This window comes from Streptomyces sp. NPDC015130 (assembly GCF_043080005.1).
Taxonomy (GTDB): Bacteria; Actinomycetota; Actinomycetes; order Streptomycetales; family Streptomycetaceae; genus Streptomyces.
In genome coordinates, this window is the sequence record NZ_JBIBVC010000003.1 from 110593 (window position 1) to 168263 (window position 57671).

Sequence of the window (57671 nt, forward strand, 5' to 3'; positions counted from 1 at the left end):
CCTCCCGCGCGGAGCCGACCAGCCAGGTCGTACCGGCGCCGCCGCCCCCGTGGCGGCCGGGGGCCGTGTAGAGGCAGCTGTCCAGGACGTCGCCCCGGTCCGCCAGGTCGAGCAGCCGCCGCTGGCCGACGGCCGTGCCGCGCCGGAACGCCTCCTGGGCGCGCGGGTCCTGCCGCGCCATGCGGGCGACCTTCTCCTCCGCCGCCCGCCACGCCTCCTCGGTGGTGTCCCGCACGAGGGTCGTCACGCGCAGCCCGAACTCCAGCGGCCGGTGTCCGCGCCCGACCTCGTCGGACAGCGTCCGCAGCCGGTCGATGCGCTCGGCGACGCCGTCCAGCGGCTCGCCCCAGAACAGCTGGACGTCGGCCTCCTGCGCGGCGACCCGCTCGGCGGCCGGGCTCGCGCCGCCGAAGTACAGCCGGGGGTGCCGGCCCTCCTCGGCGCGCCAGGGACGCGGCCGGACCGTGGAGTTCTCCACCCGGTAGTGCTCGCCCCGGAACGTCACCTCCTCGTCGTTCCACAGGCGGCGCACCAGCTGGAGGAACTCCAGGGTGCGCTCGTAGCGGCGGGCCGGGTCGAACTCGCCGTCGCCGTAGGACGCGGCGTCGTCGAGGCCGCTGACGATGTTGACCAGGACCCTGCCTGCGCTGAGCCGGTCGAGGGTGGCCGCGGCGGAGGCGAAGTTCGCCGGGTGCCAGTAGCCGGGCCGGACCGCGATGAGCGGTTTGAACGTCGTCGTACGGGCGGCGAGGGAGGCCGCGACGGTGAAGGTGTCCGGACGGCCCCAGCCGGTGCCGAGGAGCGCCCCGGACCAGCCGTGGTCCTCGACGGCGCGGGCCAGCTCCGTCGAGTGGTCCAGGGTGTCCCAGCCCTCGACGGTGTCGTCGCCGCGATGCCCGGGCTCGACTGTGTTCGGGATGTACCAGAGGTGTTCGCCCATCTCAGGCTTGCCCTCGGTACTCGGCGGGCGCGGCCTACGCCGCGACCTTCTCGAACCGCCGGTCGAACAGTGCGCCGACGTCGAACTTCTTCACGAAGCCGGCGCCGGACATGAGATCGGCGATCGACTGCTCCCAGGCGATCGAGGAGTCCAGTTCGGCGGGTACAGCGGCTTGCTCCGGGCCTTGACGATCCGTTCGCCGGCCTCGCGGGAGACGCCCTGATCCTTGACGTAGTACGACTCGACCCACTGATCGGAGTTCTCCCAGGACCAGTTGTCGCCCCGGACCCAGATCGGGATGAACGCCCGGATCGCCGCCGCCTTGCGCTCGTCGGCGAGCACCGACGTGGGCGCCCACAGCAGGTTCAGGAGGTCCTGGACGTCGGTGGGCAGGGTGCGCGCGCCGTCCTTCTCGTACTGCTTCAGGTACTTCGTCAGCGACGGCTCGGTCAACGGGGCGAGGTCGACCTGGTCGCCCTGGAGAGCGGTCAGGAACTGGGCGCTGGGCAGCGGCACCAGGGTCACGTCCTTGTGGGAGATGCCGTTCTCGTTCAGCCACTTGAGGATCGTGACGCCCTGCGCCTGGCCCTGGGAGAAGGCGATCCGCTTGCCGACGACGTCCTTCGCCGTCCGGATGTCGCTGCCCGGCCGGGTGGTGGGGATGTAGGTGACCGCGGTGTTGTGCGCGATGGCGACGATCTTGGCGTCGAAGCCGATGTCGTGCGCCTGGATCGGCGGCATCCCGGCGTTGCTCGCCAGGTCCACCGCGCCCGCACGGAAGCCCTGGATGGTCTCGGGGCCGCCATTGAGCCGGACCCACTCGACGGAGAACGGCAGCGGACCGAGCGAGGGTTCGGCGGCGAGCTGCGCCTGCGTCGTGGCCGTTCCGAGCCGGAGGACGGTCTTCTTGTCGGGCGCGACGGTCGGCAGCGCGCCGAGCTGCGTGGAGCCGGCCTGGTCGGAGGAGGCGCAGCCCGCGAGGGCCAGCAGCGCGCCGCCGCCCAGGGCGAGGAATCCCCGGCGGTTCAGGGGTCTTGGGGTGTGCAGGGACATGGCTATGGGGCCTTTCACGTGTCGGCGAGGGAGGGGCCGGGGGATGAGGGACGAGGCCGGGAGCGGAGGGCCGGTGGGGGCCGGTGGGGGCCGGCGGGGTGGACCGAAGGACGGAGCGAGGGGCCGGCGGGGGGGCCAACGGGGTGGACCGAAGGTCGGAGCGAGGGGGCGGCGGGGCCGCCGGCGTCGGCGGCGGAAAGCGGCGGAAAGCGCGGCGCGGTCGTCGGCGGCCCCGGTCGGGTGTCAGGAGGCGGCGGCGACCCGGTGGTCCGCGGTGAACGGGCGCCCGGCGACCGACTCGGACGGGCGCCCGTCCGGTCCGACGGGGACCTCGCCGATCAGCGTGCCCCGGTGCAGCCGGCGCTCGACGTCGAGGTGCTCCAGGTCGCGCGGGGCGAGGTGTGCGGTGGCCCGGTTGTCCCAGAACGCCACGTGCCCCGCCTCCCAGCGGAAGCGCACCGTGTACTCGGGCCGGGTGATCTCGGCGTACAGCAGGTCCAGGATCCGCCGGCTCTCCGCGGCGGTGACGCCCACGATGTGGCTGGTGAACCCGGGGTTGACGAACAGCGCGCGCTCCCCGGTCTCCGGGTGCACCCGCACCACGGGGTGTACGGACACGAGCAGGTTGTCGCTGATCCGGCGGGCGTACGCGCCGTCCTCGCCGACCGGCCGGGCCCCGCCGTACCGGTGCTCGGCGCGCAGCGTGTCCACGAACGCCCTGACGGGGGCGGACAGCCCCTCGTACGCGGCGACGAGGTTGGTCCACTGGGTGTCGCCGCCGAACTCCGGGACCGTCTCGGCACGCAGGATGGACCCGGCGGGCGGGTTCACCGCGGCGGTGACGTCGGTGTGCCAGCCGTCGAAGTAGCTGTACTGGCGCTTGCGGTACTCCTCCCGGAAGTTCTTCCCGTAGCGCTCCTCGAAGCGGCGCGGGTCGATGGTGAAGATCTCCGGGTGGTCCTCCGGCGGGGCGTCGTCGTGCGGGTGGGCATAGGTGAGCTCGCCGAAGTGGTGGGCGAAGGCGATCTGCGAGGCGTGGTCGAGCCGCTGCCCCCGGAAGAAGACGCCCTTGTGACGGTGGAGGGCCTGCTTGATCTCGTCGACGGTCTCGACGGCCAGCGGGCCGGCGAGGTCCACGCCGTCGATGTCGGCGCCGATGTGACCGGCGACGGGACGGACGGTGAGCGTGCTCATGGGGCGAGTCCTTTCGGGCATGACGAAACGAGGGCGGGTGAGGAAGGCGACAGGGCGTGCCGGGACGGTGTCGGGGCGCGCGGCGTCGCCCGGCGGCGCGGGCTCATGGGGGTGCAGGGCTCCCGGCCCGTTGAGGCGGCGAGGCCGGGAAGGAGGCCGGCGCCGGTGCTCCGTCCGGCACTACGGCCAGAGCTCCGGTCGGTGCTCAGCCGTGCTTAGGCCAGAGCTTCGGCCTGGTCCCCGAGGCAGACTCCGATCGGTGCTCAGCTGCGCTCCGGCCGTCCTTCAGCTGGTGAACGCGTCTGATGAGGATGGGAGTTCAGCGGAGACGCACGCCGGGGTCGGTGCCCAGTGCCCCGGCGCGGCGGTACGCGCCGGCGGAGAGCCGGTCAGTGGGTGCGGCAGCGACAGCGACAGCCCAGTCCGGCAAAGTGGTGCGCGCGGAAGGCGTTCACGGGGTGCCGGTCTGCGGCTGCCCGGATCGTGGCCTTCTGCTGTGCGTCCATGGGAAGAGTGTGCTGCTCCCGTGCCGGTACGGGCAATGGTTTCTGTCGGCGCGGAAGAAAACCCTCCCGCCCCGCCCCGCCCCGCTCATCGGGCGCCGCCGCTGGTACGCAGCCCCAACGGGTCCTGGTAGACGGCCGCGAGCACCGGCGCGGTCGCCGCCACCGCGAGCGTGTCCGAGCCGAAGGAACCGGTCCGCACCTGGTCGCCGCCGCTCGCCAGCTCGCGGGTCAGCTCGTCGAGCAGCCGCGGCAGACGGAGGGTGGCGAACTCGGTCAGCACCAGGTCGTCCGGGCGGATCAGATCGAGCAGCGGCCGCACCGCGTGCGCGATCAGCCGCAGGCGGGTGCGGCACAGGTCGAGCGCCCGGACGTCGCCCGCGCGGGCGGCACGCACGAGCAGCCGCAGGTCGGGGTGCGGGATGACGCCCTCGGCGACGGCGCGCCGCGCGACGGCACGGTCGGAGACGGTGACCTGGAGGCAGCCGGTGCGGCCGCAGGGGCACGGCTCCGCCGACCCCGGTACGGGCAGGTGGGCGATGCCGCCGGCGCCGTACCGCCGGCCCTGCAGCAGGACGCCGCCGGTGGCGATCGCCGCGTCCACGGCGTTGCCGACGAAGAGGTGCACCAGGTCGCCGCCGCGGTTCGCGCCGAACAGCAGCTCGGCCTGGGCCAGCGCCCGTGCGTGGCCTTCCACATGGACCGGCAGTCCCACCGCGCGCTGCAGTGCGTGCCGTAGCGGGATGTCGCGCCAGCCGAGCGCGGAGTTCTCGACCAGGACCCCGGCGTCGGGATCGACCCAGCCGCCGGTGGCCACGCCGAGGCCGAGGACGGAGCGCCCGCCGAGATGTCTGCGCAGGAAGCCGGGCAGTCGTGCGGCGACGTCCTGGAGGACCGCCCCGTGCTGCGGCTGCCGTGGCACGTGCTCGTACGCGATGACGTTGCCGCGCAGGTCCGTGAGCGAGAACGTGGGCCGCGGGACGGCGATGTGCACGCCCGCCGCGACGTGGTGCGCGGTCTCGATGTCCAGCGGGATGCGGGGGCGTCCGGGCCGAGGCGCCCGGTCCGGCTCGGGCGGCTCCCAGACCAGTCCCATCGCGAGCAGTTCGGCCGCGTGCCGTGACACGACGGCCGCGCTCAGGCCCGTCTCCCGGATGATCGCGGTGCGGGCCAGCGGGCCTTCGCGCAGGATGGCCCGCAGGACGGCGGCGTCGGGCTGGTCGGCGGCGGGCTTTCCGCCCGGCGTCGCGATGAGCGCTGGTCGCATCGGGATTCCTCGGTCCGGGAGTCGGTCGTACGGTGGCACGGCGGCCCCGGGCAACCGAGAGCACGCACCTGCCGCCGCAGGGCCCGCCCTCCGGGCGGACGACGGGAGTGTGACGACAGGACCTAGGGGTGCGGGGGACAGCTCGACGACGTCATGCCCCGATGCTCGCAAGCGCGAGGGGACCGGTCAACGATCCGGCGTTAAGGGGCAATGACGGTTCTGCGAAGCGCTCCCGGCACGTGCCGGGCTGGCGCCGGAACATCGGCGTCCGGCCGGCAGGAGCCGCCGTACGTCCCCGGAGGATTCGACCCGATTCCGCGACGCGCTCGGCAGGCAGTGCGAGGAATCCGGATATGCCACGCAGGACGGCGCGCTCGACCGCCTCACCCAGCTCTATGCGGAGAAGAAGACCACAGCACCGTCCGTGGCGGCTGCCCGCCGTGAACTGGGTCAGCTGACGGTCGAGGAGTATGCGAAGCAGTGGCGGCCTGCGGGGAGCCCGTCGCAGTCAGGCGAGCTGGGACCCTGCCCTCCACGATGGCTCCGGCGACAGGCCGGCCCTGTCCCGGACCGTCCGGGGCGATGCACCCGTGTCGCAAGCACCGTCAGCTGGGAATCGGCCCTGGGCAACGTCTCTTCCCCAGGTCGCTCGAGGGGTTCCTGTTGACGCTTCATCCCATCGGCGTAGCGTGAATCTAGGCCCTGTCCATGGGCAGGCGGCCTCGGGGCTCGCGGGAAGTTCCACCGTTGGACGCCGCGCCGCTGCCACAGGCACCAGTCTTCCGAGCCAGGGCAAGAGGAGCGATGGCCATGGGTAACCTCACTGTGGACCAGCTGCGCCAACGGGTGCGCGGCGGGGTCGTCACGCCCGGGGACGAGGCCTACGACGAGGCCCGCAAGGTGTACAACGCCATGATCGACAGACGGCCGGCCGCTGTCGTCCGTTGCGTCAACGCGGGTGACGTCATGGCGGCCGTCGACTTCGCCCGGGAGAACGGGCTCGACCTGGCGGTCCGCGGCGGCGGGCACAGCGTGCCCGGCTTCGGCACCTGTGACGACGGCGTGGTCGCCGACCTGTCCGCAATGCGCGGCGTCCGCGTCGACCCCGTGCGCGGGACGGCGCGTGCCGAAGGCGGCGCGACCTGGGGCGACTTCAACGCGGCCACCCATGCCTTCGGCCTGGCGACGACCGGCGGGATCATCTCCACCACGGGCGTCGGCGGCCTCACTCTGGGCGGTGGCATCGGTTACCTCGACCGCGGACTGGGCCTGAGCTGCGACAACCTGGTCTCGGCCGACGTGGTGACCGCGGACGGCCGGCTCGTCGTGGCGAGTGAGCAGGAGCACGAGGACCTCTTCTGGGCGCTGCGCGGCGGTGGGGGCAATTTCGGCGCGGTGACCTCCCTCGAATTCCGGCTCAGCCCCGTCAAGGACATCTACGGCGGACCGATCCTCTTCGAACTGGACAGCGCCGGCACGGTCCTGCGCTCCTTCCGGGACTTCATCGCCGACGCGCCGGAGCAGCTCGGCGGGTTCCCGGCCTTCCAGATCGCCCCGCCGCTGCCGTTCATCCCCGAAGACCGGCACGGCGAGCCCTTCGTCCTGATCGTGTCGTGCTGGGCGGGTCCGCCGGAGGAGGGCGAGCGGGCGCTCCAGCCCTTCCACGACTTTGCCCCGGTGGTCGCGGAGCACGTCGGCGTCATGCCGTACCCGGCACTCAACAGCGCCTTCGACGCGCTCGTGCCGCCCGGTCTCCAGCACTACTGGAAGGCCAACTTCGTGACGGAGCTGAGCGACGCCGCGATCGAGGCGCACCTGGTGCACGGCCCGCGCCTGCCCGCCGTGAACTCGACGGTCCACATCTACCCGATCAACGGCGCCTGCCACCGGGTCGCCCCGGATGCGACGGCCTTCGCCTACCGGGACGCCTCCTTCGCCACCGTCATCGCGGGCATGTGGCCGGACCCCGCCGACAACGAGGCCAACACCGCCTGGGTCCGCGACTACTACGAGGCCACCGCCCCGCACTCGGAGGAGGGCGGCTACGTCAACTTCATGGCGGACGACGACCAGGGCCGCATCCGTGCCAACTACAAGGGAAACTACGATCGCCTCGTCGAGGTCAAGCGCACGTACGACCCGGGGAACCTCTTCCACCTGAACCAGAACATCAGGCCTTAGCGGGTGCCTCACACGGGGGTGTCGCGAGCCTCTGCGTTCGCCGGACTCGATGCCGGGCCGAGCGATGTGCGTGACGAGCCCGTCACGCTGCCACGCACCATCGCGGTCGCGGCTTGGGCCAGGACGGCGACGGCGCCGATGACGGCTGTGATCCGCTGTCCGGCGATGAGGTGGTGATGGCGGGGGCGGAGACCAGAAACGAGGCGTCGCCCGGGGCCCTCCGTATGCAAGGAACCTCTTCGACCGCGGGTCACATCGGTCCGTGCTTGCTGAGGCCAGGGCCTTGCTGTGTCGCTGACCGGCGGAAACCGTAACGACGTCACCCAGCTGATGCCCCTGCTCGCGAAGATCCCGTCCGTCGCCGGCCTGGTCGGCCGGCCCAGGCGACGACAGGCCACCCTGCCGACCGACCGCGGCTACGACCACGACAAATACCGCCGTCTCGTCTGGGCCCTGGGCATCAAACCGGTCATCGCCCGCCGAGGCGTCCTTCACGGATCCTCGCCGTCTGGCAGCGTCGACCGGCTGATGGCCGAGAGGGGCCGTGTTCCGTGAGCCAGTCGGTGACTACGCGAAACCCCAGGTAGGGAGCCATCTCGCCTGACCGGAGCGATGTTCCTCACCAACATCGGACGGGGGTGTCGGTGTAAAGTCGGGGCCGCCCTTGACCTGTACAAAGCAGGCAGGGAGCCGTCTTCGAACAGAGTCCGCAGTGCTGCGCACTCTGTTCAAGTCCAAGATCTGACTATTTGGCATCGCCGCAGGTCAGGGGCATCATGTGCCCCCCTCAGGCCAGTAAACGGTCAGCATGCGTCCCGGACGTGTCCCCGCTAGAAGGTAGCGGTATGCGGTCACGATCCCGATGCCGAACCCGGCGGCCTGCTGGGTACAGGTGTGTCACCGCACGGCAGGTGGGCCAGGGCGAGCAGGGCCCGGCGGGAAGCGCGGAGCGCCGTGCCGCAGCGCTGCCTTCTGGGGACCGCGCCGGGGGCCCGGGGTGTCGGTCCTCATCGCGTCGGCGGCGCTCGTGGTGTCGGCGGTGTGGCGTCCCGGGCATCTGGGTTCCGCCTTCCCGGGGACCGCGCGGGTTCTGATGGCGCTCGGTCTCGTCGCCGTGGTCTGGATCTGCGTTCTGGTCGCCTTCACGGTGGCGTTCTACGCCGACAACCTCGTGGAGGACGAGGCGGCGCTGGACTTCACGGGTGAGGAGCCGGCGGCCTGGGACGACTACGTGTACTTCGCCCTTTCGGTCATGACGACGGCCGGGACGACGGACGTCACGGTGCTGTCGAGGGAGATGCGCCGGACGGTGGCGGCCAACGCGACCATCGCGTTCGTCTTCAACACGGTGATCGTGGCCGGCATGGTCGCGGCACTGGACAGCGGGCGGGGCGCCTGACGGGTGCCGGCGGTCCTCGAGTGACGGTGGGGCGGTGACCGGTTCGTCCGCGGGTACGGGGCGAACCCGCCACCGCCCCCGCCGCTCAGGGGGTGAGCACGAGGCGGATCGGGTCTCCGATCTTCTTCTCCAGCCGGGCGACGGCGTCCGCGGCTTCCGCCAGCGGGACGTGGGCGCTGACGGAGGGGCCGAGGTCGATCCGTCCGGCGGCCGCCAGGCCGACGAGCTGTTCCACGTGCTCCGGCTCGGAGCCGTAGTGTCCGCGGACCTGGTTGACGTTGAAGCAGAAGCCGATGCTGTCGGCGATCGCGACCGGCTCCGGGGTGAGTCCGGCGAGGACGAGCGAACCGAAGGGACCGAGAACCGACGCCGCCTGGGCGCGGGCGGCACCCACGCCGGCGAAGTCGAACGCGACGTCGAGGCCGCGCCCGGCCGTCGCCTCCCGCACCGCCTCCGCGAAGTCCGGGGCGAGCGGATCGAGGGCGACGTCCGCGCCGAAGAGGAGGGCCCGCTCGCGGGCCGAGGGCAGCGGGTCGATCGCGAGGATCGGGGCCGCGCCGACCATCCGGGCGAGCCGCACGGCGTGGGCGCCGAGGCCGCCCGCGCCCCAGATGCCGACCGACTGGGCGGGGCGGACCGCGCCGGTGCCCACGATCGCGGCATACGGGGTGGAGACCGCGTCGGGGATGATCGCGGCCTGGTCGAAGGGCAGGTCGTCCGGGATGGGCAGCAACGTGCCCTCGCGGGCGATCGCGTACTGCGCCCAGCCGCCGTCGTAGTCGAGGCCGCGGGTGATCGGCCGGTGGCACGTCATCCGTCGCAGGCAGCCGCCGCAGTCGCCGCAGGCCTCGCCGGCCTGGAGGACCACGCGCTGTCCGGGCGTCCAGTCGCCCTTCACGTCCGGGCCGAGGGTGTGGACGACTCCGGCGACCTCGTGGCCGAGGGTGACGGCGCCCGCCTTCGTGACGGCGTCGGTGGGGAAGAAGGGGCTCAGGCTGCCGTCGATCAGATGGATGTCGGACAGGCAGACGCCGGCGGCCCGCACCTCCACGAGGACCTCGCCCGGGCCGGGGACCGGGATCGGGACCTCTTCGACGGCGAAGGTACGGGTGTCCAGGCGCAGCCGCCCGGCCAGCATGGTGTTCATGCGGAGACCTCGATGTGCTCGATGAAGGAAGCGCGTGCGTAGCTCAGGCGCTCGACATGGTCGACTGACCATGTCGATTAACCGTGTCTACCGACGGTGTCATCTGTCAAGCCGCTCCCGCCGGACGTTCGCGGAGTGCTCCGAGTTCCGTCCTGCGACTGTGTCGTTCAGTACAGTCATACGACATGTTCACTCGACAAAGTCGCGTGTATGTTGGCTGGTGACTGCTGGAGTGCAACGAAAGGCACGCTCATGACTCAGGTGTCCGTAGGCGCGGCGCGGGCGATCCCCGAGCGCCCCCCGCTGCCCCTCGTAGGCCACGCGTTCAACGTTCCGGCGGGCGCGGACTTCCTGGCCTACCTGCTGAAGGAGTTCAGGGAATTCGGGCCCGTGTACCGGCTGCGGCTCTTCGGGAGGGACACCGTCATGGTCGGCGGTCTGGACCTCGTGACCGAGCTGTCGGACGAGACCCGCTTCCGCAAGCACGTGCACGCCGACCTGGTCGAGGTCCGGGCTCTGGCCGGGGACGGTCTGTTCACCGCCTACAACCACGAGCCGAACTGGCGCAAGGCCCACGACATCCTGATGCCCGCGTTCTCACTCGGCTCGATGCGCAGCTACCACGCCCCCATGCTTCAGGTCGCCCGGTCGCTGATCGGCAAGTGGGACCGGCTGGCCGGGGTGCAGTCGGTGGACGTGCCCGACGAGATGACCCGGCTGACCTTCGACACGATCGGCCTGTGCGGCTTCGGCTACGACTTCGAGTCCTTCCGCCGCGACGACCTGCACCCGTTCGTCGAGGCGATGTCCCGGGCCCTCGTCTTCGCCCAGGAGAAGGGCGAGTCCATCCCGGGCTCCGAGCTGTTCAAGAGGAAGAAGGTCGAGCAGTTCCGCGCGGACATCGACCTGATGACGGAGCTCGTCGACGACGTGATCAGGGAGCGCCGCGCCTCCGGCGACACCAGCACGGACGACCTGATGGGGCTGATGCTGCACACGAAGGACCCCGTCACCGGCGAGCCGCTGGACGACGTCAACATCCGGCACCAGGTGATCACCTTCCTGATCGCCGGCCACGAGACCACCAGCAGCGCGCTCTCCTTCGCCCTGTACTACCTGACCAAGCACCCGGAGGTCCTCGCCCGGGCCCAGGCCGAGGTGGACGCCCTGTGGGGCGACGCCGAGTCCCCGGACCCCCAGTACGGCGACATCGGCAAGCTCACCTACATCCGCCAGGTGCTCAACGAGAGCCTGCGGCTGTGGCCGACGGCGCCCGCGTACGCCGTCGAGCCGATCGAGGACACCGTCATCGGCGGCAAGTACCCCGTACGCAAGGGCGAGTCGCTGATGGTGATCGCCTCGGCGCTGCACCGCGACGCGGCCTGGGGGGAGAACGTCGAGCTGTTCGATCCCGAGCGCTTCACGCCCGAGCGGGAGGCGGCCCGTTCGGTGCACGCCTTCAAGCCGTTCGGCAGCGGCGAACGGGCGTGCATCGGGCGGCAGTTCGCGCTGCACGAGGCCACCCTGCTGCTCGGCCTGCTGGTGCACCGCTACCGCCTGATCGACCACACCGACTACCAGATGAAGATCAAGTCGACGCTGACGATCAAGCCTGACGGCTTCAGCCTGAGGCTCGCCCGCCGCACCAGTGACGAACGGCGCCTGCCCGCCGCCGCGGCGGTGGACGCCGCCGCGGGCCGGACCACGGCCGTGACGCGCCGGGCGAGCGGGACCGCGCTGACGCTGCTCCACGGCTCCAACCTCGGCACCTGCGCCGGCATCGCCCGCGACCTCGGCACGGACGGCGAGGAGCACGGCTTCGCCCCGACCGTCGCCTCCCTCGACCAGTACACGGAGAGGCTGGCCGACTCCAAGGGCCCCGTCGTCATCGTCGCCGCCTCCTACAACGGCCGCCCCACCGACGACGCCGCCGAGTTCGTCGCCTCCCTGGAGAACCTCGCCCCCGGCTCGCTCGCCGGGCTGCGGTACGCCGTCCTCGGTGTCGGCGACCGCAACTGGGCCGCCACCTACCAGCGGATCCCCACCCTGATCGACGAGCGCCTGACCGCCGCCGGCGCCGTCCCGCTCCTGGAGCGCGGCAGCGCCGACGCCTCCGGCGACTTCGGCGGAGCGGTCGACCAGTGGACGGAAGACCTGTGGAAGGCGCTCCTGGAGGAGTACGGCGAGGCGGTCGCCGGTGAAGCGGCCGCCCCCGCACATGAGGTGGAGGGGGAAGGGCTGTACGAGCTGGAGGACACCTCGGAGTCGGTCCTCGGAGGTCTCGCCGAGCGTCACGGCGTCCAGCCGATGGAGGTCCTCGAAGCGTACGAACTCGTCGACACCGACCACGAACTGGGCCGCTCCAAGCGGTTCCTGCGGCTCCGGCTCCCCGAGGGCGTCACCTACCGCACCGCCGACCACCTGGCCGTCCTGCCCGGCAACCCCGAGGACCTCGTCCGGCGCGTCGCCGACCGTTTCGGCCTCGACCTGGACCGCACCGTCCGGCTGCGCGCCCGCCGCCGGAGCCGGGGCGCCCTGCCCGTCGACCGGCCGCTGACCCTGCGCCGCCTGCTCACCGACTTCGTCGAGCTCCAGGACGCGGCCACCCAGGAGCAGGTCGCCGTGCTCGCCGAGCACACCGCCTGCCCGCCCGAGAAGCAGCCGCTCACCGCCCTCGCCACCGCCGATCCCGAGACCTTCCGGGAGCAGGTGACCGGCGCGGGCCTCAGCGTCCTGGACCTCCTGGAGCGCCACCGCACGTGCGAGCTGCCCTTCGAGCGCTTCCTGGAGCTGCTGCCGGTACTGCGTCCCCGGCACTACTCGATCTCGTCGTCCGCCGCGGCCCGGCCCGGCGAGGCCGACCTGATGGTGTCGCTGCTCGCAGCGCCCCACAGGGCGGGCGAGGGCACCTTCCGGGGCATCGCCTCGCACTTCCTGCAGACCGTGGACGCGGGCGACGTGATCCAGGCCCGGGTCCTGCCGTGCAGCGAGTCCTTCCGCCTCCCCGAGGACACCTCCGTACCGGTGATCCTGGTCAGCGCGGGCACCGGACTCGCGCCCTTCCGCGGAGCCGTCCTGGACCGCCACCACACGGGCTCGACCGGCACCCTGCTGTGCTACTTCGGCTGCGACCACCCCGACGTGGACTTCCTGCACCGGGAGGAGTTCGAGGCGGCCGAGGCGGACGGCGCCGTCAGCATGCGTCCCACCTTCATGCACGCGCCCGAGAACGGAGCCCGCTTCGTCCAGGAGCGCATCGCCCGCGAGAGCGAGGAGGTGTGGTCGGTCCTGGAGGCCGGCGGACGCGTCTACATCTGCGGCGACGGCCGGCGCATGGCCCCCGCCGTACGGGAGGCGTTCATGGCGATCTACCGCGAGCGGACCGGTGAGAGTGACGAGCGGGCCGTGGCCTGGCTCGCCTCGCTCGTCGGGTCCGGACGCTACGTCGAGGACGTCTGGGCCGGCTGATTCTCGCAAGGAGGAAGAAACGGTTGTGGGCGCACCTGGAAGGTGCGCCCACAACCGTTCTCGCGTCGTGTCAGGCCATCGGTACGTCAGGCGCCATCGGTACGTCCGGAAGGCCGAGGTCCCCCTTGGCCAGCGCCACGGTCGCGCCCACGAGCGCCCTCAGCCCCGTCCGCTCGGTGGCGTCGTCCGGCAGGGTCTGGAGGACCTGCATGGTGAGTCCGTCGAAGCCGGAGAGGAAGAACCGGGCCACCGTCTCCGGAGACTCGGCCAGTTCCTGCCCCGTCCTCTCGGCCGTCTCCGTGATGACCTGTGCGGTCACCTCTATGACCCGCCGGTAGTGGCTTTGCCGTGCCTCGTCGAGACCGGGCACGCGCAGGGCGAACAGGGTCAGCTCGCTGAGCAGCTGGTGGTGCGACGTCGGCTCGCGCACGGTGCCCCACAGGGCGCCCGCCAGGGCGCTGAAGGTCTCCTCGAAGCCCGCGTCCTCCGGCGCCGCCCGCCGCACCTGCGCGACCAGCTCGTCGGTGATCTGGTCCATGACGGCCCGGTACAGGTCCTCCTTCGTGCCGAAGGTGTAGTGGACGGTGGCCTGCGCGACACCGAGCTCCGCGGCGATGGCGCGGGTACTCCCCGCGGCGACGCCCTCCCGGGTCATGAGGTCGATGGCCGCCTTGATCAGCTGAGGGCGGCGCTCCGCCGCGGAAACATGAGCCATGGGCCCACTATATCGACTTAGTCGATCGATCAAGTCGGCCCGGACCAGGCGTTACGTGACTTCGGCAGTCGACGCGCTGTCCGTGGGGAGAGCCTGCTCGGCCCAGATGACCTTTCCCTCACGACCGTGCCGAGTCCCCCAGCGCTCCGCGCACTGGGCGACGAGGAGCAGGCCGCGGCCGCCTTCGTCGTAGGTCCGGGCGCGGCGCAGATGCGGGGCGGTGCTGCTGGCGTCGGAGACCTCGCAGGTGAGCGTCGACTGGAGGATCAGTCGCAGCTGGATGGGGCTCTTGCCGTAGCGGATCGCGTTCGTGACCAGTTCGCTGACGACCAGCTCCGTGGTGAAGGAGAGTTCCTCCACCCCCCAGGCCGTGAGGACGTCGGAGGCGAAGCGGCGGGCCCCGGACACGGCCGCCGGATCGGGCGGGAGGTCCATCGTGGCCACGTGGTCCGGTTCGAGGGCACGGGTCCGGGCGACGAGCAGGGCGACGTCGTCGGCGGGGCGGCCGGGCAGCAGTGCGGCCAGGAGCCGGTCGCAGATCTCCTCCAGCGAGTCCGGCGCCGAGGTGAGGACGTCGTGCAGAGTGGCGAGTCCTCGGTCCACGTCACGCGTGCGGCCGGCGATCAGCCCGTCGGTGTGCAGGACCAGCAGGCTGTCCTCCGGCAGCTCGAACTCCGCCGTCTCGAAGGGGAGTCCACCCAGCCCGAGGGGCGGTCCGACCGGTACCTCCGGCAAGGCCTCGCTGATCTGCGAGGGGGTGACGACGGTCGGCGGGACATGGCCGGCACTGGCCAGCGAGCACCTGCGCGAGACGGGGTCGTAGATCGCGTACAGGCAGGTGGCGCTGGTCTCGCCCTCGTCCGGGGACTCCTCGCGCTGCATGCGGATGACGACGTCGTCCAGATGGGTGAGGAGTTCATCGGGCATGAGGTCGATGTCGGCGAATGCGCGGACGGCTGTGCGGAGTCGGCCCATGGTGGCGGCGGCGTGCAGGCCGTGGCCGACCACGTCGCCGACGACCAGCGCGACGCGGGCCCCGGACAGGGGGATGACGTCGTACCAATCGCCGCCCACACCGGCTCGGGACCCGGCGGGCAGGTAACGCGCAGCCGTTTCGACGGCCGCGTGGTTCACCGTGTTCCGCGGCAGCAGGGTCCGCTGGAGGGCGAGCGCGGTGGAACGCTCATGGGTGTACCGGCGGGCGTTGTCGATGGACACCGCCGCCCTGGAGGCGATCTCCTGCGCCAGCCGGAGGTCGTCGTCGTCGAAGGGGGTCGAGGTGCGGTGGCGTACGAACTGCACCAGGCCGAGGATCTCCCCGCGGGCGTGCAGAGGCACGAGGAGTACGGAGTGAAGCCCGAGGTCGCGCAGCACTCGGCCGTGGGACTCCGACGGCGCCACCCACGTGGGCATCTCGGTCCCCGCGATGTGGTGCAGGACGGACCGTCCGGTGGTCAGCGCGCGAACCGGTTCGGAGTCGTCGGGGTAGGTGTGGGTCCCGCCGACGCGGAGCGGGGACTCCGGACAGTCGTCGAGGACGGAGCGCTGGGCGACGCGGCGCTGTGTCAGGGCCTCCGGCGGACCGGTGCCGGTCTCGTCGAGTGCGGAGTCGAGGAGGTCGACGGTGACGAGGTCGGCGAAGTCCTCGGTGCAGACCTCCGTCAGCTCCTCCGCGGTGCGGGTGATGTCGAGCGTGGTCCCGATGAGCTTGCTCGCCCTGTCGGTGAGGGCGAACCGACGCTGCAGCAGACGGTCGCGTTCCTCCTGGTAGGCGGTGACGACCTCTTCCGAGGAACGGTCCACGTAGTCGAAACCGATCGCGACCAGCCTCACCGTGGCCAGGTTGATCATGTGCCAGTCGCCGGTGAGGCGGGGAGCTTCGGCCTGCAGCTGTTCGAGCAGACTGAGATGGCCGAGCCGGTAGGCACGGAGGAGCCGGCTCACCGGGATTCCCCGCCGGGCGTAGAGGCGGGCGATGTCCAAGGCGGCCGGAGGAGCTTCCGGCGCGCTCGCACCGGGGTGGGCCTCCAGGAGATCCAGAAGGGCGGTGACGTGCTGGGCCGTCTCCTCCAGGGTCAGGGCCTCGATGTCCGCGTTCTCCCACAGCTCGGGGAACTCGCCGTTCAGGCGCTGGAGCAGCAGGCCGGCCAGCTTCTCCACCTGCGGTCTGAGGTGGCGGGCCAGCTGACCAAGGAACGCATCGACCTCGGTTCCCATAGTGCGAATGTACGGGAAAGCCATGGTGTGCGCTCCTCGGACGGCTGTGGCGGCCTCTGATCGACCCGGACCTCAGAGCCCGAGGTGGTCGCCCAGGTCGGCGTAGTCGACCTGCCACAGGCCGGGGGAGCCCGTGGGGTACTGGGAGCGGAAGCCGAGCACGCGCTGGACGCGCGGCGAGAGCGTCTTGGCGAGCTCCCTGTCGACCAGGAAGGGGTACGCCTCCTCGCCGGTGAGGAAGCCCGCGTTGAACGCGAAGGCGAGGCCACGCCGGTACTCGGCGTCGGTTCGGTTCGCCCCGCCGCCGTGCGCGGTCTTGCCGCTGAAGAGAAGGACGTCCCCGGCGTTCATGACGGCGGGGATCGTCTGCTCGGGGGTCCCGCGGTCCTCGAAGTCGCTCCAGTGGTTGCTTCCGGGGATGACGCGGGTGGCGCCGTTCTCCTCCGTGAAGTCGGTCAGGGCGACCAGGAAGTTGATGGTGACTTCCGGCCCGCCGGGACCCATGCCGATGAACGGGAACCAGTTCTCCAGGTCACGGTGGAGCATCTGCGCCGTGTTGCCGGGGCCGATCTCGATCACCTGGGCGGTGGTCATCCAGTACGTGCCCGACTCCTGGAGGAAGACCAGGTCGCTGATCTCGTGGACCAGGGGGTGGTCGATGATCTCGCTGCGGAACGTGGCGCTGTGCGTCACCAGGTTCGTGAGGCGCTTGGTGTTGCTGCCGTGGAACGCGGCCACGATCTCGTCCTCGTGGGTGGACCCCGGGGCGAGCGCCCGCAGCGGCTGCTCGATCTCGGCGTTGAAGCGGACGATCTGCTCCTGCGTCAGGAAACCCTTGATGACGACGCCGCCGTCACGGGTCACGATCTCGAGGATCTCCTCCGTCGGCGTGTCGTTCGCCACGGACGTCAGTGCCTGGGTCTTCTTCTGTGTCGTCATGTGCGTCCTCTTCCTCGATCCGAAGCGCGGTTGGTCGACCGTTCGATCAGCCGCGGGCGTTCTGTCTTCCGGGGACTCCCGCGCTGCGTTCTCGCGACGGTCAGGTGGGTTCGGTGGCCACGGCGTTTCCGCGTTGTTCCTGTGGTGGTCGTCTCACTGTCGCCAGCCGGTACCGCAGGCGAGAACGACAGCGGGCACCTGCTTCGCCCGGGCCCGGTGCACGATGCACAGTCCGGTCGCGGGCACGGCGGAGCTATCCGCTCACGGCGTCCTTGCCGGAGTCGATGCGAACTCCGTGGGCGCTACGGGCAGAAGCGGGTCCCGGCGCCGTGTGCCGGTGGTGTGCGGTCCGCTCCCAGGGGCGTGCGCTGCCGAGCCATCCGAGGAGGAAGGCCGCCGGTACGGAGACCAGTCCGGGGGTGTGGAGCGGGAACAGGTTGAAGTCCTGATCCGGCAGCAGCGCGTATTTCGTCCCGGACACAGCGGGGGAGGCGAGGGTCAGCAGGGTGCACAGGGACAGCCCTCCGTAGACGAGCCACAGCAGCCCGTGACGGTTGAAGCCGGCCCAGAGGAAGGAGTAGACGAGCGCGGGGAACACGCATGTGGCCGCGAGGCTCAGCGAGAAGGCGAGGAGGAACTCGACGGGATAGCGGTGTACGGCGGTGGTGAGGAGAAGGCTCACGGCGCAGAGCGCGACAACGGACAGCCGCAGGACTGCCGGCTCTCCGATCCCGATCCGGGCACGGCCCTTCCGCCCGAGCAGGTCGCGGGTCACGGAGACGGCGCCGGCGAAGGTCACGCTCGCCACGGCCGTGAGCACCGCGAGGAAGGCGACACAGGCCACGAGGGTGATGAGCACGACCCGGCCGGTGGAGTGGTGGGGGAGGACCTCCGACGCCAGGAGGATCGGGGCTCCCTGCCCCTTCACGTCGACCGCTCCGATCCGTCCGCTGCCCACCACCGCGGCCGCGGCGAAGCCGGTCGTGATCAGCAGCAGGTAGAAGAAGCCGGTCAGCCCGACGGCGACGCTCAGTGAGCGCCGGGCGGCGGGCACGTCCCGGCTGGCGCTGACGCGCAGGAGCAGGTGGGGCATCATCGCGGTTCCGAGGATGACGACGATGTGGTCACTGAGCGTGCCGAGTGTTCCGCCTCCGGCGGAGTGCTCCCACAGTCCGGGGCTGAGGTACTCGTCCGGCGACACGCTCCTGTCCATGGCTGCCGACAGCAGGGATCCGGGACTCCAGTCGAAGAGGCGGAGCGCCAGCAGGGTCACCGCGGCGAGCGTCGCCAGGGCCACGGGCACTTTGGCGGCTTGCACGAAACTGGTACCGCGCAGATCGGCCACCCCTGCGAAACACGTGATCAGGAACCCCATCAGCACCGTGCACACCACCTGGGCCCGCTCGCTCGGCATGCCGATCAGAAGGGCGGCGGTGATGCCGCCGGCACGCAGTTGCACCATGAGCAGGGGCACGGCGATGCACAGTGTCACCACGGCACCGGCGATCCGTGCTCCCGGCCCCTCGGCACGCAGGGAGAACAGCTCGCCCAGGGTGTAGCGGCGGGTCGCGCGAATCCTGGAGGCGAGCAGCAGGAAGACGCCGAGTGCGAGGGCGCTGTCGACGGCGGTCGAGACTCCGTCGTAGCCGAAGAGGGCGATCGCTCCCGGCAGCGAGACCAGGATGACGACCGTGATCTGTTCCCCCGCCATCGCGACGCCGTTGAGGACGGGCGGGAGGGACCGGCCGGCGACGTAGAGGCGTTCCGGGTCGTCGTCCTGCGTGGCGAGCGTGAAGACCCACAGGAGGCAGAGGCCGATGAAGACGAGGAAGGCGCTGATGACCGCGCCCCTCGCGGCGGTGCCGATGAGATCGGGCGAGCCGACGCTCAGGAGGTGCGCCGTCACCACGTGCCCCCGGCCGAACGGGAGGCGGCAGTCGTCTCCGAGGCCGGTTCGAAGGAGGACGCGGCCCGGTTCTCGTACCACCAGGTCCCGCCGACGAGGACGACCAGCTGTGTGAGCGCCCACGCGATGCCGAGGGTGAGACGGCCGTATACGGAGATCTCTCCGAGGGGGGTGGAGCAGGAGAGCAGGACACCGACGGCGAGCGGCAGCGCGTTGACAGTGACCAGCATCCGTGTGTCACGGGGGGAATGCCGGGAGGAATCGGAGGGCACGTGACCTCTCTCGGGAAGAACAGGGAAGACGGACTCGGCGCGAGGGGGCGCGGGGACGGTCGCAACCGTTGAGGACGGGTGAGGGAGTCGGGCAGCCGTGCTCCGTACAGGTCGGAAGCCATGCCTGTGACCGCCGGGGCTCGACGGTGACGCGGCGTCCGCGGGGAAGGCGCAACAGTTCTACGGCGAACGACGGCCTCGGCGTGACGTCAGAGCACGACGGCCCGGCCGCGGTGAGGCTGGTGAAGCGCCTCGCACCGCGGGCGTCGGGCGTCAGCGGCGGCTGGTCGCCATCAGGCCGGCGTATTGCCCGGCACGCTCCAGGAGCCGGGGGACACCCGTTTCGAGCGACGGTCCGAAGACCGTGTCATGAGGACGCTCGCCCCGCTGCCAGCGGGTGTGGATGGCCTCGCAGAAGATCGCCGCTTTCCACAGGGCGAGGGTCTGGTACCAGGGGAGCGGGGTGAGATCGAGGCCTGTGCGGCGCTGGTAGCGCTCTGCCAGTTGGCGCTGGGTGAGGTAGCCGGGTGAACGGGTCACCTTGGTGAGTTCGAGCGGGGTGGCAGGGTTGCCGGCCTCGGACCAGGTGGCGGTGAGGTACCCCAGGTCCGCGAGCGGGTCGCCGAGCGTGGCCATCTCCCAGTCGAGGACCGCGAGGACCTCGGCCGGGGCCTGTGGGGCGAACATGAGGTTGCCCATGCGGTAGTCGCCGTGCACCACCGACGCCGCCTGGCTCGTCGGCAGGTTCTGGGCGAGCCAGTCCGCGATGCGCTCCACCGCGGGCAGGCTGCGAGTGGTGTTGACCTCCCAGAGGCCGCGGAAACGCTCGACCTGCCGCCGGAGGTACCCCTCGGGCCGGCCCAGGGAGGCGAGCTCCCCCCGGGTGACGTCGATGCCGTGCAGAGTGACAAGGGTTTCGACGACCGCCTCGCTGGTCAGCCGGCGCTGTTCGGCGGGGGAGAGGTGGGGCGGGATCGTGTCGGTGACGATCGTGCCGTCGAGCCGGGACATGAGGTAGAACGGCACGCCCAGAACGTCCTCGTCCTCGCAGACGGCGAGGATCTCCGGCACCGGCACCCCGTGCCCGTGGAGGATCTTCTGGATGCGTGCCTCGCGCACCATGTCGTGCGTCGACTTCGGCAGCGGCGGGCGCGGGCCGCGGCGCAGGACGACGGACTCGCCGCCGCGTTCGATCAGGTAGGTGACGTTCGAATGGCCGTCGCCGATGCGTTGCCACGCGATCGGCCCGCTGCCGATGCCGTGTGCGTCGAGGAAGCCGGTGACGGCGTCGAGGACCAGGAGGGGAGGACTGTCGAGATGACGGGCCCGCTCGCGGCTCGCGACGACTTCCACGCCGTCGGGGACGGTGTGCATCACGCGCCCCCGTCCCGGCCGACGACGGCGTCGCCCAGGTATCGCTCACCGGCCTGGACAGTGGCCCGCCGACCGGCCGAGGCACGGCGTGCGATGGCCCACCGGTGAGTCTCGTTGGAGCCGTCGTAGATGCGGAACGGACGTACCTCGTTGAGGTACTGGGCCAGCGGGAGTCCGTCGGAGACGCCGTCGCCGCCGCAGATCTGGACGGCACGGTCGATCACCCGGTGGATCGCCTCCGAGCAGTGGACCTTCGCGACCGAGGACATCGCCGAGCCCGCCTTCGGGTCGCTGTGCAGCAGCGCCGCGGTCTTGGTGATGATCGCGTCGGACGTCTCGATGTCGATGACGGACTCGGCGATCAGGTGCTGGGCCAGGCCGAGCGAGTCGATCGGACCGCCGAACAGCTCCCTCTTCGCGGCCCGGTCGAGGGCGATGTCGTGCGCCCGGCGCGCCAGTCCCAGCCAGCGCATGCAGTGCGTGAGTCGCGCGGGGCCGAGCCGTACCTGCGCGTACCGGAAGCCGAGTCCGACCTCGCCGAGGACCGCGTCGTCGGGGACGAAGCAGTTCTCGATGTACAGGTGCGGGTGGCCGCCGTCGATGGAACGGTCGACCGTGTGGATCGCCTCGCCGACCCTGATGCCGGGGTTCGTCATGTCGACGAGGAACATGGTGGCCCCCTCGGGGGAGCCGTCGACGGCCGGGGTGCGCGCCATGACGATGCAGAACGTGGCACCGACGGCTCCGCTGGTGAACCGCTTGTGGCCGTCGATGATCCAGCCGCCGTCGGTGCGTACGGCGGTGGTCCGCAGCGCCGCCGGATCGGATCCCGCTCCGGGGTGGGGCTCGGTCATGCCGAAGCAGGACCGGATGTCCCCCGCCGCCAGAGGCGCGAGATACAGCTTCTTCTGCTCCTCGGTCGCGATGACGTTGAGCATGTGCATGTTTCCCTCGTCGGGGGCCATGCAGTTGAGCGCGCTGGGGCCGATCGGCGAGTAGCCGGCCTCCTGGAGGATCGGCGACCAGTGCTCGATGGGCAGGCCCTGCCCGCCGTACTCCTTCGGCACGAGCGGCGCGAAGACGCCGGCCTCCTTCGCAGCGGCCTGCAGTCGGTCGCGGGTGGCCTGGTCGAGACGCCTGCCGGGCGCGGGCTCGGCGTCGATGACGGTCTCGCGGATGAACCGGCGCGTGCGCTCCGCGAGTTCCGCCACCTCGGGTGGCAGAGGGGTGAACGTCATGGCAATCCTTTCGGGGGTGGCGCGGTCGTTACGCGGTGCCGCCGGCGACCGCGAGGCCGCCGTCGACGGTGAGAACGCGCCCGGTGACCCAGGAGGCGTCCTGCGAGGCCAGGAAGGCCACGGCGGAGGCGACGTCCGACGGCTCGCCCAGGCGGCGCAGCGGGTAGTCGGCGGCGACCTCGGCTTCCTTGCCCTCGTACAGGGCTTCGGCGAACCGGGTCTTCACCACGGCGGGGGCCACCGCGTTGACGCGGATCTCCGGGCCGAGTTCGGCGGCCAGGGTCCGGGTCAGATGGGACACCGCCGCCTTGCTCACGCCGTAGAGGCCGATGCCGGGTGACGGGGTGTCGCCGGTGACGGAGGAGAGGTTCACGACGGCGCCCCGACGTTCGGTGAAACCGAGCTTCGGGTGGGCCACGGCGTCCTGAACCCAGGCGAGGGTGGCGAGGACGTTGACCTCCAGGACCTTGCGGGCGACATCGAGGTCCAGACCGATGACGGGGCCGTAGGCAGGGTTGATGCCCGCGTTGTTCACGAGGACGTCGAGCCCGCCGAACTCGCGCGCGACGGTGTCCAGGACCTCGCGGCGGTGGTCGGGATCGTCCGCCCTGCCGGCGACGGTGACGACACTGCCCGGAGGGAGGGAGGCCGCCGCCTCTTCGAGGGGACCGGCCTTGCGCGCGGTCAGACACACGCGCGCCCCTTCGGCGACGAGCCGTTCGGCGACGGCGAGACCGATGCCCCGGCTCGCTCCCGTCACGACGGCGGTGCGGCCCGAGAATCGGCCGGTGTGGTTCTCGCTCATGGATCAGTCCTTCGGGAGGCGCGCCGGCCCGGTGTCGTCCGTGTCGCGGAGTTCGGCGCGCCGGATCTTGCCGCTCTGGGTCTTGGGCAGGTCGGCGAGGAAATGGATCGTGCGGGGACACTTGTAGGCCGCCAGGCGGTCTCGGGAGAAGGCGATCAGCTCCTCCGCGGATGCGGTCAGACCCGCTTTCAGCGAGACGTAGGCGACGACGGTCTCGCCGCGGTAGTCGTCCGGCCGACCGACGACCGCGGCTTCGAGGACCGAGGGGTGTTCGTAGAGGGCGTCCTCGACCTCGCGCGGCCAGACCTTGTACCCGGACACGTTGATCTGGTCCTTGAGCCGGTCCACCAGGTAGACCCAGCCCTCCTCGTCGATCACCGCGACGTCACCGGTACGCAGCCGGCCCTCCGGCATCGTCCGACGGGTGGCCTCGGGCTTGCCCCAGTACCCGGGAACGACCTGCGGCCCGCTCAACTCCAGCTCACCCTGCTCACCGGGGGGTATCGGGTCGCCGTGCAGTCCCACGACGCGGGCGGTGATACGCGGCAGCGGCTTGCCGACGGACAGAGTGCCGCTCGGCAGGTGCACCGGTGCCCGCTCACCCGGCGGCACGGCGATGACGGCGGACGTTGTCTCGGTCATCCCGTAGCCGTTGTGGAGGTAGACGCCGAACCGCTCCTGGAACCGCTCGACGGTGGCCGGCGGTATCGGTGCGCCGCCCGAGTACAGGGCCTTCGCCGAGGCGAAGTGCTCCGGTCCGGCCTGCGGCAGCTCGTAGATCGCGTTGTACGCCGTGATGGAGCCGATCGTGTAGGTCACCCCGTGCTCGGCGAAGGCCTCCAGGGCGACCTCGGGGTGGAACCGGCCCGCCAGGACGAGCGTGGTGTCGGTGAGCAGGGAGATCGTCGCGTTGACCACCGCGCCGGTGATGTGGAACAGCGGGGCCATGGCGAACACGACGTCCCCGTCGCGCACACCCATCCACGACGCGCAGGTCGCCACCACGCTCAGGACGTTGCCGTGGGTGTTCATGGCACCCTTCGGCGGCCCCGTCGTCCCTGAGGTGTACGTCAGGAACGCGACGTCGTCGTGGGCCAGCTCCACGGGCGAGGGACCGCGGCCCTCGAACTCGCGGATCAGGGCCACCAGGTCGCCGTCCGGCGCGGGGGCCAGACGTTCCGTCGTCGCGAAGACCCGCGGATCGTTCCTCGACTGGTAGTCCAGCGCGGATGTGCTGATCAGCCATCGCACCGAACTCCCCGCCAGCGTGCCGAGCGTCTCGTGGACGTCCTCGTCCGCGCAGACGACGCCGACCGCCCCGGAGTCGTCGATGATCCGGCGGAGTTCCCGGCCCCGGTACATCGGGTTGAGTCCCAGGGCCGTGGCCCCCAGCTTCCACAGGGCCAGCAGCACCAGCGCGTACTGCGGGACGTTCTGCAGGTACACCCCGACGCGGTCGCCCCGGCCGGTCCCGCGGGCCTCGAACGCGGCGGCCAGGGCGTCCGACGCCGCGTCCACCTCCCGCGCGGACAGAGCGCCGTCGAAGAAGCGGAGCGCGGTGCCCTCCGGGTTCTTCGCCACGCGTGCCCTCCAGGCGGCCACGAGCGAGCCGGGTGTCGTGTCCGGCCCCGTACCGGACCCGTCGGGGGACGTGTCCCGCCGCCCGCCGTCATCCACTGTCATCTGCCGTCCTTCCCATCCGTGTCCACGCGCTCGGCGCGCCGGTCACGTGAGCTCGCGCTTGAGGATCTTTCCGGTGGACGTCATCGGCAGGGTCTGCACGATCTCCACGATGCGCGGGTACTTGTAGGCGGCCATCTGCTCCTTGCCCCAGGCGATCAGCTCGTCGGGGCGGGCCTCGGCGCCACGCTCGAGGATGACGAACGCCTTGATCTCCTCGCCGTGACTCTCGTGCGGCACGCCGACGACCGCGGCCAGGCTGACCGCCGGGTGCGTCATCAGGACCTCCTCGATCTCGCGCGGGTACACGTTGAAGCCACCGCGGATGATCAGGTCCTTCGCCCGGTCGACGATGTAGTAGAAGCCGTCCTTGTCCCTGCGGGCCAGGTCGCCGGTGCGGAACCAACCGTCCCTGACGGCTTCGGCGGTGGCCACGGGGCGGCCGTGGTAGCCCTTCATCACGTTGTGGCCCTTGACCGCGATCTCGCCGATGGCGCTGCCCGTGCCGTCGTCCTCGACCTCGGACCAGTCCGGCTTGACGAGCTTGACCTCGACGCCCCAGATCGGCACGCCGATCGACCCGGGCCGGGGCTCCCGCGCCGGATCGCTGAAGGTCACCACCGGCGAGGTCTCGGAGAGGCCGTAGCCCTCCAGGACCTGGACGCCCAATCGCTCCCTGACCTGCTTGACGATCTCCGCGGGGAGCGAGGCGCCACCGGAGACGCCGACGCGCAGGTTCCTCGCGATCCTCTCGACGTCGACGTCGTCGGTGAGCGCCTGCAAGAGGCCCCACCACATGGTGGGGACGCCCGCGAAGACGGTGATGTCCTCCCGCTGCATCAGGGACACCGTCTGCCGGGCGTCGAACCGTGGCAGCAGCACCAGTGTGCTCGCCGTCGAGAAGCCGGCGTTCATCTGCACGGTCGCGCCGAAGGAGTGGAACAGCGGCAGCACGACCAGATGGGTGTCCTGGGCCGGCCGGTTCTCCAACAGCTGGTTGACCGCGAGGGCGTTGAGCGCCAGGTTGGCGTGGCTGAGTTCGGCGCCCTTCGCCTGTCCTGTCGTACCGCTCGTGTAGAGCAGCACGGCCGGGTCGTCACCGGACGTCCCGATGCTGTCGAACGTCGCCGCGGCGCCCCGCAGTGCGGCGCCCATGGTCTCGACGCCTTCGATCGGGCTTTCCGCCGCGGGGTCGGCGGTGATGAGGAAGAAGTGCTCGCAGCCCGGGGTCCCGGTGAACCCGGCGTGGCCCTCCGCACCCATCGGCAGGCCCTCGACGCCCTCGAAGCAGAAGTACGCCTTCGCCTCCGAGTCGGCGAGGTGGTAGGCGACCTCCCGGCCCTTGAGCAGGATGTTGAGCGGTACGACTACGGCGCCGGCCTTGAGGATCCCGTAGTAGACGATCGGGAACCAGGGCACGTTCGGACAACTGAGCGCGACCTTGTCGCCGGGCCAGATGCCGCGGTCCACCAGGAGGTTGGCGACCTGATTGGCAGCGGCGTCGATCTGGGCGTAGGTCAGACGCGTCTCGCCGAGGACGACGGCGTCCCGGTTCGGGTGCGTGCGGGCGGAGTCCTCGAGCAGGACCGAGAGGTTCAGCATGGTGTCTTCCGGGAGGGTGGACCGGGCCAGGCCGCGGGGTAACGGAACACGCGGCATGGCCCGGAGCGGGTGGGGGTTACGCGTGGCTCGACGCGGACGTCACAACTGCCGCAGGAGCCGATCGAGGGCCTCGGCCGTCGCCTCGATGTCGGCGGTGGTGTGCGCCGTGCTGAGGAAGACCTTGCCGGACGGCATGAAAAGGAAGCCCTGCCGCAGCATCCCTTCGAGGATCACCGCCCAGAGCCCGCTCGTTCCGTGAAGCCCCGTGGCGCCCCCGGCGGGGACGTACTGGAGGAGCGAGCCGACCCGGTTGAAGCTGCCGAAGTCGGCCGACGAACCGAGAACGGTGCCGACGAGGGCTTCGAACTCGGACGATGTCCGTTCGAGTTGCTCGTAGACCGCGGGGTCGGCCAGGACGCGCATCGTCGCCGCGACGGCTGCCAGCGCGATCGGGTTGGCGTTGAAGGTTCCGGCGTGCACGACGCCGGAGGTCACCTGGTCGATCAGATCCGCCCGGCCGACGACGGCGCTCTGGGTGAACCCGCCAGCCATCGCCTTCCCGAAGACGGACAGGTCGGGAAGGACGCCGTACTTCTCGGCCGCCCCGCCCCGGGCGATCCGGAACCCGGCGATCACCTCGTCGAAGACGAGGACGACGCCGTGCCGGTCGCAGAGGGTCCGCAGCGTCGACAGGAACTGCGGTGTGGGTGCTTCGACGCCGGCGTTGCTCATCACCGGGTCGACGAGCACGGCCGCGATGTCGCGCTCGACGGACTCCCCCAGCAGGCGCTCGGCCAGCCGCACGTCGTTGAAGCGTGCCACGACCAGGTCGTCGAGGACGCTGGCCGACTGTCCCGCCCCGCCGGGGGTGGCAGGGCGGTCGCAGTCGTCCTCGGACATCCCGGCGTACACGGTGTCGTGCCAACCGTGGTAGCTCTTCGCGAACTTGAGGACGCGGCGCCGGCCGGTGGCGGCGCGCGCGAGGCGCAGCGCCACCTGCACCGCTTCGGTCCCCGTGTTGCTCCACAGCAGTCGCTCGCCGTGCGGCACCGCTTCGAGGACCGCTTCCGCCGCGAGGTACTCGAGCGGGTGGCCGGTGCCGACGACCTGCATCTTCGTCGCGACCTCGGACACCGCTGACAGCACGCGCGGGTCACTGTGACCGAGGACGAGCGGCCCCCAGGCCATCACGTAGTCGACGTACCGGTCGCCGTCCAGGTCCCAGACGTGTGCGCCCCGCGCCTCGCGCACGAAGAGCGGATGGGGAGGCATCGCGGCGCGCAGGCCCGACCCCACACCCCCGCCGACGCTGCGGCGGGCTCGCTCGAAGGCCGAGCGTGATGATTCCAGGGCCATGAGATCGCCCCTGCCTTTCAGTACGTGATCACCGAGCGGATGCCGATGCCGCGCTTCATCTGGTCGAACGCCTCGTTGACGTCCTTCAGACCGATCACGCTCGTCACCAGGGAGTCGAGATCGATGCGGTCGTTCATGTAGTGGTCGATCAGCAGCGGGAAGTCGGAAGCAGGCTTGCTGGAGCCGTAGTTCGAGCCGATGAGCGAGAGCTCCTGATCGGACATGACGAAGGGATCGATGGAGACCTTCAGGCCGTCCGCCACCTGCCCGGCGACCACCGCCGTGCCGCCCCGGGCCAGGACCTCGTAGGCCGCCTCGATGGTGCGGGGCAGCCCGATGGCCTCGATGGCGATCTCCACACCGCGTCCGTCGGTGAGCTGCCGCACCCGGTCCGCGAAATCCTCGCGACCGTTGTTGATCAGGTCGGTCGCGCCGAAGACGCGCGCCTGCTCCAGCTTCTCGTCGGAGATGTCCGCGGCGATGATCTTCCGCGCGCCGGCGAGCCGGGCACCCTGGATCGCGTTCAGGCCGACGCCGCCGCAGCCGAGGACCAGCACGGTGTCGCTCGGCCGCACGTTGGCGGTGTTGACGGCCGCGCCGACACCGGTCGTGACGGCGCATCCGACCAGAGCCGCCTGCGGGAACGGGGCGTCGTCCCGGACGGCGATCGCGCCCGACTCGGGCACGAGGGCGTACTCGCCGAACGTTCCGAGGCCCGCGAAGCTGAGGACGTCGTCCCCGCCGGCGGACGTGATCCGGGACCGGCCGTCGAACGACAGGTGGTTCGCCGAGTGCTGGCTGACCATGTCGCAGAGGACGGGCCTGCCGCTGATGCAGTAGCGGCAGCGGCGACACGAGGGCGTCCAGGACAGCACGACGTGGTCGCCCTTCTTCAGCGTCGTGACGCCTTCGCCGACACTTTCGACGATCCCGGCCCCCTCATGGCCGAGGATCATCGGCGTAGGAACCTCCCATTCGCCCAGGAGGACGTGGAGGTCGCTGTGGCACACCCCGCTCGCCCGGAGCCGCACGAGCACCTCGCCGGGCGGAGGCGTCGAGGGGATCGTCACTCGCTCGATGGTCAGCGGTTCGTTCGGGGTCCTGAAGACGGCGGCGTCGAACTCGATCGTCATGAAAGTCTTCCTTCCGTGTTGTGGGGCGGTCACGTCCGAGCGGTGCGGATGAGCTTCCTGTTGGCGAACTCGTCGATGCCCGCCCGTCCCAGCTCGCGGCCGAAACCGGACAACTTGACGCCACCGAAGGGAAGTTCCGCGCCGTCGAGGCCGACGCCGTTGATGAAGACCATGCCGGCCTCGATCCTGTCGGCGACGCGCAGCGCCTGCTCGGCGTCCGTCGTGAACACGTAGGAGCCCAGCCCGTACGGGGTGTCGTTCGCCAGCTCGACGGCCTCGTCCTCGGAACCGACCCGGTAGACGGTCGCGACGGGACCGAAGAGCTCCTCGGAGGCCGACGGCGACGCCGGGGAGAGGCCCGTCAGCACGCCGGGAGGGAAGTACGCCCCTTCGCGCTGCCGTGCGGAGACGAAGGTCGCCCCCTCGTCGACGGCTCGCCCGACCTGCTCCTCGACGTACTCGGCGGCGGCGACCGAGGAGAGCGGCGCCAGTCCGTCGGTCAGCGCCAGCACCTTCTCGGTGAACCTGTCGAGGAAGGCGTCGTAGACGTCATCGGCGACGATGAAGCGCTTCCCGGCGTTGCACGCCTGCCCGGCGTTCTCGAACCGCGCCTCGACCGCCGCCTGGACCGTGGCGTCGAGGTCGTCGGTCGACAGCACGATGAACGGGTCCGAGCCGCCCAGTTCGAGCACCACCTTCTTGAGGCTGCGCCCGGCCTTCTCGGCGACCTCCGCGCCGGCCCGCTCCGAACCGGTGAAGGAGACGCCCTGCACGCGGGGGTCGGCGATGGCGCGACCGATCTGCTCGCCGGTGGCGTGGACGTTGACGTAGCAGCCCTGGGGGAAACCCGCGTCCGTGAACAGCTGCTGGAGAGCCGCGGACGACTCCGGACACTGCGACGCGTGCTTGAGCACGATGGTGTTGCCCAGCGCGAGGTTGGGCGCGGCGAACCGGGCCACCTGGTAGTACGGGTAGTTCCAGGGCATGATTCCAAGCAGCACGCCGACCGGCTGGCGGCGGACGAAGGCGGTTCCCTCGCCCTCCAGGAGCTCGATCGGTTCGTCGGTGAGGAACTTCTCCGCGTTCTCGGCGTAGTACCGGTAGATCGAGGCGCTGAACTCGACCTCCCCGACGGCCTCCTCCACCGGCTTGCCCATCTCCCGGTGGATGATCTCGGCGAGCTGTCGGCTGCGCTCGTCGTGCAGGGTGGCGACGGCGTGCAACAGCTGGGCGCGCTGTTCCACGGAGGTCTGCCTCGACCAGTGCGCGTAGGCCTCCGCCGCCGCGTCGAGCGCCGCGTCGACGACCTCGTCCGTCGCGGTGGGGTACTCCTTGACCAACTTGCCGGTGGCCGGGTCCACCACCGCGTACACGTGCCTTTTCGCCATGCTGACTCCTTGTTGGTGTGACGGGTTCATGCGAGGGCCCCGGCCGCGCGGGCCAGGTTCGCGTCCGAGGCCGCGTTGCGGTCGTGCAGCGCGCGGTAGGCGCGGAAGTAGACGAATCCCTGGGTGCCCCAGGTCGCCAGCGCGGCGGTGTAGAAGATCGTGCGGTTCGCGTCGTCGAACGGCAGGGGGAAGAAGTCGTACGTGATCGCGATGGTGGTCCCGGCGGCCGTGACCAGCGCCGTCCAGACCGCCGGCCACCTCGCGCCCGCCTTCCACAGCCGCTTGGCGAAGTACCCGAGGAAGACCGCCGTGACGAGATTGACGACGACGTAGAACACGGCGACCCAGAACGCGATGCCACCGGCGTGGAGATCCGCGCCGTGGAACTGCCGGAGGAACAGGCCGGCCACGATCGCGAATCCGAATACGGCGACGTCGACGCCGCGGCTCGGCTTGTAGCGATGGGTGACCTTCATCAGGCCCAGGACCAGGATGAGCGTGATGCCGACCGACCTGGAGAACGCGTCGAAGAAGTACGCCAGGTCGTACAGGACGCTGTCGCTCTTGGCTCCGAGCAGCGACCAGAGCAGGAAGTTGGTGCCCGACGTGGCGACGACCATCCATTCGAGACCCAGGAGGTAGTTGCCGTAGCGGCGGATGAATTTCCAGCCGTAGAAGTAACCGGCGAAGATCATCCACAGGTCGGCCAGCAGGAACAGCGTCTCCTTCATCGGGACGCCCCCTCTCGGACGTCGCGAGTCAGCAGGGTGAGGACGCTCTCCGCGGTGCGCTGGCCCGTCAGAACCGCGCCGTTCATGGTTCCGGCCCATTCGCCGGCGGTTTCGGAGCCCGCCCAGTGGACGCGCCCGTGGGGCTCGCCCAGCGCCTTGCCGAAGCTCGTGGTCGCGTACGGGGCGACGGCGGGATTGGGGCCGCCCGGGGCGAAGGGCTCCGCTCCCCAGCAGTGGTCCACGTAGTCGATCGGGGTGAGCGCCTGCGGGCCGTAGAGGTCGGCGAGCTGCCGGACCACCCGGTCGCGTCGGGTCTCGGGGCCGAAGCCGTCGAAGACGCGCGGATCGCAGAAGGCCATCAGGACGCCCGGTCCGCCGGGGGCGGGGGACACGTCGAAGGTGATGAACACGGTTCCGGTGTCGGTCACCGCCTCGCCGGAACAGCCTTCGGCCCGCCAGAACGGCCTCTCGTAGGCCACGAACGCCTTGCTCAGCACGCCCATGCGCCAGGTCCGTGTGAGCCCTTCGCCCCGGTCGGACAGAGCGGGCTCGAAGGTGATGGCGGCGCGGTGCGCCGGCGAGGCCGTGACGATCGCGTACCGGGCGCGGATCTCGCCGGAGTCGGTGCGGACGGTGACGCCGTCGTCGTCCTGTGCGATGCGGCGCACCGGTGTCTCCAGGCGCACGCGGTCACCGAGCCGCTCCGCCACCCGCTTGGCGATCTCCTGGGTGGTCTCGACGATCCGGTCCTGCTGCTGGCCGCCCTCGACGTCCAGCATGTGATCGAGTCCGCCCGCCGAGCGGATGTAGCGCAGTGCGTGCAGCAGGGAGACGTCTCCCGGGGTGCAGCCCCACTGCACCTTGCTGATGACGGTCATCAGCGCACGGGTGCCGGGCAGCGCGTTCTTCCGGTCGAGCCACTCGCCGAACGAGACGGCGTCGAGCCGGCCGGCCCCCGGCGTCTCCCACGCCGCGTCCACGTCGACGGTCGCGACCAGCTTGTTCACCGACGCCTGCATGCGCGCCATGTCCACCAGGGCCGCAGGGGAGACCTTGGGAATGGTGCCGCTGTAGGTGCGGCGCCGGCCCGCCATCCACAGCACGTTGCGGCCCTGGGCGAACTGGTCGGTGGTCGTACACCCCACCCGGCTCGCGAGGTCCCGGACGGCGGTGTGGCGCCGGGCCACCCACGTCGCTCCGAGGTCGACCCGCACGCCGGCCACCTCGCCGGAGAGCGAGCGGCCTCCGACCCGGTCGCGGCCTTCCACGACCAGGACGGACCGCCCCGTGCTCACCAGCCGCTCCGCCGCGCTCAGACCGGCGAAACCGGCACCGACGACCACGACGTCGACCGTGGTGCTCCCGGAGCGGGGCTCACGAGATCCGGACATGGCTGCCTCCTTCACCCACGCGGCTCGCGTGCTGAGCGATGTAGGTCGTGACGGGGCCGACGAGGGACTCGGGGAGGTGATGGCCCATGCCGGGGATGACCACGTGCTGGGCCGAGCGGATCGCCCTGACGGTCGCGGCGCCGCCGCTCGGGCTCACCAGCGGGTCCCGGTCGCCGTGGATGACCAGCGTCGGGGCGTTGATCCGGCTCAGCTGGGCCGTCCGGTCCCCGGAGCGTTGGATGGCCTGGATCTGGCGCGCCGTGCCGGCCGCCGGGTCGCCGGCGCTGCGGTCCCAGCCGCGAGCCGCGATGGCCGCCTCGGCCGCGTCGTCGATGGGGTGCCCCGTTCCTGCGATGTGACGGGTGAGCCTCAGGTGGGCACGGACCGCCGCGGTTCTGTTCCTCGCCGGCGGGGCGGCGAGGAGCCGGATCGTCGAGAGAGCCGGCTGACCGACCTTGCGCGCCCCGGTGGTGGAGTAGACGGAGGCCAGCGACAGGACCCGCTCGGGTGCCGTGGCCGCGATCGTCTGCGCGATCATTCCGCCCATCGACCGCCCGACCAGGTGCGCCCGCGCGATCCCGAGCCGGTCGAGTACGCCGACGGCGTCCTGGGCCATGTCGGCCAGCGCGTACGCGTCGCCGCGCGGACGCGCGGCGATCTGACGCCAGAGCCCGGGAGGGGGCGAGGCGACGAACGTCGACTGGCCCACGTCACGGTTGTCGATCGCGACGACCCGGAAACCGTGGGCGACGAGGGAGCCGACGAACGAGTCGGTCCAGAAGGTGAGGTCTTCGCCCAGTCCCGCGATGAGCAGCATCGCGGGGTCGTCCTGGTCGCCGTGGTCCCGGAAGCAGATCGTCATCCCGGACGGCAGGGTCGCGTACTGGTCGGCGCTCTCGGTGCCGCTCGTCTCAGGCACGGGTGGCCCGCCTGTCACCGGAGGCCGGCGCGGCCGCCCGGCGGGTGCCGAACCGGAGGTTCTCGTCGGCCACCGGGCCGCGCAGGGCCCTGGCGTCCTCGGGGTAGGACATCGCCATCCGCCAGGGCTTCTCGGGGCCCTGCTTGGGCAGGAGCTTCTCGCCGCGCTTGGCGTACCCGGCCTGGATGTCCATGACGGGCCTGCGCTTCGTCCCCGACGGTGCGACCGGAACCACCGTGTCGTATCCGCGGGCGTCCATGTGCCGGACGAGATCGATGAAGTAACGACACATCAGGCTCACCTTGAGCGTCCAGGACGAGGTGGTGTAGCCGATCGCCATCGCCCAGTTCGGCATCCCGCTCAGCAGCATGCCGCGGTAACAGAGCGCGTCCGCGATGTCGACCTGGCGCCCGTCGACCACGATGGGCATGCCGTCGAAGAGCCGCAGGTTCAGCCCCGTCGCGGTGACGATGATGTCGGCTTCCAGTTCCTCACCCGACGCCAGGACGATTCCGCGCTTGCTGAACCGCGCCACGGCGTCGGTGACGACGGAGGCCCTTCCTTCCTTGATCGCGTCGAAGAAGTCGCCGTTCGGTGCCACGCACAGCCGCTGGTCCCACGGGGCGTACGGCGGGTTGAAGTGCTTGTCGACGTCGAATCCCTTGGGAAGGCGCTTGACGTTCTCGCGCCGGATGAAGGCCCGTCCGGCCTTGGGGAAGGTCCGCAGGCCCTTGACGACGGCGTGTTCGGTCCAGATGTTCTTGAACCGCGTCATGGCGTACCCGCGCTCTTCCCCGAGCAGCTTCGTGAGCGCCAGGGCGACCTTGTCGACCCGGGGGAGCGCCATGACGTAGGTGGGGGTGCGCTGCAGCATCGTCACGTGCCGAGCGGCGCCCGCCCCGGCGGTCATGGCCGGCACCAGAGTGATCGCGGTCGCGCCGCTGCCGATGACGACAACCTTCTTGCCGCTGTAGTCGAGGTCCTCGGGCCAGTGCTGCGGATGGACGATCCGGCCCTCGAACTCGTCCCGCCCCTGGAACTCCGGCGAGAACCCCTCGTCGTACCGGTAGTAGCCGGTGGCGGCGAAGACCCATCCCGCGTGGATCGTCCTGGTCCGGGTCGTTCCCGTGGCGGGGTCCGACGTCTGGACGGTGAGAGTCCACCGTGAGTCCGCCGTGGACCACTCCGAGCGGACGACCCGGTGGCCGAGCCTGAGGACGCGCTCCAGGCCGTTCTCCTCGACGGTCTCGTGGAGGTACCCCTTGATGAGGGGAGCGTCGGCGATCGCTGCTTCGTGGCGCCAGGGCTTGAACGCGTATCCGAACGTGTGGAGGTCGGAGTCCGAGCGGATGCCGGGATAGCGGAACAGGTCCCACGTGCCTCCGATGTCGTCGCGCGCTTCCAGCACGGCGAGCGACTTCTCGGGGAGCTCCCGGCTGAAATAGGTGGCCGCGCCGATCCCGGAGATCCCGGCCCCGATGATCACCACGTCGAATTCCTCGACGGCGTCCAACACCTCAGCTGTCATGGCGTTTCCTCGCTGTTCCTGTGGCGGTTGCCTCACTGTCGCCAGCCAGGACCGTCTGCGAGAACGACAGCGGGCACCTCCTTCGCCAGGGCGCGGTGCACGATGCACAGGCGGGCCGGGCCGCTGCGCCCATACGGTGTCCGACGTTCGGGCTGAGGCCCCTGCCGAGCCCGCGGCCCGGCCCTTCCGGGAGCAGGGCGGCCGGAGACGGCCGTCCAGCGGCCGGTCGTGCCGCAGTCATCGCGGCAGCAAGACCGGCGTGATAGAGGTTTGCCCCCGGTGTTTAGTGGTACTAAACACCTCGTCGCGGTCGTGCGCAGAGGTCGAACCAGCTGTCGTCACGACCTCGCTGCGCGTCGGGCCCCCGGGTGTATCGAGCCGAGGGGGATCGCTGCCGTCACTCCCGCGATCGCGGCCGAGTGGAAGCGGCCGACGACCCGGAACCCGTACGGGGCCACGTCATCTCGGGCGGGAGGTTCCGCCTCTTCCCGCTCCGGCTCAGCCGCTGCGAGGGAGCCGCACCCGTTCGTTCGCGCAGGCGTACCGCTGCACGCACTCCTTTGTCCATCCACGACGGGCCGGTACCTGCCCGTGAGCCGAAAGGTGGTCGCGATGACCGACCTCTCCAAGACAGGGCACGTCGAAGCACCCGGCGGTGAAGCGGGATCGGGCAACCCGCTCCACCGTGGGCTCGGCGTGTCGCAGATCGTGTTCATGGTCGTCGCCGCTGCGGCGCCGCTCGGGCTGGTGGCCGGCGGGGTGCCGCTCGCCTTCGCCGTGAGCGGCAGCCCCGGGATGCCGCTGTACTTCGTGCTGTCCACCGTGCTGCTGCTGGTCTTCGCGGTCGGCTTCACACTGATGGCCGGACGGGTACGCGACGCGGGCGCCTTCTACGCCTACGTCCAGGCGGGGCTGGGCCGGATTCCCGGTCTCTCGGCCGCGACCCTCGCGCTCTTCTCCTACACACTGCTTCTCGTCGGGGTGAACGCCTACGTCGGCGTCGCGACGAGCAACGTCATCGAGCGGTACGCCGACGTCGGCTCCCCGTGGTGGGCGTGGGCGCTCGTCTCGCTGGGCGTCATCGCCTTCCTCGGCTATCGCGACATCGAGCTGAGCGCCAAGGTGCTCGGTGCCGTGCTGGTGCTGGAATCCCTGCTGCTCCTGGTCATGGACCTCGGCATCGTGGGCCACGGCGGTGCCCACGGCCTGACGGCCGAACCGTTGTCGCCGTCGATCGTGGGGACCGGCTCCCTGGGGCTCGGCGTCATGTTCGCCCTCTTCGGGTTCATCGGCTTCGAGGCGACGGCCGTGTTCCGCAACGAGGCGAAGGACCCCGACGTCACGGTCCCGCGGGCGACGTACGTCGCGATCCTGGTGATCGGAGTCTTCTACGCGTTCACCGTGTGGGCGATCGTGGTGGGTGCCGGCGTCGACGCGGTGGTCGGAGCCGCGCAGGCCGACCCCGAAGGCCTGGTCCTCACGCTGACGCGGAGCTACGTCGGGTCCGTCTGGGCCGACACCATGCAACTACTGCTGATCACCAGCCAGTTCGCCTGCGTACTGGCCTTCCACAACGTCGTGACGCGCTACCAGTTCGCGCTGTCCCGAGCCGGCGCGCTGCCGGCGTCGCTGGGTGTCGTCCACCCCCGGCACCGCGCGCCGTCGGCGTCCTCGGCCGTCGCCTCGGCGGTCGCGTTCGTCACCACGGCCGTCGTCGCCACGCTCGGCCTCGACCCGATCGGGGACCTGTACGCGTGGTTCTCCGGCGCCGCCACCCTCGGCGTCGTCCTTCTGATGGCGGCCACCAGCCTCGCGGTCATCGGGTTCTTCCGGCGCGCCGACGGGCGGCAGTCGGTGTGGCGTACGGTCGTGGCCCCGGGCGTCGCCTTCCTCGGCCTGGCCTGTGTGGTCTGCCTGATGGTCGCCAACTTCCCGCTCCTCGTCGGCACCACCACGGGTGCCTGGGTGATCGGCGGCCTCGTCGCCCTCTCGGCCGTGGCCGGCGCGGTGCAGGCCCTCGTCCTGCGAGCGCGCCGACCGGCTGTCTACGAGCGGCTCTGAGCGACGTGCCGGTCAGCTCATGAGCACAGGGGCCGGCCGGTCTGTGCACCGTGCACCAGCCCCAGGGGAAGCAGGTGCTCGGTGTCGTTCTCACCGTGGTCGTGGGTGGCGACAGTGAGGTACGAGGCAACCGCCACAGGTGAAGTTCGGTTTCGCTGAACACCGTGTCGAGGGCGTGCCGACCAGGGCGCCTAGAGGAGTGCGTTGAGTATTCAGACTGTCATCGTGGGGCTCGGTGCCACTGGCCGGGCCATCGCTTCCTCCTTGCTGCAACGCGTGGACGTGGAGATCGTCGGAGCAGTGGACCAGGACCCCCGCGTGGTCGGTCAGGACCTCGGGGTGCTCCTTGGCGGCGCCGCGAACGGTGTGGTCATCGTGGGCGACCCGGCCGAGCTGCCCGCCGCCGACCTCGCGCTCGTGGCGACCGTCTCGGATCTGCACAGGGCGGCCGACGTCCTGCTGCCGCTGCTGCAGCGTTCGTACAACGTCCTGAGCATCTGCGAAGAACTGGCCCATCCATGGCGGAGCCACCCCGAACTGGCCCGACGGCTCGACGACACGGCGAAGACGCATGGCGTGACCGTCCTGGGCAGCGGGGCGAACCCGGGCATCCTGATGGACACCCTTCCTCTCCTCCTGACCGCACTGACTCAGCGTGTGGAGAGCGTGCGGATCCGCCGACGCACGAACATGTCACGCTACGGCGCGATCCTGTCGAAGTTCGGCCTCGGTCTGACCCTGCGCGAGTTCGCGACGGCGCGCAGCCGGGGCGAGGTCGTCGGACATCACGGCTTCGAGCAGGCCATCGGGGCGCTCGCGGCAGGGCTCGGATGGGATCTCGACTCGGTGGACGTCGGAGCGGTCGAACCCACTGTCGTGACGACTTCGCCGCGCGTCGGGGACCACATGCGTATCGAACCGGGGCAGATCGCGGCGGTCACTCACGCCGCCCGGGGCGTGCTCAAGGGCGACGTGGTGATCGATCTGGAGATCACGTTCGGGTTCTTCGACCCGGCCGACGAGGTGGCCGCGGGCGACGACTACCGGATCGTCGGAGAGGAGCAGGTCGTCGACCTCCGCTCCTCCGTGGGCTTCGATTCCTTCCTCAGCACCGTCGCGGCGGCGGTCAACGCCTCCACCGCGGTCGTCGAGGCGCCTCCCGGTCTCCTGTCGATGGGGGACCTGCCCGCCCGTTCGGTCGCGGCCAAGGGAGAGCGGCGAGCGGACCGGGCCTCGCTCGGGGCCACGACTTCCCAGGACTGAGACGGAGACGTGGAAGACGAAGAACCTCCTGTTCGCCGTCTTCACGCGTCTTGCCGAAGAGCCGCCCGTCACGGCCGATCCGCCGGCCGGGAACGGGGGCTCGGGCGTGCTGCCGAGCACGCCTCGACGCGGAGCACGAAGTGGGGCGGACGCCCCACCTGGAAGGAGATCGGGACAGCATGAGGACCGACAGCACGAAGTACAGCAGCTTCACCGGCTGGATCGACCCGCCGGACGACGTGCGGCCCGCGCTGGACGGCGACCTCACCTGTGACATCGCCGTCATCGGCGGCGGCATGGGTGGCATGGCGGCCGCCCTGCGCCTCGCGGAGCGTGACCAGGACGTCGTCCTGCTGGAGGCCGAGTTCTGCGGCTACGGCTCGGCCTCGCGCAACGGCGGTCAGATCGCCGGGGCGCCGGGTGGCGACCTGCGGATGCTCAGCCTCCAGTCGCCGAAGAAGATGCCGGTCATGGCCAGACTGGCGGAGCACGCGGGCCGCTATGTGGAAGACCTCATCAAGACGCACGACATCGACTGCGACTACGTGGCGAACGGCCTGGTGTGGGGTGCGGTCTCACCCCTCATGATGCTCAGGGTGCGTACCCAGGCGGCGATCCTGCGCGCCTTCGGTGGGGGCGGGACCGTCGGCAGCAGAGAGGAACTCGGCCTCCCCGCCGGCTTCGTGGGCGGGATGCGGGAATCCATCGGCGGGATGCTGAACCCGGGCAAGCTCGCTCGTGGTGTGCGTCGCGCGCTGCTCGCCTCCTCGGCCAAGGTCTTCGAGCGGACGCGGGTGAGCGATGTCCGGCGCACGGGCGGCACCGTCGAGATCACGACACCGCACGGCACCGTGCGGGCCAACAAGGTGCTGCTCGCGACCAGCGTCTACGGCGGCGAGTGGGACATCACGCCCAAGAACCTCGCGACGCCGCTGTACGTCATCGAGATCGAGTCGGAACCCATCGCGCCGGAGCGGCTCGCCGCGCTGAACTGGACCAGTCGGTCCGGCATCATCACCCAGCACCAGTTGATGACCCACTACCGGCTCACCGAGCGCAACACCCTCGTCTGCGGGGTCCGCAAAGCGCAGCGAGGCCAGACCTACCCGCTCCCGGACCGGGTCCCGGACGCCAGTGTCGTGCGGGACATGGGGAAGGATCTGGCCAACCGGTTCCCGTCGCTGTCCGACGTGGCCATCGAGCGGGCCTGGGGCGGTTGGATCGGCATCAGCCCGGACTGGCTGTCGGTCGCCGGGCAGGTGGGCGACAACGTCTTCTACGCGATGGCCTGCAACGGCCACGGCCTCTGCCAGGTGCCGTACGTGACCCATCAGCTCGCCGACTACATCGTCGACGGCGAGATGCCGGAGGACCTCGCCGGCATCTGGTCGGACGCCTCGAAGTACTCGCCGTCGATGTCACTGCTGATGCAGCCGTTCGTCCTCCGGGCCATCTGGGGGCTGGACCGGTTCAACGACTTCTTCAACGGCAGCAGGAAGCTGGCCCGGCGGGCGCTCCGTCGTGGCAGGCGCGGGGACTTCTGAAGGTGCGGGTGGCGTCCGTTCCGTGCGGGCGTGGTGTGGAGATCGCCGCCCGCTATGACAAGACCGCCGAGCCCTGCGCAGCAGCCGTCGCCCTCGCACCACTCCTGATGTGCGCCTGACGTTCGACGGCAGAACCTAGGCGGGTCCTCGCGCGGCGCGCGGCAGGGGAGGCGACAGGACCCAGAGCACCTCGCTGACCGTCGTACCCGGATTGTCGAACTGGTGAAGCGTCTGCCCGGAGAACGAGGTGGACGCCCCTGCCGACAGCATCCGGGTCTCGCCCCCGACGATCAGACGGGTCGAGCCGCTCAGTCCCATCGCGAAGATCGTGGCGGTGTCGAGCCGATAAGGGCCTCCGGTGCCCCCGCCCGGCTCGATCACGGAACGGAAGACCTGGAACGCCGTGGTGCCGGCGGGCGTGAGCAGGTATTCGGCCACGCCCTCACCGCCCATGCCGATCCGGCTTCCACCGCCCACGACTTGCTCGTCGGGGTACGCGAACAGCTCCCCGACCCCGATCCGCAGCACCTCGCAGACGCGCAGCAGCGTCGGGACGGACACGCTGGTGAGCCCACGCTCCAACTGGCTCAGGAAGCCCTTGGTGACCTCTGCCCGGTGCGCGACCTCGGTCAACGACAACCCGCGGTCGAGCCTGATCTTCCGCAGCTGCGCGCCTGTGGACGCTTCGAGGGCGGCGGCGCCCCTTTCCGCTCCGCCTGCCGTCCCGCCGTCACCGATGGACATGGTGTGCTCACCGCCCGTCCCGAGGCCGAGGTCGTGTGCCTGTCAGGTGACGGGCCGACCCGGACGAGTCCTCTCCGTGACACGAGGCTAAGCCATGCGCGCCAGGGGCGGTCGGTGCGCCCCCGCGGAGGGGGTGAACCCCTTGTGGCGCCGGCGAGGGCGTGGTAAATCTACCGTCGTTTAGTGCCACTAAACAGCGGCTGACGGCCCGCCCCCTCGACGTCGGCCAGGCCGCCGACGAGCCCTTCATCTGTCTGTGGCACGGCATGTCGGGAGCCTCGGCTCCCCGAGAGCAGAGGGACACTGAGAACATGGAAGAGCTGTGGCCCCCGCCCTCCCGCGAGGTCGCCGATGCGATCAGGTCACTGTGTCAGCGCCTGCTGACGGAAACGGACGCCCTGATCGACGCCTTCGCAAGGCCCTCTCTCGTCGCCCAGAACGATCCCGCTCTCCTCGCGGACGCATCGCTGGTCGAGGAGGATCGCGCGCTCAACCGCTCTGAGGTGGTCCAGTGGTTGACCGCGAACGTTCAGCAACCTGGGCGGAGGGTGGAGCCCTACGTCAGCCCGAGGACCACGGCGTACATCAACGACCTCGTCTCCCGGGGCATCGCACCCGACTTCGCCGTTGCCTGGCGTGTGGCCCTGGGGATCGGTTGGCGGCGATGGCTGGAGGAATGCGTGGCGGACTGCGCGGACCCCGATCTTCTCGTGGGGGTCCTGGACGTGACGGCGCAGTCGCTGGTGCAGTACGCCCTCGACTCCGTCGCGTCCCTACGGCAGGCCGGCCTCGCCGCGGCGATGGGCAATACGGACGCCGAGGGGATCGCACTGATCCAGCTGATCGCCAGTGGGGCACCGATGGCGGAGGACCTCGCCGAAGGGCACCTGCGCTACCGGATGGCGCGGGGGCACGTGGGTCTCGTCCTCTGGGTCGACGATCCCCAGGAGGCCGACGCCTTGGACGAGGCGATCGCCACCGTGCGCTCCTCCGCCGTAGGCCGGAGCGCCCTGGTGGCGCGCGCCAGCGCCACGTCGCGGTGGATCTGGCTCTCGGGGGAAACCGTCCCTGACCTTCACCACGTGGAGAAGGACCTCGCGGCGGCCGGCGAGGTCCGCGCGGCGGTGGGAAGGCCGGGACGCGGACTCGAAGGATTCCGCTCCAGCCACCAGGACGCCCTCGCGGCCCAGGCGCTGGTGAGCCGACTGGGGTCCGACCGGCGATTCACCGCCTACGCCGACGTCGAGCTGATCGACGCGCTCACGAAGGACCGGCCCGGCGCACGTCGGTTCGTCATCAACACCCTCGGGCCATTGGCCGAAGCCGACACAGCGCTGCGGCAGGCACTGCTCACCTACGTGCAGTGCGGCTTCAGCACCACCCGGGCGGCCGCCGACCTCTACGCGCACCGGAACACCGTCGAACGGCGCGTCTCACGCGCCAACGAGCTCTCGACCGTCAAGGTGGAGGACAACCCGACCCACGTGGCGGCGGCGCTCCTGGTGCTGGACATCGCGCCTGACATCGCGACGATCGCTCCGAGCTGAACTCACGAAGAACGGGCCGCGGTCGGCATCTGCCGCGCAGCGTCAGTACTCGTGCGTAGGTTCCGACCCTGGACGTTTGACAGGTCTGCGGCCTGCGGCCTGCGGAACGGTGAGGCGCGCGCCGTGAACATCAATAACGTCGTGGGGCAGGATGTCTACCGGGTCGGTGAGCAGATCCACTCCGACACGCATAAGCCGGCGAAGTCGAAGCACCGCAAGGCGGGGCCTTCCGCGAGGTTCCCCTGCCCTGGTCGGTACGGGAAGCCATCGAGCGTTACGAGGGCAAGCACGGCAGCACGAAGGATGGCTACCTCCTGCGCGGCCCCAGCGGTTACTACACGGAGCCGATGGAGCGGCGCCGTGTGAAGCGACTCTTCGAGAACCATCCGCGGCAGAATGGCGGCGGCATGTACGGCTTCCGGCACTACTTCGCCTCGAACGCCCTCGGCAGCGGCATCCCGATCACCGACGTCGCGGAGTGGATGGGCCACAAGTCCATCGAGGAGAGCTGCCAGACCTACCGGCACCTGATGCCGGGCAGCATCACCAAGGCCGCCCGGATCCTCGACGCCGCCCTCTGGGAAGCGGCCTGAGGGGAGGCTGAAGCGACACATTACCTGTCGAGGGGGGCGACGAGGCCTTCTTGAAGTCGTCGCCCTCAACGCGCTGACCTGTGCACATCCCTGCACGAGCCGTGTTGGCCTGCGGCTTTGCTGCTTTCCGCAGCTTCCATGGTGCCGATGGTTTCTGCGGTCGGCCCTCCCCCCCGCCGCTCCCAGGGCCGCTCATTCTCCCCGGCAGCAGCTGTCCGGAGGCGGATCCTCGCAGTCCTGGCCGCGCTTGGTGCGCGACGCATGGAGCCTGTGGCCACGCGAGGAGAAGGACGAGGCCCAAGACGCGGCCTCGTCTGTCGTGCTTTCGGGGGTAGCCGATGTGGTCACCCCCGAAAGGGCGGTCATCCGTCGATCGAGGTCTTGTAGCCGGCGGCGTCCAGGAGCCTGTCGAGTTCGCTCCGGTCGGAGGGCTTCAGCTTGAAGATCCACGAATCGTAGGGCTCTTCGTTGAGCAGCTCGGGGCTGTCCGCGAGCTCCGTGTTGACCGCGACGACCTTGCCGCCGACCGGGGCGTAGATGTCCGTCGCGGCCTTGACCGATTCGACGACGCCCGCCGGATCGCCGGCGGTGAACACCCTTCCGACCTCGGTGAGCTCGACGAACACGACGTCGCCGAGCGCCCGCTGGGCGTGATCGCTGATCCCGACGGTCACGACGCCGTCGTCCTCCAGTTGAGCCCATTCATGGGACTCCGTGAATCGCAGGTGTTCCGGAATCTGTGACATGTCTTCCCCTCGCTCTGCAGCGGCTTCAGCGCAGGGGGCATTCACCCCATGCGGTTGCAGTCCACCGCCGTGATCAACAGAGGGCTCGACGCCATGCCATCAAGGCGCGGCTTTCATCCGAACGAGTCCGTGCGGCCCGCCCTGGCACTCCCGGGGTCAGCGCGTACCGGGGCGGTTCTCGGTGATCCAGCGGGCTGCGAGGAGACCGGAGGCGGCGGTGAGGACGGCGGCGGCGATGACGGTGGCGTTCAGGCCGAGCCAGTCGGCGAGGATGCCGGCGACGAGGGCGCCGGCGGCGTAGCCGATGTCGCGCCAGAAGCGGTACGTGCCCAGGGCGTTGGCGCGCCAGGCCGGGTGGGCGTGGTCGGAGATGGAGGCGATGAGGGCCGGGTAGACCATGGCCGTGCCGAGGCCCAGGAAGACCGCGGAGAGGAGGCCCGCGAGCAGGGGTCTGTCGAGCAGGGCGAGGGCGACGACGAAACCGGCCGACTGGACGAGCATGCCGGTGACGATGAGGGGTTTGCGGCCGATGCGGTCGGCGAGGTGGCCGGTGGGGATCTGGCCGATGCCCCAGAGGATGGGGTAGAGGCCCTTGATGAGGCCGACGGCGGCCAGCCCGAGTCCGTGGTCGGTGAAGAGGAGCGGGAAGACGCCCCAGGTCAAACCGTCGTTGAGGTTGTTGACCAGACCGGCCTGGCTGGCGCCGCGCAGCGAGCGGTTGCGCCAGGAGGTGCGGGCGAAGGTGGCCTTGAGGCCGGTGTCCTCGCCGGAGGGCAGCGGCTTCGCGTGCTGGGCGAGTTCGAGGGCGACGTGCGCGGCGGTGTCGCGGACCACCAGCGCGAGGGCCAGTCCTGCGACCACGAACACGATGCCGATCAGCTCGGGTACCGGGCGCAGGCCGTAGCTGGTGGCGAGGTAGCCGGTGAGCAGGGCGGTGACGCCGACGGCGGTGTACCCGGCGGCCTCGTTCAGGCCGGTGGCGAGTCCGCGCCGGGCGGGACCGACGAGGTCGATCTTCATGTTGACGGTCATGGACCAGGTCAGGCCCTGGTTGAGTCCGAGCAGCACGTTGGCGGCGACGATCCAGCCCCAGGAGGGGGCGTACGCGAGGACGAAGGGGACCGGTACGCCGATCAGCCAGCCCGTGACGAGGAGTTGCTTGCGGCGGAACCGGGCTGTCAGAGCCCCGGCCGCCAGGTTGGTCAGGGCCTTGGTCAGGCCGAAGGCGATGATGAAGGAGAAGACGGCCAGGTCGCTGGTCAGTCCGAAGGTCTCGGACCCGATGAGCGGCACGGTGGTGCGTTCGAGGCCGACGAGTCCGCCGACGCAGATGTTGACGATGACGAGCAGGGTGAACTGAAGACGGTTCTCGCGCAGGCCGAGGCGTACGGGACGGCCGTGGGAGTCGGTCGGTGTGGGGGTTCCGGTGGAGGTGGGGATGGCGTTCACGCGGGCATGCCCTCGGTTCCCTGGACGAGCTTCTGGCCGTGGGCGGCGGCGTAGTCGGCCGGTCCGCCGTCGAGGACGGCGATGTCGGTGTGGCCGGCGCGTTCCAGGAGGCTGGCGGCCGTCATCGCGCGCTCGCCGTGGCCGCAGGCCACGACCGCTCCGCGCGGGGCGTCGATCGCGGTGGTGATCAGGGCGCCGAGTTCGATGGCGTGGGCGCCGGGGACATGGCCGGCGGTGAACTCCGACTCCTGTCGTACGTCGACGTAGGGGCGGTCACCGGCCTGCTTGGCGGTGACGAAGGCAGTGGTGGTCCGCGGGTTCCCGGCCGCCGTCCAGCTCGCCATGCCTCCGGCGAGGCGGCCGGCCAGCCGCTCGTACCCGATCTTGTACGCCTGCCAGACGAGTTCCGACAGGTCCTGGTCGTCGCCGGTGACGAAGGCGAGCGGGGCGGTGTCGGGCAGGAGCCAGCCCAGCCAGGTCGCGAACTGCCCGCGCAGCGGGATGGAGAGGGAGCCGGGAATGTGACCGGCCGCGTAGTCGGCTGCGGGGCGGACGTCGACGACGTGGCCGCCTTCGGCGAGGAGGGCGCGGACCTGGCCGGCGGTCAGGCCGGGCAGGTCCGGTGAGGCCGTGAGGACCGCCGGGCCGCGCCGGTTGGCCTCGGCGAGTCGGTCGAAGTAGGCGGGGTACGAGCCGAGGCTCGCCAGGAGGAGGCTCACGAAGGTGTCCTCGTCGGCAGCGGAGAGGAGCGGGTTGGTCCGCTTCTGGGCTCCGATCGTGCTCGTGCGCTCGTTGCCGGGAGGGGCGGAGCAGAACGAGCCGGCGCCGTGCGTCGGCCACACGGCGGTCGCGTCCGCCAGCTCGGTGAGGCGGCGCAGCGAGCGGTACTGGGCGCGGGCGAGCTCCTCCGCGCGGTCGGCGCCGAGGAGGTCGGTGCGGGCGGCGGAGTCCACGATCATCGAGCCGCCGGAGAAGACCCCGAGCTCTCGTGAACCGTCGAGGAGCAGGAAGGACAGGTGCTCGTCGGTGTGGCCCGGTGTGGCGAGCGCCCTCAGCGTCAGTCCGCCCAGGTCTACCTCGTCGCCGTCACCGAGGCCCCGGTGGTCGAAGGTCCGCCGTCCTGCGGTGGAGGCCAGGACCGTGGCGTCGTCCTCATGGGCGAGCTGGAGCGCGCCGGAGAGGAAGTCGGCGTGGAGGTGGGTGTCGGCGGCGAACGCGACGCGCAGTCCGCGTCGGTCGGCGGCGGCCTTCAGGGCCCGCAGGTCCCGGCTCGCGTCCACCGCGAGTGCCCGGCCGTCACCGAGGTCGACCAGGTAGGCGCTGTTGCCCAGCCCCTGATCGACCAGCGGGATGAGGTGGTCGTCGGCGAAGCCCATCATGTGTCCTTTCGGAGCGACGGCCGAAGCGAACGGCCAAGGGAAGAGCCAAGAGGGCGGGCTCTGAGGCCGCTATGATTTACAGTAATCCATAGATATTTGGAGGAAGCAATGCGGGATGCCACCACAAGCGGCAGCAAGGCCGCCCTCTACGACGCCTTCGCGGCCAGTGGCAAGGCGCTGGCCAGCGGAAAGCGCCTGGAACTGCTCGACCTGCTCGCCCAGGGCGAGCGCACCGTCGACGCGCTCGCGAAGGCGGCCGGACTGAACCTGACCACCGCGTCCGCACATCTGCAGACCCTCAAGCAGGCGGGATTCGTCGCCACCCGCCGTGAGGGCGTACGCATCCACTACCGGCTCGCCGGCGAGGACGTCGCCCAGCTCCTCACCCTGCTGCGCAAGGTCGCCGACCGTCACCAGGCCGCCGTCCCCGCCGCCCGCGACGCCTACCTCGGCCCCGACGCCGACGCCGAGCTCACCCGCGAAGAGCTGCGCGCACGGGTAGCGGCCGGGAGCGTCGTGGTCCTGGACGTCCGCCCCGTGGAGGAGTACCTCGCCGGACACATCCCCGGTGCCCTGTCGATCCCGGTCGACGAACTCGCCGCACGCATCGCCGAGCTGCCGGAGGAGACCGAGATCGTGGTCTACTGCCGCGGCGAGTACTGCGTCCTGGCCTACGACGCCGTACGCCTGCTCACCGAGCGGGGACGGCAGGCTATCCGCCTCCACGACGGCATGGTGGAGTGGCGCCTCGCCGAACTGCCCGTCGACACGGCGGACCTCGCGTGAGCGCCGCAGCCGACCATCGGCCCTCGCACCCGGGACTCGCCCACGGTCCCGTCTACCTCGACCACAACGCCACCACGCCCGTGGACCCGAGGGTCGCCGAGGCGATGCTCCCGCACCTCACCGACTTCTTCGGCAACCCCTCCAGCGGCCACTCCTTCTCCGAGGTGCCGCGCCAGGCGCTCATTGAGGCCCGCACCCGGGTCGCCCGCCTCCTCGGCGCCCGGCCGGATGAGATCGTCTTCACCGCCTCCGGCTCTGAGGCGGACCTCCTCGCGCTGCGCGGTGCCGTGCTGGCCTCCGGCCGCCCGCGCCCCCACGTGATCACCCAGGCGACCGAACACCCGGCCGTCCTGGACACCTGCCGCGCGCTGGAACGTCTGCACGGAGCACGCGTGACCGTCCTGCCCGTCGATGGGCGCGGGCTCGTCGACCCGAAGGCGCTGGCCGACGTGCTCACCGACGACACGGTCCTGGTGTCGGTGATGGCGGCGAACAACGAGACGGGCGCCCTCCAGCCGATCACCGAACTCGCCTCTCTCGCACACGGGCGCGGGGCGCTGTTCCACTGCGACGCCGCCCAGGCCGTGGGCAAGATCCCGATCGACGTCGAGGTACTGGGTGTCGATCTCCTCACCGTCGTCGGGCACAAGATGTACGCCCCGAAAGGTGCCGCCGCGCTCTACGTCCGCGAGGGCGTACGCCTGGAACCCGTCGTCTACGGCGGTGGTCAGGAACGCGGCCTCCGCGCCGGTACGGAGAACGTGGCCCTGGCCGTGGCCCTCGGCACGGCTGCCCGTATTGCGGCCGAGGAACTCGCCGACGGAGCACCCGCCCGCCTCGCCGCCCTGCGCGACGACCTCCACGCGCGACTCGCCGCCGCCCTTCCCGGCCGTGTGCACCTCAACGGCCCGGAGCGCGAGCGCCTCCCCAACACCCTGAACGTCAGCATCGACGGCCTCCTCGGCCACGAGCTCCTCGCCGCCAGTGGAATCGCCGCTTCGACGGGCTCGGCCTGTCACAGCGGCTCCCACACCCCCTCGCCCGTCCTGAGCGCCATGGGCCTCGAACCCGCCCGCGCGCTCGGCGCGGTGAGGCTCTCCCTCGGACGCTGGACGACACCCGGAGAGATCGAGACGGCGGCCGCCGCTCTCACCGAGGGGGCCGCCGCGCTGTGACAGCGTTCCCCGACCCCCTGGACGCCCGCACTCCCGCACCGGACCTCGTCGTCGACGGCACCGGACTGCTCTGCGTCACCCTCCTGCTCCGGCTGCGCAAGGACATCGACGGCAGCGCACCGGGCACCGTCGTCCACATCGTCGCCACCGACCCCGCCGCCCCACTGGATCTGCCCGCCTGGTGCCACATGACCGGCCACGAGTACCTCGGTCCCGTACCCGATCCGGCGGGCCGGTCCGTCTACGCCCTGCGGCTCGTCGCCGGTGCCCTGGCCACCTGCCCGGACGCCCCTTGGCACCGTACGACCTCGGGCGGATCCGTGGGTCAGCCGAGCACCTGAGCCACGTACAGCCCACCGAGAGTGGCCGCGACTCCACCGAGCAGGAGGCGCAGCGCCGTCTCCGGGACGTGGGGTTGGAGCCTGGCGCCGAGGTAGCCGCCGACCAGCCCGCCGGCACCGCACGCGAGACCGAGCCACCACTCCGGCGCGACGTCACCCGGGCTGAGGAGAGCGAGGACCGCGTACGCGCCCGCCCCCACGAGTGACGTGGCGAAGGTGGTGGCCAGCGCCGCGGGGGCCACCCGGGCGAGGGGCAGGCCGCGGGCGGCGAGGAGCGGGCCGAGCAGGGAACCGCCCCCGATGCCGTAGACACCGCCCACCACGCCCACCGCGAGCGCGAGGGCGGGCAGCGTCCGGGGTCTGGGGACGAGACCTGCGAAGGGGCCGGCCGGCACCAGGGAACGGAAGCACAGCCACACGCCGAGCGGTACGAGCAGGCAGCCGATCAGCACCCGGAACACGGCCGGTCCCGGGAGGACGAACACCCGCAGGGCGGCGCCCACGACGACCCCCGGGAGCGCCCCGAGGAGCAGACGCCGGGTCAGGTCGTCTCGCAGGGCGCCGGTCCTGCGGTGAGGCCACAGGGCGCCTGGCCCGGCGACCACGTTGAAGAGCAGGTTCGTGGGCGTGACCGCGGGATGGGGCACCCCCAGCACGCTCAGCTGCACCGGCAGCAGGAACACGGCGCCGGAGACTCCGACAGGACTGGTCACCGTCGAGATGAACAGCCCGGCGAGGAAGCCGACGACCAGAAGCCCGCCGTCCGTCAGTTCGCTCCCACTCGTCGTCCATCCACTCCCCATGCCCCCCGCCGCTCGTGCGTCCGCCCAGTATCGGCCCGCCCGGAGACGGGTGAGCCGGTCTGCAACACGACGTTCACGAGCGGCGGCCGACGCCGCTCAGCGCGTGGCGAGACGCTGCTCGATGAGCGCCTTGAAGTCCTCGTAGCTTCGCGGCGAGGCCTTCTCGCCGTCGACGAAGAAGGTCGGGGTGCCCTGGACGCCGAGGGCCACGCCGTCGCGCTGGTCGAGGGCGACCCGCTCGGCGGTGCGGCTGGAGGCGACGTCGGTGTCGTACCGCTTCATGTCGAGGCCGAGTTGCCGGGCGAACTCGCGGAAGACGGCGTCCTTGGACTCCTGGGCCTCGCCCCACTCGCGCTGCGTGGTGAACAGCTTGTCGTGCATCTCGCGGAAGCGGCCCTGCTGGGCGGCCGCTTCGGCGGCGCGTGCGGCGGAGCCGCTGTTGCGGTGGCCGGGCATGGGGAAGTAGCGGGCGACGAAGGTGACGCGGTCGCCGTACTCCTTCTTCAGCCGGTCCATGACCGGGTGGAAGGCTCCGCAGCCCTCGCACTCGAAGTCGAGGAACTCGACGACGGTGACACGGCTCTTCGCCGGGTCGGTGAGGCGGTGGCTGCTGTCGCGGACCACACGGGCGTCCGCGGCAGGTGCCGGCAGGGCCTGTGTGCCGCCGCCGTCCGCCTGTGGGCGGAAGATGAGGAAGGAGCCGAACGCGACGGCGAGCGCGATCACCAGGACGAGGGCGGCGAGCAGTTGCTTCTTGACGTTCTTCATGAGGAACCTTCGGTCGGGGGTACGGGACGGGGTTCGGGTAGAGGCCGTGCCGGCGCCGTCCGTCTGTCGCGGCCGTGGAGGGCGGCGAGGTAGGCGTTGTACGCGGCGAGCGGGTCTCCGGCGTCGCCCCGGTCGATCCGCCGGTCGACGCGGCGGGCCTCGCGGGCGTCGGAGCGCACCCACTGGACGGCCAGGATGATCGTGGTGATCAGGACGGGGATGTCGCCGGTGGCCCAGGCGATGGCGCCCGCGTTGTACTGGTCGTCGGCGAGCGACGGTCCCCAGGTGCGGCCGACGGCCGTCCACCAGCCTTCGGCGAGGAGTTCGGTGGAACTCATCAGGGAGATGCTGAACCAGGAGTGGAACGGCATCGTGAGCATCAGCACGAACAGCCGCCCCAGGTGAGGAGGTCTGCGCGGCTCCGGATCGATCCCGATGATCACCCAGAAGAACAGCAGCCCGACGGCCAGGAAGTGCACCAGCATCGCCAGGTGCCCGAGGTGACCGCGCATCAGCGTCTCGAACAGAGAGGTGTGGTAGACAGCGAACGCGGAGCCGATGAACAGCACACCGGCGACCGCCGGATGCGAGATCACCCTCACGTAGGGGCTGTGGAGCAGCTTCAGCAACAGTTCACGCGGACCGGCCGGTGCGTCCTTGGAGGCAGTCGGCAGTGCTCGCAGGGCGAGCGTCGCCGGGGCGCCGAGGACCAGCAGGATGGGCACGGTCATCGCGAGGAGGCGATCGCCAGCAGGCCGGTGACGGCGGCGGGAAGGAGGAGGGAGCGTGCCGCCGTACGGGCGGCGCGCGCGTGCCTGATGCGCATGGTGAGGAGAGCTCTCTGCCGGGCCTCGGTACCGGATGCGTACGGGAGGGACGGCGTGGTGAGGAGGCCGCACGGGGCGCGCCGGCACTCACCCGCGTCGGGGCGTCGGACGGCGAGGCGTCAGGCCGCGAGGCGGAAGCCGGTCACGGCCGACGGCCGGAACGGGTTCGGGAGATACGCGGGAGCCGGAGGGGCACGACCGGGGCGTGGATACGCGAGGGCGGCCGGCCGCAGCGGAGCGACGGCGGTGCCGGGCCGACGCAGGGGTCCCTGCGCTGTCGGAACGACCGCCAGCAGCGGCAGGAGAGCGCACAGGATCCGCCGGGTGGATTCGGCGAGAGGCCGGGCGTGCACGAGCAGCGACTCGGTCGTGCCGAGCAGTCGTGCGGCGAGCAGGAGCGTGACGGCATGGCCGCCGAGCAGGACGGACGGGCCCGGGCCGGCGGCCGCGTGCTCGGCCAGCCCGGAGAGATGCCCGCCACTCGGTGGGTCGGTGAGTGTCGCACAGGCGCCGGGGATCACGTAGCAGACGTGGTACGCGGCCTGCGCGGCGGCGAACGCCGCGAGCAGCTGGGTGTCGGTGAGCCGCCGCCGGGTGAGGACGAGGCACAGGGACAGCGCGAGCACGACCACCAGGACCAGGGCGAGCAGGCGCGGGGTGTGCCCCTGGAGCAGGACGTGTCCGCCGACCGGCAGCAGCACACACAGAACCGCCAGCACTCCGGCCCGCACCCCGCGCAGCGCTCCGGCCCACGGCTGGGGGCCGTGCGGCAGGGGGAGAGCGGGCATGGCGGGCTTTCGGCGGGGGAGCGTTCCGGGACGACCGAGGACGCGCGGTACGACGGAGGGTCGCAACGCAGCGTACCGGCCCGCTGCCGGCGGGGGCGCAGGGGCCACACACGTACAGCGGGCGCAGGGGCCACGCACGTAAAGGGCCATACACGTACGTGGGGAGCGGCGTGTGAGTCGATCGGGTGTACGCCGCCTCGGCGGCGCCGGGTCCACGAGGGGCTCCCGGCCCTCCTTTGCTAGGGCTGCGGAATGATCGAAGTCTTCGAGGTCCTCGCCCCGGCAGCGTCGTCCCTGCCCGACCGGCGCTCCGTCGGCGCGGGCGGCTGGGCCGCGGCGGGCCTGATCTGCCTGGGCACGCTGGGCGGGGCGTGACTCGTGCGGCGCTTCCGGGCGCGCCGGGGTCTGTGGCCGGCGCTCGCCGCGACCACGATGCTCGCGCTCGCCCTCGCGGACATCGTTCCGGAGGTGTGGGCGGGTGCGCGCGAGGCCGGTGTCTCGCTGTGGTGGTGCGGGGCGGCGGGGTGCGCCGGGATTCTGGTCGTCGCCCATGTCAGGCGAAGGTGCTGAGGCCCGGCAGGGATCGCTCCGGGTGCGGCCGGGGAGCCGCCGGGGTGATTGCCGTGCACCGTGTGGTCGAGGGCGCTCCGCTCGGTCTGGTCCCCTCGGTGCCCCTGGTCGTCGGACTCGTGCTGCATGCGGTGGGCGAGGGGCTGGCCCTCGCGGTGCTCCTCGGCGCGGAGCCCGGCAGGCTGAAGCTTCGGCTACCGGTGGCCGCCTTGAGCCCGGCGGTCGGGCTGCTTCTGACGGCGGTCTCGCCGGTTCCGGAGGCCGTGGTGCCCGTGGTCCTCGCGGTGGTCGCCGGGGTCCTCCTCCGCATGGCGTGGGTGGGAGCCGCGCTCGCCGTGGCCGAGCGCCGGACCACGACAGACGGCGCGCAGGCAGACCCGGTGGACACCTCGGTGGCCGTCTGCTGCAGCAGCTGCTTGATTCAGGATCTACTGAATTCACTCTCCATTTAATTCAGTAGGCGCTGTACTGTCTGCTCCCATGGAGACATCGAACCCGTCCGGCCTCGCGGTCGCCGTGGATGCCGAGGCACTGGCGAGGGTCGGCACGGCCCTCGCGGACGAGAACCGCCGCAGGCTGCTGCTGGCCCTGCTCGAAGCCCCCGCATACCCCTCGGACCTGGCCGACGCCCTCGGCATGACGCGGGGCAATGTCTCGAACCACCTGTCCTGCCTGCGCGGGTGCGGCCTTGTGCGGACCGTCGCCGTCGGGCGTCGGGTCCGTTACGAGCTGGCCGATCCCCGGCTCGCCCACGCGCTCTCCGAGCTGGCCTCGCTGGTCCTCCTGGTCGACCAGGCAGCCGCGAGCGCTGAGCCCTGTGCCCCGGACGACTACGCCGGAAGCCCCGCCGCGGACGCCTGCGCCGCGGACGCCTGCGCCGCGGACGTCTGTGACGCGGACGACGCCTGCGGCACCGCCGACACCGTCACTGCCGACGTGCCGGAGGTGTCCCGTGGCTGACGTCTGCTGCGGCACCGACGCCCCGGCCGCCGCCCCGCCCTCCGCCGCCGAACCGACCGCACCCCCCTCGGCCGTCTGGCAGGTGCGCGAACTCCAGGCCGCCGCCCTCTCCGGCGTCCTGCTCGGGATATCCCTGCTGCTCCCCGGTGGCTGGGCCACCGCCGGCGCGCTCGCCGCCCTCGTGGTCGGCGCCGCCACCTTCGTCCCCGGCACCCTGCGGGGCCTGGCGAAGGGACGCCTCGGCGTCGGCCTGCTGATGACCATCGCCGCCGCCGGAGCCGTCACCCTCGGCGAGTACGGCGAGGCCGCCACCCTCGCCTTCCTCTTCTCCATAGCCGAAGGCCTCGAAGGCTATGCCGTCGCCCGCACCCAGCACGGCCTGCGGGCGCTCCTCGATCTCGTCCCGGCCACGGCGACCGTCCGGCGCGACGGCGTGGAGACCGAGGTCCCCGCCGCCGCACTCCGCGTCGGCGACACCCTGCTCGTCAAGCCCGGCGAACGGATCGCCACCGACGGCATCGTGACCGCCGGTCGCAGCGTGCTCGACACCTCCGTGGTCACCGGCGAGTCCGTTCCCTCGGAAGCCGGTCCCGGCGCCGAGGTGTTCGCCGGCTGCGTCAACGGCGCGGGCGCCCTGGAGATCACGGTCACGGCCACCGCCGAGGACAACTCCCTCGCCCGCCTGGTCCACACCGTCCACGAGGCCCAGGAGCGCAAGGGGGCCAGCCAGCGCCTCGCGCAGAGGTTCGCCCGACCCCTCGTCCCCGGCGTCCTCGTCCTCGCCGCCCTGATCGCCACCCTCGGCAGCCTCTTCGGCGACCCGGGCGTCTGGATCGAGCGCTCGCTCGTCGTCCTCGTGGCCGCCGCCCCCTGCGCCTTCGCGCTGTCCGTGCCGGTCGCCGTCGTCGCCGCGATCGGCGCCGCCTCCAAGGCGGGCGTCCTGCTCAAGGGCGGCGCCGCCGTCGAAGCCCTCGGCAAGGTCAGGGTCGTCGCCGTCGACAAGACCGGCACCCTCACCCGTAACGAGCCGTCCGTCATCGACGTCGTTCCGGCCGACGGTCACACCCGCGCGGACGTCATGACCGTGGCCGCCGCACTGGAGGCGCGCAGCGAACACCCCCTCGCCGCCGCCGTCCTGGCCGCCGCCGACTCCACGGCCGTGATCCCCGCCGACGACGCCGAAGCCGTCCCCGGCAACGGCCTCACCGGAACCGTCGCCGGCCACCCCGCCCGCCTCGGCAAGCCCGGCTTCGTCGCCCCCGGCCCCCTCGCCGACGACGTGCTGCGCCTTCAGGACGCCGGAGCCACCGTCGTCCTCGTCGAACACGACAGCCGGCTCCTCGGCGCGCTCGCCGTCCGCGACGAGATACGCCCCGAGGCCGCCGACGCGGTGAAGGCGCTCCGCGCCCAGGGCGTCAGGGTGGTCATGCTGACCGGTGACAACGCCCGCACCGCCGCCGCCATCGGCGCCGCCGCCGGGATCGACGACATCCGTGCCGAACTCCTCCCCGAGGACAAGGCCCGCATCGTCACCGAACTCCGCGCCGCCCACGGTCCCGTCGCCATGGTCGGCGACGGCATCAACGACGCCCCCGCCCTGGCCACCGCCGACGCGGGCATCGCCATGGGCGCCATGGGCAGCGACGTCGCCGTCGAGGCCGCCGACATCGCCCTCATGGGAGAGGACCTGCGCCGCCTGCCCGACGCCCTCGCCCACACCCGGGCGGCCCGCCGCATCTTCACCCAGAACCTGCTGATGTCCGGCGGCATACTCGCCGCCCTCGTCCCCCTCGCCGCCACCGGTGTCCTGGGCCTCGCCACCGTCGTCGCCAGCCACGAACTGGCCGAGGTCCTCGTCATCGGCAACGGCATCCGCGCCGGCCGCAGGAACAACTTCCCCCATCACCCTGCCCTACGCACGGCCACCGCGCTGCGGACCGCCATGGCCAAGAGCCGGGTGCCCGTCCAGCCGGCTCCGGCCCCGATCGGCCCGCTCGCCCCCGCAGCAGGCCGGGCACTCCTGCCCCTCGGGTCCGCCCCGGCCGCGAAGACGGCTGGAGGCTGCTGCTCCGGCTGCGGCAACGACTGAATGGCGTGCACCCCGCACCCTCCGCCGTGCCGCACGAACAGGGCGGAGTGGGCCGATCCACCGGCATGCGGGCGGTGTGCGCGGACTGACGTTCGGCCGCGCTCTCGCCCATGAAGATCCGGCCGTCCTGGACGCCGGCCACAGTCGCGGCTCATCCCTGGGCCCGCATGGAAACGCGGCTGTGGCTCTGCCCCGGTGGCCGATTCGGAAGCGGCCACTCGCCCCGAAGGAGGCGAGTCGCTCCTCAGAAAGCATGACGGGAGGCCGCTCGGTCCCTGGACGCAGGCCTCTGGGACGCGGCCTGAGGCGCTACGGGTCCGCCTGCGTCTCGCATCAGCAGGCCGAACGCGTCGCTGCGCCGACCGCGGACGCACGTCGTCCGTCTGTCCGGAGCGGTCTCCTGCATGCTTGATGGATCATCAGGCAAGTCAGCATTCGGTCAGCGTGAGTCGCCGAGCGTTCGCGGACGACTGCCTGAGCGGGCATGGGTGACGGTATGAAAGCCCAGGTGGGGCCCATAGTGCCCGACCGGAGCGATGTTCCTCACAAACATCGTCCGGCGCGTGCCGGTGTACAGTCGGGACCGCCCTTGACCTGCACGAAGCAGGCAGGGAGCCGTCCCAGAGGAGTCCCAAGTGCTGCGTACTCTGTTCAAGTCCAAGATCTAGCTATTTGGCGTTGCCGCAGGTCAGGGGCATCATGTGCCCCCCTCAGGTCAGCAAACGGTCAGCATGCGTCCCGGACGTGTCCCCGCTTGCTGATCTGCGACCGACAGTGCGGCGCCTGAGCAGGTTCTTGGGCCGGAACGGATGGTGCGTGACATGGCCCGACAGCTCGCCCGTGGCATGGGGTCCTTCTTCAAGGACTGCGGCTGCCCGAAGCCGACTCGCTGCCCTCACCCGTACTTGATCCGTTTCCGGGATGCGCTCGGCAAGCAGCGCGAGGAGTCCGGTTACGCCACGCAGGACGAGGCGATCGAGCGCCTCACGCAGCTGTACGCGGAGAAGAAGACCACGGCGCCGTCGGTGGCGGCGGCCCGCCGCGAGCTGGGTCAGCTGACGGTCGAGGAGTACGCGAAGCAGTGGCGGCCCCGGCAGCGCAAGATGACGGATTACTCCACGGGCTGGCACGTCGACAGCTCGATCAACGTGCACATCGTCCCGCGTCTGGGATCGCGGAAGCTGAACTCGGTCACGCCGATCGTGGTCGAGCGCTTCCTGGACGAGATGGAGAGTGACGGGGTCGGCCGCGGGAACCAGATGAACATCTTCCGCACGCTCAAGACGATTCTGCGCGACGCCTACGGCAAGGGGGCCATGGCCGACGATCCGGTGAAGGGGGTCCAGGAGCCGGAATATGTGCGGGGAACGGTGGTCATCCCGTCCCTTGACTACGTGACGAAGGCGCTGGCCGTTGCTGATGAGGACCTCGCGCTGGAGATCGTGCTGATGGCGGGATGCGGCCTGCGGAACGGCGAGGCACGGGCGGTGAACGTCAACAATGTCGTGGCCCGGGATGTCTACCGGGTGCGTGAGCAGATCCATTCCAACACGCTGAGGCCGGCGAAGCTGAAGCACCGCAAGGTGGGGGAGTTCCGGGAGGTTCCCCTGCCTCGGTCGGTGCGGGAGGCGGTCGAGCGCTACGAGGAGAAGCACGGCACGACGAAGGACGGGTATCTGCTGCGCGGTCCGGGTGGCTACTTCACCGAGGGCATGGAGCGGCGTCGGGTGAAGAGGCTCTTCGAGAATCTCCCGCCAGAGGAGGGGGTGGGAATGTACGGGTTCCGGCACTACTTCGCCTCGAACGCTCTCGGGAACGGCATCCCCATCACCGACGTCGCGGAATGGATGGGCCACAAGTCCATCGAGGAGACGTACCGGACCTACCGGCACCTGATGCCGGGCAGCATCACCAAGGCCGCCCGGATCCTGGAGGCCGGCCTCTGGGAAGCAGCCTGAGAGACGGTAGAGCGACTGTGGCCTTCGACGTGCGAGGAGATCTTCTTGAAGTTGTCGCCCTCAACGTGCTGACCTGGAAGGATTACCATAAGAGCAGAGCTGACCTGCGGGTTTGCTCATTTCGGGGGCTTTCAGGGCGGCGCTTCTATATACGGTCGATTCTCCCCAGCCGCTCCCCGGAGCGACTCCTTTCCCCCCAGATTCTCCCCAGCCGTAGCCCGTTCCCGTCGCGGCTTCTGCTGGGAGGGAGCTCCGGAGGGGCATGTCAGAACGGTTACGCACTGTATCGCCGGCGCCGCCCCGGCGTCCTGGCTTGCTCTGCTCACGAAACCGATCGCCGCCGACATCTCAGCGCGCTACCGCGCCGCAGGTGACCTCCTTCAGGGCGAGGTCTCCCACGACGAGGGAGCCCCGCAGAATATTGATCTTCAGGGACCGTGGGTCTGTCAGGCACCGTCGATGCGGGGGAACGTACCTTCGAACGAAGCTCCTACGAAGGGAGGCCCGGCGGAGCATGATGCTCCACCGGGCCTCTCGTGTCGTACGGCTCCGTCCCAGGCGGTCAGCCGTTGTGGCGGGTGATGAAGTGGGTGGCGTCGTAGGACCAGGCGCCCGCGGTGGTGGTGGACCAGCTGACCTTGACGGGGTCGAAGGTGGCGTCGGGCTTGGTGAGCCAGGTGAACATCTTCACGGTGCCGTTGGTGTAGCCGTACATGGAGCCGATGTCGTCGCGGCCGTCACCGTTGTAGTCGCCGACGACGGTCTTCATCGCTCCGTACGTCAGGCTGCCGGCGGGGATGGTGAGCGCGGCGCGCGGGGCGACGAAGGTGCCGTTGGCGTTGCTCTTGAGGACGTAGGCGATGTCGCGGCCGTCCGGGTGGTCGAACCAGAACAGGACGTCGTCGCGGCCGTCGGCGTCGAAGTCTCCGGAGTG

General features: G+C 70.9%; 46 protein-coding genes and 3 pseudogenes (2 of these 49 only partly in view). 18 read left to right on the plus strand and 31 right to left on the minus strand.

What is annotated here, in order from left to right; translation table 11 throughout:
• The 4 genes from ACF08F_RS06865 to ACF08F_RS06880 all read right to left on the minus strand — a co-directional run.
• Positions 1-940, minus strand: partial view of an LLM class flavin-dependent oxidoreductase gene (locus ACF08F_RS06865; RefSeq protein WP_392297433.1) — the 5' portion only. The gene continues 191 nt to the left of window position 1, outside the view; only the first 940 of its 1131 coding nucleotides appear in the window; its start codon is at positions 938-940; its stop codon lies beyond the left edge, outside the window.
• A 90-nt stretch (positions 941-1030) separates the two neighbouring features.
• Positions 1031-1993 (minus strand): ABC transporter substrate-binding protein, encoded by a 963-nt coding sequence (locus tag ACF08F_RS06870; RefSeq protein ID WP_392297434.1) that lies wholly within the window; start codon positions 1991-1993, stop codon positions 1031-1033.
• Positions 1994-2236: 243 nt separating this feature from the next.
• On the minus strand, positions 2237-3187 hold the full coding sequence (locus tag ACF08F_RS06875; protein WP_392297435.1) for a TauD/TfdA dioxygenase family protein: 951 nt from the start codon (positions 3185-3187) through the stop codon (positions 2237-2239).
• 591 nt (positions 3188-3778) lie between these two features.
• Positions 3779-4957: an ROK family transcriptional regulator gene (locus tag ACF08F_RS06880; protein WP_392297436.1), complete on the minus strand. Its 1179-nt coding sequence runs from the start codon at positions 4955-4957 to the stop codon at positions 3779-3781.
• Between the two features lie 804 nt (positions 4958-5761).
• Between ACF08F_RS06880 and ACF08F_RS06885 the strand changes: the two genes are divergently transcribed.
• The 3 genes and pseudogenes from ACF08F_RS06885 to ACF08F_RS06895 all read left to right on the plus strand — a co-directional run.
• The gene (locus tag ACF08F_RS06885) at positions 5762-7138 is read left to right on the plus strand and encodes an FAD-binding oxidoreductase (protein ID WP_392297437.1); all 1377 of its coding nucleotides are present in this window, start codon (positions 5762-5764) and stop codon (positions 7136-7138) included.
• 273 nt (positions 7139-7411) lie between these two features.
• Positions 7412-7639 (plus strand): annotated as a pseudogene (locus ACF08F_RS06890) (transposase); the annotation flags it as partial.
• Between the two features lie 429 nt (positions 7640-8068).
• Positions 8069-8537: pseudogene (locus ACF08F_RS06895) on the plus strand (DUF1345 domain-containing protein); the annotation flags it as partial.
• Between the two features lie 85 nt (positions 8538-8622).
• Here ACF08F_RS06895 and ACF08F_RS06900 read toward each other — a convergent pair.
• The gene (locus ACF08F_RS06900) at positions 8623-9684 is read right to left on the minus strand and encodes a zinc-binding dehydrogenase (protein ID WP_392297438.1); all 1062 of its coding nucleotides are present in this window, start codon (positions 9682-9684) and stop codon (positions 8623-8625) included.
• A 252-nt stretch (positions 9685-9936) separates the two neighbouring features.
• Between ACF08F_RS06900 and ACF08F_RS06905 the strand changes: the two genes are divergently transcribed.
• On the plus strand, positions 9937-13152 hold the full coding sequence (locus ACF08F_RS06905) for a bifunctional cytochrome P450/NADPH--P450 reductase (protein WP_392297439.1): 3216 nt from the start codon (positions 9937-9939) through the stop codon (positions 13150-13152).
• Positions 13153-13222: 70 nt separating this feature from the next.
• Here the strand turns inward: ACF08F_RS06905 and ACF08F_RS06910 are convergent, their stop codons facing one another.
• The 17 genes from ACF08F_RS06910 to ACF08F_RS06990 form a co-directional block, all read right to left on the minus strand.
• Positions 13223-13867 carry a TetR/AcrR family transcriptional regulator gene (locus ACF08F_RS06910; protein ID WP_392297440.1) on the minus strand — a complete coding sequence of 215 codons (645 nt, stop codon included), beginning with the start codon at positions 13865-13867 and terminating at the stop codon, positions 13223-13225.
• 51 nt (positions 13868-13918) lie between these two features.
• Positions 13919-16108, minus strand: a complete 2190-nt coding sequence (locus ACF08F_RS06915; RefSeq protein WP_392297441.1) for a SpoIIE family protein phosphatase — start codon at positions 16106-16108, stop codon at positions 13919-13921.
• Positions 16109-16156: 48 nt separating this feature from the next.
• Positions 16157-17023, minus strand: coding sequence for a phytanoyl-CoA dioxygenase family protein (locus ACF08F_RS06920; protein WP_392297442.1), 867 nt, complete (start codon positions 17021-17023; stop codon positions 16157-16159).
• 253 nt (positions 17024-17276) lie between these two features.
• Complete coding sequence (locus tag ACF08F_RS06925) at positions 17277-18929, minus strand: transporter (protein WP_392297443.1); 1653 nt, start codon at positions 18927-18929, stop codon at positions 17277-17279.
• A complete protein-coding gene (locus ACF08F_RS06930; RefSeq protein WP_392297444.1) occupies positions 18926-19159 on the minus strand; it encodes a hypothetical protein in 234 nt (77 codons plus the stop codon). The genes ACF08F_RS06925 and ACF08F_RS06930 overlap by 4 nt, the downstream gene beginning before the upstream one ends.
• A 315-nt stretch (positions 19160-19474) precedes the next feature.
• Positions 19475-20575: a phosphotransferase family protein gene (locus tag ACF08F_RS06935; RefSeq protein ID WP_392297445.1), complete on the minus strand. Its 1101-nt coding sequence runs from the start codon at positions 20573-20575 to the stop codon at positions 19475-19477.
• Entirely contained in the window at positions 20575-21813 is a 1239-nt protein-coding gene (locus ACF08F_RS06940; RefSeq protein ID WP_392297446.1) for an acyl-CoA dehydrogenase family protein, read from the minus strand. The genes ACF08F_RS06935 and ACF08F_RS06940 overlap by 1 nt, the downstream gene beginning before the upstream one ends.
• A 28-nt stretch (positions 21814-21841) precedes the next feature.
• Entirely contained in the window at positions 21842-22618 is a 777-nt protein-coding gene (locus ACF08F_RS06945; RefSeq protein ID WP_391057650.1) for a glucose 1-dehydrogenase, read from the minus strand.
• A 3-nt stretch (positions 22619-22621) separates the two neighbouring features.
• Entirely contained in the window at positions 22622-24301 is a 1680-nt protein-coding gene (locus ACF08F_RS06950) for a class I adenylate-forming enzyme family protein (RefSeq protein WP_392297447.1), read from the minus strand.
• Positions 24302-24343: 42 nt separating this feature from the next.
• On the minus strand, positions 24344-25900 hold the full coding sequence (locus ACF08F_RS06955) for a long-chain fatty acid--CoA ligase (protein WP_392297448.1): 1557 nt from the start codon (positions 25898-25900) through the stop codon (positions 24344-24346).
• Positions 25901-25999: 99 nt separating this feature from the next.
• On the minus strand, positions 26000-27256 hold the full coding sequence (locus ACF08F_RS06960; protein WP_392297449.1) for an aspartate aminotransferase family protein: 1257 nt from the start codon (positions 27254-27256) through the stop codon (positions 26000-26002).
• 17 nt (positions 27257-27273) lie between these two features.
• The gene (locus ACF08F_RS06965) at positions 27274-28389 is read right to left on the minus strand and encodes a Zn-dependent alcohol dehydrogenase (RefSeq protein WP_392297450.1); all 1116 of its coding nucleotides are present in this window, start codon (positions 28387-28389) and stop codon (positions 27274-27276) included.
• A 29-nt stretch (positions 28390-28418) separates the two neighbouring features.
• Positions 28419-29777 (minus strand): NAD-dependent succinate-semialdehyde dehydrogenase, encoded by a 1359-nt coding sequence (locus tag ACF08F_RS06970; protein WP_392297451.1) that lies wholly within the window; start codon positions 29775-29777, stop codon positions 28419-28421.
• Positions 29778-29803: 26 nt separating this feature from the next.
• Positions 29804-30508: a transporter gene (locus ACF08F_RS06975; RefSeq protein ID WP_392297452.1), complete on the minus strand. Its 705-nt coding sequence runs from the start codon at positions 30506-30508 to the stop codon at positions 29804-29806.
• Positions 30505-31899: a flavin monoamine oxidase family protein gene (locus tag ACF08F_RS06980; protein ID WP_392297453.1), complete on the minus strand. Its 1395-nt coding sequence runs from the start codon at positions 31897-31899 to the stop codon at positions 30505-30507. The genes ACF08F_RS06975 and ACF08F_RS06980 overlap by 4 nt, the downstream gene beginning before the upstream one ends.
• Entirely contained in the window at positions 31883-32818 is a 936-nt protein-coding gene (locus tag ACF08F_RS06985; RefSeq protein ID WP_392297454.1) for an alpha/beta fold hydrolase, read from the minus strand. The genes ACF08F_RS06980 and ACF08F_RS06985 overlap by 17 nt, the downstream gene beginning before the upstream one ends.
• A complete protein-coding gene (locus tag ACF08F_RS06990) occupies positions 32811-34346 on the minus strand; it encodes a flavin-containing monooxygenase (protein ID WP_392297455.1) in 1536 nt (511 codons plus the stop codon). The genes ACF08F_RS06985 and ACF08F_RS06990 overlap by 8 nt, the downstream gene beginning before the upstream one ends.
• Before the next feature lie 612 nt (positions 34347-34958).
• Here ACF08F_RS06990 and ACF08F_RS06995 point away from each other — a divergent pair.
• From ACF08F_RS06995 to ACF08F_RS07005, 3 genes are all read left to right on the plus strand, one after another.
• Positions 34959-36407, plus strand: a complete 1449-nt coding sequence (locus ACF08F_RS06995) for an APC family permease (protein WP_392297456.1) — start codon at positions 34959-34961, stop codon at positions 36405-36407.
• Between the two features lie 204 nt (positions 36408-36611).
• The gene (locus ACF08F_RS07000) at positions 36612-37670 is read left to right on the plus strand and encodes a dihydrodipicolinate reductase (protein WP_392297457.1); all 1059 of its coding nucleotides are present in this window, start codon (positions 36612-36614) and stop codon (positions 37668-37670) included.
• Between the two features lie 179 nt (positions 37671-37849).
• Positions 37850-39214, plus strand: a complete 1365-nt coding sequence (locus tag ACF08F_RS07005; protein WP_392297458.1) for an NAD(P)/FAD-dependent oxidoreductase — start codon at positions 37850-37852, stop codon at positions 39212-39214.
• 135 nt (positions 39215-39349) lie between these two features.
• On the opposite strand, the gene ACF08F_RS07010 is transcribed toward ACF08F_RS07005, so the two are convergent.
• Positions 39350-39958, minus strand: a complete 609-nt coding sequence (locus ACF08F_RS07010; protein ID WP_392297459.1) for a helix-turn-helix domain-containing protein — start codon at positions 39956-39958, stop codon at positions 39350-39352.
• Positions 39959-40269: 311 nt separating this feature from the next.
• On the opposite strand from ACF08F_RS07010, the gene ACF08F_RS07015 reads away from it, so the two are divergent.
• Positions 40270-41505, plus strand: a complete 1236-nt coding sequence (locus ACF08F_RS07015; RefSeq protein WP_392297460.1) for a PucR family transcriptional regulator — start codon at positions 40270-40272, stop codon at positions 41503-41505.
• Positions 41506-41771: 266 nt separating this feature from the next.
• Positions 41772-42098 carry a tyrosine-type recombinase/integrase gene (locus ACF08F_RS07020; RefSeq protein ID WP_392297755.1) on the plus strand — a complete coding sequence of 109 codons (327 nt, stop codon included), beginning with the start codon at positions 41772-41774 and terminating at the stop codon, positions 42096-42098.
• Positions 42099-42460: 362 nt separating this feature from the next.
• Here ACF08F_RS07020 and gcvH read toward each other — a convergent pair whose 3' ends face one another.
• From gcvH to ACF08F_RS07035, 3 genes are all read right to left on the minus strand, one after another.
• On the minus strand, positions 42461-42844 hold the full coding sequence (gcvH, locus tag ACF08F_RS07025) for a glycine cleavage system protein GcvH (protein WP_392297461.1): 384 nt from the start codon (positions 42842-42844) through the stop codon (positions 42461-42463).
• A gap of 156 nt (positions 42845-43000) precedes the next feature.
• Positions 43001-44293: an MFS transporter gene (locus ACF08F_RS07030; RefSeq protein WP_392297462.1), complete on the minus strand. Its 1293-nt coding sequence runs from the start codon at positions 44291-44293 to the stop codon at positions 43001-43003.
• Positions 44290-45672, minus strand: coding sequence for a rhodanese-like domain-containing protein (locus ACF08F_RS07035; RefSeq protein WP_392297463.1), 1383 nt, complete (start codon positions 45670-45672; stop codon positions 44290-44292). The genes ACF08F_RS07030 and ACF08F_RS07035 overlap by 4 nt, the downstream gene beginning before the upstream one ends.
• 108 nt (positions 45673-45780) lie before the next feature.
• On the opposite strand from ACF08F_RS07035, the gene ACF08F_RS07040 reads away from it, so the two are divergent.
• From ACF08F_RS07040 to ACF08F_RS07050, 3 genes are read left to right on the plus strand one after another with little or no spacing between them, the layout of a single operon-like run.
• On the plus strand, positions 45781-46458 hold the full coding sequence (locus tag ACF08F_RS07040) for an ArsR/SmtB family transcription factor (RefSeq protein ID WP_392297464.1): 678 nt from the start codon (positions 45781-45783) through the stop codon (positions 46456-46458).
• Entirely contained in the window at positions 46455-47633 is a 1179-nt protein-coding gene (locus tag ACF08F_RS07045) for a cysteine desulfurase family protein (protein WP_392297465.1), read from the plus strand. Before ACF08F_RS07040 ends, ACF08F_RS07045 begins: the two co-directional genes overlap by 4 nt.
• Positions 47630-47974: a sulfurtransferase TusA family protein gene (locus ACF08F_RS07050; RefSeq protein WP_392297466.1), complete on the plus strand. Its 345-nt coding sequence runs from the start codon at positions 47630-47632 to the stop codon at positions 47972-47974. The genes ACF08F_RS07045 and ACF08F_RS07050 overlap by 4 nt, the downstream gene beginning before the upstream one ends.
• Here ACF08F_RS07050 and ACF08F_RS07055 read toward each other — a convergent pair.
• The 4 genes from ACF08F_RS07055 to ACF08F_RS07070 all read right to left on the minus strand — a co-directional run bounded on the left by ACF08F_RS07055 (position 47959) and on the right by ACF08F_RS07070 (position 51160).
• Positions 47959-48777 (minus strand): sulfite exporter TauE/SafE family protein, encoded by an 819-nt coding sequence (locus ACF08F_RS07055; protein ID WP_392297467.1) that lies wholly within the window; start codon positions 48775-48777, stop codon positions 47959-47961. The genes ACF08F_RS07050 and ACF08F_RS07055 overlap by 16 nt on opposite strands.
• Before the next feature lie 96 nt (positions 48778-48873).
• A complete protein-coding gene (locus ACF08F_RS07060; protein WP_392297468.1) occupies positions 48874-49545 on the minus strand; it encodes a DsbA family protein in 672 nt (223 codons plus the stop codon).
• Entirely contained in the window at positions 49542-50276 is a 735-nt protein-coding gene (locus ACF08F_RS07065) for a cytochrome c oxidase assembly protein (protein ID WP_392297469.1), read from the minus strand. The genes ACF08F_RS07060 and ACF08F_RS07065 overlap by 4 nt, the downstream gene beginning before the upstream one ends.
• 215 nt (positions 50277-50491) lie before the next feature.
• Positions 50492-51160, minus strand: coding sequence for a hypothetical protein (locus ACF08F_RS07070; RefSeq protein WP_392297470.1), 669 nt, complete (start codon positions 51158-51160; stop codon positions 50492-50494).
• Positions 51161-51412: 252 nt separating this feature from the next.
• On the opposite strand from ACF08F_RS07070, the gene ACF08F_RS07075 reads away from it, so the two are divergent.
• The 6 genes and pseudogenes from ACF08F_RS07075 to ACF08F_RS07100 all read left to right on the plus strand — a co-directional run bounded on the left by ACF08F_RS07075 (position 51413) and on the right by ACF08F_RS07100 (position 56737).
• Positions 51413-51535: a hypothetical protein gene (locus ACF08F_RS07075; RefSeq protein ID WP_392297471.1), complete on the plus strand. Its 123-nt coding sequence runs from the start codon at positions 51413-51415 to the stop codon at positions 51533-51535.
• Positions 51536-51538: 3 nt separating this feature from the next.
• The gene (locus ACF08F_RS07080) at positions 51539-51730 is read left to right on the plus strand and encodes a hypothetical protein (RefSeq protein WP_392297472.1); all 192 of its coding nucleotides are present in this window, start codon (positions 51539-51541) and stop codon (positions 51728-51730) included.
• Between the two features lie 44 nt (positions 51731-51774).
• Positions 51775-52182, plus strand: a complete 408-nt coding sequence (locus ACF08F_RS07085; protein WP_392297473.1) for a hypothetical protein — start codon at positions 51775-51777, stop codon at positions 52180-52182.
• 28 nt (positions 52183-52210) lie between these two features.
• A pseudogene (locus ACF08F_RS07090) lies at positions 52211-52543 on the plus strand (ArsR/SmtB family transcription factor); the annotation flags it as partial.
• A 139-nt stretch (positions 52544-52682) separates the two neighbouring features.
• Positions 52683-54779: a heavy metal translocating P-type ATPase gene (locus ACF08F_RS07095; RefSeq protein ID WP_392297474.1), complete on the plus strand. Its 2097-nt coding sequence runs from the start codon at positions 52683-52685 to the stop codon at positions 54777-54779.
• Between the two features lie 821 nt (positions 54780-55600).
• A complete protein-coding gene (locus ACF08F_RS07100; RefSeq protein WP_392297475.1) occupies positions 55601-56737 on the plus strand; it encodes a tyrosine-type recombinase/integrase in 1137 nt (378 codons plus the stop codon).
• A gap of 562 nt (positions 56738-57299) precedes the next feature.
• On the opposite strand, the gene ACF08F_RS07105 is transcribed toward ACF08F_RS07100, so the two are convergent.
• Positions 57300-57671, minus strand: the end of a protein-coding gene (locus ACF08F_RS07105; protein ID WP_392297476.1) for an FG-GAP-like repeat-containing protein. It continues 1743 nt past the right edge of the window; the window shows 372 of its 2115 coding nt (coding positions 1744-2115); its start codon lies beyond the right edge, outside the window; the stop codon is at positions 57300-57302.

Coding starts and splice junctions, on each gene's coding strand:
- ACF08F_RS06880 (WP_392297436.1), bottom strand. CDS start 4,957: ATGCGACCAGCGCTCATCGCGACGCCGGGCGGAAAGCCCGCCGCCGAC.
- ACF08F_RS06875 (WP_392297435.1), bottom strand. CDS start 3,187: ATGAGCACGCTCACCGTCCGTCCCGTCGCCGGTCACATCGGCGCCGAC.
- ACF08F_RS07060 (WP_392297468.1), bottom strand. CDS start 49,545: ATGAAGAACGTCAAGAAGCAACTGCTCGCCGCCCTCGTCCTGGTGATC.
- ACF08F_RS06920 (WP_392297442.1), bottom strand. CDS start 17,023: ATGACGACACAGAAGAAGACCCAGGCACTGACGTCCGTGGCGAACGAC.
- ACF08F_RS06910 (WP_392297440.1), bottom strand. CDS start 13,867: ATGGCTCATGTTTCCGCGGCGGAGCGCCGCCCTCAGCTGATCAAGGCG.
- ACF08F_RS07010 (WP_392297459.1), bottom strand. CDS start 39,958: ATGTCCATCGGTGACGGCGGGACGGCAGGCGGAGCGGAAAGGGGCGCC.
- ACF08F_RS06995 (WP_392297456.1), top strand. CDS start 34,959: ATGACCGACCTCTCCAAGACAGGGCACGTCGAAGCACCCGGCGGTGAA.
- ACF08F_RS06950 (WP_392297447.1), bottom strand. CDS start 24,301: ATGACAGTGGATGACGGCGGGCGGCGGGACACGTCCCCCGACGGGTCC.
- ACF08F_RS06870 (WP_392297434.1), bottom strand. CDS start 1,993: ATGTCCCTGCACACCCCAAGACCCCTGAACCGCCGGGGATTCCTCGCC.
- ACF08F_RS06905 (WP_392297439.1), top strand. CDS start 9,937: ATGACTCAGGTGTCCGTAGGCGCGGCGCGGGCGATCCCCGAGCGCCCC.
- ACF08F_RS06975 (WP_392297452.1), bottom strand. CDS start 30,508: ATGAAGGAGACGCTGTTCCTGCTGGCCGACCTGTGGATGATCTTCGCC.
- ACF08F_RS06935 (WP_392297445.1), bottom strand. CDS start 20,575: ATGCACACCGTCCCCGACGGCGTGGAAGTCGTCGCGAGCCGCGAGCGG.
- ACF08F_RS07075 (WP_392297471.1), top strand. CDS start 51,413: ATGATCGAAGTCTTCGAGGTCCTCGCCCCGGCAGCGTCGTCCCTGCCC.
- ACF08F_RS06945 (WP_391057650.1), bottom strand. CDS start 22,618: ATGAGCGAGAACCACACCGGCCGATTCTCGGGCCGCACCGCCGTCGTG.
- ACF08F_RS06930 (WP_392297444.1), bottom strand. CDS start 19,159: ATGCTGGTCACTGTCAACGCGCTGCCGCTCGCCGTCGGTGTCCTGCTC.
- ACF08F_RS06885 (WP_392297437.1), top strand. CDS start 5,762: ATGGCCATGGGTAACCTCACTGTGGACCAGCTGCGCCAACGGGTGCGC.
- ACF08F_RS07055 (WP_392297467.1), bottom strand. CDS start 48,777: ATGGGGAGTGGATGGACGACGAGTGGGAGCGAACTGACGGACGGCGGG.
- gcvH (WP_392297461.1), bottom strand. CDS start 42,844: ATGTCACAGATTCCGGAACACCTGCGATTCACGGAGTCCCATGAATGG.
- ACF08F_RS07100 (WP_392297475.1), top strand. CDS start 55,601: ATGGCCCGACAGCTCGCCCGTGGCATGGGGTCCTTCTTCAAGGACTGC.
- ACF08F_RS07070 (WP_392297470.1), bottom strand. CDS start 51,160: ATGCCCGCTCTCCCCCTGCCGCACGGCCCCCAGCCGTGGGCCGGAGCG.
- ACF08F_RS07005 (WP_392297458.1), top strand. CDS start 37,850: ATGAGGACCGACAGCACGAAGTACAGCAGCTTCACCGGCTGGATCGAC.
- ACF08F_RS07040 (WP_392297464.1), top strand. CDS start 45,781: ATGCGGGATGCCACCACAAGCGGCAGCAAGGCCGCCCTCTACGACGCC.
- ACF08F_RS06965 (WP_392297450.1), bottom strand. CDS start 28,389: ATGACGATCGAGTTCGACGCCGCCGTCTTCAGGACCCCGAACGAACCG.
- ACF08F_RS07015 (WP_392297460.1), top strand. CDS start 40,270: ATGGAAGAGCTGTGGCCCCCGCCCTCCCGCGAGGTCGCCGATGCGATC.
- ACF08F_RS06980 (WP_392297453.1), bottom strand. CDS start 31,899: ATGTCCGGATCTCGTGAGCCCCGCTCCGGGAGCACCACGGTCGACGTC.
- ACF08F_RS06955 (WP_392297448.1), bottom strand. CDS start 25,900: ATGCTGAACCTCTCGGTCCTGCTCGAGGACTCCGCCCGCACGCACCCG.
- ACF08F_RS07065 (WP_392297469.1), bottom strand. CDS start 50,276: ATGACCGTGCCCATCCTGCTGGTCCTCGGCGCCCCGGCGACGCTCGCC.
- ACF08F_RS06970 (WP_392297451.1), bottom strand. CDS start 29,777: ATGGCGAAAAGGCACGTGTACGCGGTGGTGGACCCGGCCACCGGCAAG.
- ACF08F_RS07035 (WP_392297463.1), bottom strand. CDS start 45,672: ATGATGGGCTTCGCCGACGACCACCTCATCCCGCTGGTCGATCAGGGG.
- ACF08F_RS06990 (WP_392297455.1), bottom strand. CDS start 34,346: ATGACAGCTGAGGTGTTGGACGCCGTCGAGGAATTCGACGTGGTGATC.
- ACF08F_RS06940 (WP_392297446.1), bottom strand. CDS start 21,813: ATGACGTTCACCCCTCTGCCACCCGAGGTGGCGGAACTCGCGGAGCGC.
- ACF08F_RS06900 (WP_392297438.1), bottom strand. CDS start 9,684: ATGAACACCATGCTGGCCGGGCGGCTGCGCCTGGACACCCGTACCTTC.
- ACF08F_RS06915 (WP_392297441.1), bottom strand. CDS start 16,108: ATGGCTTTCCCGTACATTCGCACTATGGGAACCGAGGTCGATGCGTTC.
- ACF08F_RS06960 (WP_392297449.1), bottom strand. CDS start 27,256: ATGGCCCTGGAATCATCACGCTCGGCCTTCGAGCGAGCCCGCCGCAGC.